Genomic DNA, 55,966 nt, shown 5'->3' on the forward strand with positions numbered 1-55,966 from the left:
TCGCACCCTCGTAAATCATGGTGATGCGGGCATCGCGAACATACTGGCTCATGCCATGCTCTTCGATGTAGCCATGGCCGCCGAAGACCTGCTGCGCCATAACGGCATGCTCGAAGCCCTTGTCGGTCAGGACGCCCTTCAGGATCGGCGTTGCGAGACCAAGGATATCGTCGGCTGCCTGACGGTCCTTCTCATCCGGGGAGCGATGGGCGATATCGGACTTCAGCGCCGTCCAGAGCAGGAAGGCGCGACCGGCTTCGTTGAAGGCACGGATCGTCATCAGAGAGCGGCGGATATCCGGATGGACGATGATGGGGTCAGCCTTCTTGTCCGGTGCCTTCGGGCCGGAGAGCGAACGGCCCTGGATGCGCTCGCGGGCATAGTTGGCGGCATTCTGATAGGCGATTTCGGCAATCGAGAGACCCTGCAGGCCGACGCCGAGGCGCGCCTCGTTCATCATGACGAACATGGCGTTGAGGCCGCGATTTTCGGCACCAATCAGGAAGCCCGTGGCCTCGTCATAGTTCATGACGCAGGTGGCGTTGCCGTGAATGCCCATCTTGTGTTCGATCGCGCCGCAGGAAACCGGGTTGCGTGCGCCGAGCGAACCGTCCTCCTTGACGAGGAATTTTGGCACGATGAACAACGAGATGCCCTTGGTTCCCTCAGGCGCGCCTTCGATGCGGGCAAGGACGAGATGGACGATATTATCCGTCATGTCGTGCTCGCCTGCCGAGATAAAGATCTTCTGGCCTGAGATCTTGTAGCTGCCATCCGGCTGGGGCACCGCCTTGGTGCGCAAGAGGCCGAGATCGGTGCCGCAATGCGGTTCGGTGAGGTTCATGGTGCCGGACCAGCTGCCCTCGACTAATTTCGGCAAGTAAGTCTGCTTCTGCGCATCAGAGCCATGGACGAGGATCGCGGCGATCGCGCCCTGCGTCAGGCCCGGATACATCATCAGCGACATGTTGGCGGCCGAGGTATATTCGCCGACGGCGCAGTGCAGCACGTATGGAAGCCCCTGCCCGCCGAATTCCTCCGGCACGGCGAGACCCAGCCATCCCCCTTCGCGATAGGCGCGATAGGCTTCCTTGAAGCCCTTCGGCGTCGAGACCGTGCCATCGTTATGGCGTACGCAGCCTTCCTGATCGCCGGAATAGTTGAGCGGGAAAAGCACCTCTTCCGACAGCTTGGCCGCTTCGCCGACGATCGCCTCGATCATGTCAGGGGTGGCATCGGCATAACCTGGAAGATTGTTGTAGCGCTCCAGCCCGAGCACATCGTTCAGGACGAAGAGCGTATCGTTCACCGGGGCCTTGTAGACTGGCATTTCTCGAATTCCTCCAATTCGCCGCCGGACCTTGAGATTCCGGCCACTGTCATACCCTTACAAAATATTGACGTTTGCGTAAACGTCAAATTCGCGCCTCACGTTGAAATTTTGGTGAAGCCCGTGAGGGAGACCATCCCGCCTATTGCCGATACGCCCCCTCCACCTCAGCAACCGGGAACTGCTTGCGTGCAAGAATATCAGGCCGCGGGACAGCAGAACCAAAATAAAAGGTTAAGACTTCCCGCAAACTTAACGAGTTGTTTACCACGTTTCGTAAATTGTACGAGTTGAGCAGCAGTGCTTCGCGTTTCTTCAACTTATGCTTGGAAAGCGCGCTGTCGTTGCCGCTCTGTTTGAGGAAAGCCAATACATTTATCCCTTTCCGAACGACGGATGCAGACAGCGTGGCGATATAGCAATGTCTTCTTCCGTCAGCATGACGGCCCGGGGTGGTCCATAGTTCAAGGCGAGCAAAGATATGAGCGGATCGCGATCAAATCCTACCGGTACGGGCGACTGGACGTCGCTGGATGCTCTGAGCCGCACGATCGAGGGGCTGGAGGCACGCATCGAAGGGCTGATGGGAACCGCCGCCGCGCGCGATACGCGCCAGCGCGTCGCTGCCGGCTATGCGCCTGTTCCCGAACGAGCCGCACCGGAGCGGATGCCGCCCCGCCCCGAACGCGAACAATATGCCAGCCGCGCTTACGAGCGCCCGCTGCGCAGCGAACGTCACGAAAGCGATCTTCGCTCCGATCCGCTCGCCGAAATCCGTCAGCGTCAGCGCACGCTGGAAGCAAACCGCGAACGACTGCAACCGCGGCGTGAGGAAATCGCGCACGCAGAACCGCAGCCGGCCCGGCGTCCGCTCGACAGCTATCCGCAGCGCCAGCCGATGCGGGCCGCTGCCGCCGAAGCTCCAGTCGACATCGCACAGGCGCTCGTCAACCTTCGCCAGGATCTGAAACGCGACATCTCCGAGAGCGTGACCCGCGAAGTTACCGCCCTGCGCGCCGAAATCCGCGATATCCGTGAGAACGCCGAAGACAAGCATTTCGTCGCCGATGTCCGCCAGGACATGGCCAGGCTCGCCGACAGCATCAACCAGCTCGCCGGTCAGCCCGAAACTGCCGGCCTGAAAGCCGAATTCGACGAGCTGCGCTCGCTGATGGACGGTCTCGCCCGCGAAGAGTCGCTCCACCATGTCGAGCGCCAGGTGAAGGCGATCGACACGTCGGGCCTGCAGGACGAGCTCATCTCGCTGGCCTATCGCCTCGATGACATCAAGCAGCATCTCGGCGGCATGAACGACAGTCCCGCCGTGCATGCGCTGGAAAACAAGCTTTTGACGATCGCAACCGCGATGGAGAGCCTCGGCTCGTTGATGCAGCCGCAGGACCAGGCCATGCAGCGGCTGGAAGGACGCCTCAGCGGCCTTGCCGATCAGATCGATCTGATGAGCCGCGATGCGGGCCGGCGTCAGCCTGCCGACGACCTTTCCGGCCGTCTCGAAGCGCTTGCCATGCGCATCGATGAACTCGGCAGCGCCAAGGCCGTCGCCCGCCTCGAGGAGCGGCTGGAACAGCTTTCGCATCTGATGGAACGTTCGCAGAAGGCCGCACCGCAACCGGAGCTCGTCACCTATCTCGCCGACATCTCCCACAAGATCGATGCGCTGGAACATGGGTCTGTCGGCAATGCGCTGGCCGACCGGCTGGATTATCTCGCTCGCCGCATCGACGAGATCGATTTCCATCCGTCCGCGCCGGCAGCAAGCCTCGACGACAGCATGGCGCGTCGCCTCGAGGGCCGCCTCTCCGATATCGCAGCCCGGCTGGAAGCGAGCACCGCCGCACCGCCGACGGATACGCAGGCGCTGCGCAATCTTGAAGAGCAGATCGCCCATCTCTCGACATTGCTGACCGCTGAACCGCGGGCCGTTGCCGATCATCTGCCTCCGGATTTCGATCGCCGCATGAGCGCGATTGAGGACTATATGGCGACCAACGACGAATATATCATCGAAGCGGCCCGCCATGCGGCGGAAACCGTCGTCGAAGCTTATTCGCGCGAAGGCGGAATGGGTCATGGTGCGCAGGCAGCCGATATGGCGGCATTGACGGCACTTGCCGAAGACCTTCGTCATCTTGAGGACCTCAGCCGCGCCAGCGACGAGCGCACGCACCGCACCTTCGAGGCCCTGCACGATACGCTGCTGCAGATCGCCGACCGTCTCGATCATATGGAACAGCGCAAGCCGGCGCCCGCCATGCCGGCCGCGACATTCGAAAGCGACGTCTTTGCCGAAGAGGATGCTCCGGCGCTGAAGCCGCCGATGGCCGCGCAGCAGAAGGCAGGCCCGATCATCCGCACGATGGCGCCTGCCGAAGCCTCGGTTTCCGCCGAAGTCGCGGTCGCACAGGCGATCGACGCCAATACGAAGGCTGAAATCAAGGCGGCAGCCAAGAAGAGCGGCAAGACCAGCCTGTTTGCCAGCCTCGGCAAGCGCTTCTTCATGCCGGAAAAGGCCGAACCGATCTTTCCGCCGGACCGTCCGGTCATCGAGCAGGCGCCGTCGATCGATCCCGCCGACGTGATGCCCGGCGAAGAGGCCAACGAACTGCTGGAGCCGGGCTCCGGCGCCCCTGACATCAAGAAGATCCTTGAGCGTGTGCGCGCCAGCCAGAACACGTCGCGCAGCGGAACCGCCCGCCAGCCGAGCGAGAACGAAAGGGCCGATTATATCGCGGCCGCCCGCCGCGCCGCGCAGGCCGCGGCCATGGAAGTCGACCAGACGCAACGCTCGGCTCCTGCTTCCAAGAAAGACGCCAAGAAGGGCGGTGCGTTCTCGCGCTTCCGCCGGCCGATTCTGCTTGCACTGGGCGCAGTCATGCTCGCCATCATGGCCTATCCGCTGGCAAACACGCTGACGCGCGGCCAGAAGGCGCCGGCACCGGCCCAGGTATCGACGATGGTCGCACCTGCGGACAGCGCCGCGACCAATACCGTCGCCGCCAATGCGAACCCGGCCGCCAGCAATCAGCAGACTGCTGCAAACCAGGCCGCCGTACCCTCGGTTTCCACGACTGAGACGGCGGAAGTTCAGCCTGCACCCGCGGCCACCGATCCCGCCGCCGCGCCAGCAAATGATCACCTGACGGCCGCGACGCCGCTCGACGGCAACCAAACGGCAAGCGAAGCCCTTACCCCCGCCGGCAGTGCACCCGCGCAACAGGCCGCCGCCTTCGTTCAGACGGACAATACCAATGCCGCCGCTCCCGCTGCCGCGCCGGAGATTGCAGTGCCCGACGGCATCCAGCCGCCATCGCTCGTCGCTGCCGCTAAATCGGCCGATCCGGTGGCGCTCTTCGAAATCGGCGCACGCTATACGGATGGTCGCGGCGTTGCTGCCGATATGAAGCAGGCTGCAGCCTGGTATCAGCTTTCGGCCGACAAGGGTTATGCCCCGGCCCAGTATCGCCTCGCCAGCATGTATGAGAAGGGCAACAGCGTCGATCGCGACCTCGTCAAGGCCAAGCAGCTTTACGAACAAGCCGCCAATCAGGGCAATGCCAGCGCCATGCACAATCTCGCGGTTCTCTACGCCTCGGGCACAGTAGGACCGCAGGATTATGATAGCGCGGCGAACTGGTTTATCCGCGCCGCCGATCTCGGAGTCTCCGACAGCCAGTTCAACCTCGCAATCCTTTATGCACGCGGCAACGGCGTGAAACAGGACCTGCAGGAATCCTACAAGTGGTTCGCGATCGCCGCCAAGAGCGGCGACAAGGACGCCGCCCAGAAGCGCGACGAAGTCGCCAATGCCATGAAGCCGGCCGATCTCGAAAGCGCCCGTGCCAAGGTCGACCTTTGGAAAGTGCAGTCGGCCGATCCGAAGGCCAACGGCACCGACATCCCCGACGAATGGACCACCGGCAAGGGCGTGAACACGGCCTCGATCGACATGAAGAAGGCGATCCGCAACATTCAGGCCATCCTCAACAAGAATGGCTTCGATGCCGGTGCGCCCGACGGCACCATGGGCGACAAGACGGTGGCCGCCCTGAAGAACTTCCAGAAATCCGTCGGCTTGCCGGCGGATGGACGGGTTACCGATCAAGTAGTCAAGGAGCTTCTCGCCCGCAACAAGTAGCTCCGGGCTTTCGTGCGAAAGCGATCAATCAAAATGCCGGCGTCAGCACGCCGGCATTTTGTTTAGATAGCTCAAAGCTGCCGTATCCCCTGCCGGCACCCACCATTCCGCTATACAGCGTCACAGAAAAGTGGAAAAAGCCGAGTTAGGGTGAATGCGGCAATTCGAAAACTGGGGCAGTTCGGCCTTTCCTAAGGCTCTGGCAATGATTTCAGATTAGAATCCGCCGTTTAAGGGGAAATGGGCTTCGGTCACCTCGCCGAAAAGCCTGCAAATGGGAACAAGGCGTGACGATCTATCTGCCGATCGCAGAATTGTCGGTGAATATTTTCATTATTCTCGGCATGGGAGCAGCCGTAGGGTTTCTCTCCGGCATGTTCGGCGTCGGCGGCGGCTTTCTCATCACGCCTCTTCTGATTTTCTACAATATCCCGCCGGTCGTTGCCGTCGCGACCGGCTCCAATCAGGTCGTCGCCTCCTCGGTTTCGGGAGCGCTCAGCCATTTTCGCCGCGGCTCGCTCGATCTGAAACTGGGTTCGATCCTGCTTGCCGGTGGCTTGGGGGGGGCGACCTTCGGTCTCTGGCTATTCGTGCTGTTGCGCAGGCTCGGCCAGATCGATCTGATCATTTCCCTGATCTACGTGATTCTCCTCGGCACGGTCGGCTCGCTGATGCTGTTGGAAAGTGTGCAGGCCATGCGCCGCGCCGCCGGCAAGCTCCCTCCGGCAACCGGCAAGCCGCGCCATCATAACTGGGTGCAGCGGCTGCCCCTGAAACTGCGGTTCAAGAAATCCAAGCTCTATCTCAGCGCCATTCCGGTGATCGGCCTCGGCTTCTTCGTCGGCATGCTGACGCCGATGGGTATCGGCGGCGGCTTCATCCTCGTGCCCGCCATGATCTATCTGCTGCGCGTGCCCACCAACGTCGTTGTCGGCACCTCGCTGTTCCAGGTCATTTTCGTGACGGCCTTCACGACAATCGTCCAGGCCGCCACAAACTATTCCGTCGATATCATCCTGGCCTTCCTGCTGATGGTGGCGGGCGTCATCGGCGCGCAATATGGCGTTCGCGTCGGCCAGAAGCTGCGCGGCGAGCAATTGCGCGCGCTCCTCGGCCTCCTCGTCCTGGCCGTCGGTCTTCGCCTCGTCATTACGCTCGTGGTGACGCCGGCGGACGTTTACTCCGTCGTCATGGAAGGAGTGAGCCGATGAGAGGATTCGGACTGCTCCTTGCTGCCGCATTGCTGCTCGCTCCGCTCACCACACAGGCGCAGGTGCTGCTCGATCAGCCGACGACCTCGACCACGGCGCGGGAGACGATGGAGATCGGCACATCGACAAGCGAGATCGCCATTACCTCGGATTTCACCGGCGCCGATCTGACGATCTTCGGCGCCCTTTCCAACACCGATCAACTGCTTCTGGCCATCGGCCAATACGATATCGTCGTCGTGCTGGAAGGTCCGCGCGAGAATGCGACGGTCCGCCGAAAGGAACGGGTGTTCGGCATCTGGGTCAACACCCGCTCGATGACGTTCGAGCATGTGCCGGAAGCCTATTCGCTGTCGAGCACGCGCGCGGTCGACAATATCACCACGCCGCTCGAACTCAGCGACCGCGGTATCGGCGTCGACCATATTCCGCTAACGCCGGTCGGCTTCGTCGGCAATGTCGGCGATGTTCCAGAATTCCGCAATGCCTTCCGGCGCCTGCAAAAGACAGGTGGGCTCTATGAAAGCGATCCCGCCGGCGTTCGCTTCGTCAGCTCCTCGCTCTTCAAGGCAACACTCAGGGTACCCGCCGATGTGCCGAACGGTGTGCATATGGTGCGTGCCTATCTCTTCAAGAGCGGCAAGTTCCTGAGCGAAAAATCGCTGCCGCTGCGCGTCATCAAGACGGGGATAGAGCAGACGATCACGGATGCCGCGCATCAACGGCCGATCACCTATGGCATTTTTTCGGTGCTGCTGGCCCTCGTCACCGGCTGGAGCGCAAGCTTCATCTTCCGGAAGAACTGATCAGCCGCCTTTCCGACGACTGGCGACCTCGATATACGCTTCGGTCAACCGGTCGAGCACCGAGGGCGTGCCCGGGGGCAGCACCTTGCCGAGATGCTTGGCGCGCAGCTCGTCCATGAAATCATCCCAGAGCTTTGGGCCGCCATCCTCCAGGAGCTCGGCCCGGATCGACAGCTCCTCGGAAACCGGCAGATGCTTGCGGCCCCAGGCGCCCATATGGGCAAAAATGGGCACGAGGTCGATCGACATCTCCGTCAGGCTGTAGACGGCCTTCTGCTTGTGAGTGGGATCGCTTTTTCGAGTCAGCAGACCATGTTCCACCAGCCGCTTCAGCCGATCGGCGAGGATATTGGAAGCAATCCCCTCCTGCGACTTCTGCAGCAACTCGCGAAAATGCCGGCGATTGCCGAACATGATGTCCCTGATGACGATCAGGCTCCAGCGATCACCGAGGATTTCCAGCGTCAGATTGATCGGGCAGCCGGAACGATGCACTGCGTCCATAAGCGCCTCCAAAAACCGCTTGCATTTTGCTATCGGCACAATTAGTTTGCAACTACTTTCTTTTAGCAACTAGTTTTGATTATGGTACGGTTATCACAATGGAGGAAGTGATGAGGAAGCTCGTTATCTGGAATCTCATGACGCTCGACGGCTATTTCGAGGGAACCAAGCCGTGGGACCTTGATTTTCATATGCTCGCCTGGGGCGATGAGCTGGAACATTATGCGACCGAGCTCGGCAAGGAAGGCGATCTGCTGATCTTCGGCCGCAAGACCTATGAAGGCATGGCCGCCTATTGGCCGACCGCGACGGAAGCGCCCGACATCGCCGCCTACATGAACGGCATCGCCAAGATTGCCGCTTCGCGAACGCTCGATAAAGCAGACTGGCACAATACCCGCGTCGTTAGTGACATCGTCGCCGAGGTGAAGAAGCTGAAGGAAGAAGCGGGCAAGACCATGTTTGTTTTCGGCAGTGCCGAAGTGACCGATGCATTGCTCAAGGCGGGGCTGGTGGATGAGCTGAGAATCTGCCTCGTTCCGGTCGTCCTCGGTGCCGGCAATCCGCATTTTAAACCGGCGGCCGACCAACGCCCGATGAAGCTCATCGGCTCCACGCCCCTCAAAACTGGGGCTGTCATCCTGCGTTATGAACCGGCGAACGCGGTCTAGTCCGAGAGATTGCCGAACCGCACGGAGTAAATGCGGTCGCGGCCGAGCAGGTGCGCAATCAGGTTCTCCCGCTCGAAGAGGCCTGCCATCGCCTTGTGGCGAAGATCGAGGCCACCTGTCATCACGCCGAAGGCCGGCATCAGCAGACGGGCGCCATCCGTGGCAAAGCACGGGCGGCGCACCGATTTCTCCCGACGCCGAACGGTGGCCGAGGGATGCAGATGGCCGGCGATCTCGCCGGCCTGCAACCCGGCCTTTGGCTCATGGCGGAAGGTGAGCCCGCCATAATGCATCTCGTCGACGGAATGGCCGGGCAAATCGACGGTGCCATCCGGATCATGATTGCCGTTGATCCAGATCCATTCGCGGCCGCGCGCCATATTGACGATCAGGCTGCGAAACGCTTCCGGCAGATGCTGTGAACCGACCCGATCGTGGAAATTATCACCAAGCGACACCACGAGTTTCGGATCGTAGCGTGCGATGACGGCGGAAAGAACGGTCAGCGTCGCCAGCGTATCGTAAGGCGGCAGCAGCATGCCGCGACGGGCAAAGGCCGCTCCCTTTTCGAGATGCAGATCGGAAACGACGAGAATACCAGCGTCCGGCAGATAGAGCGCACCCATGGGATCGCAGACGGCGGCGACACCTTGAACAACGGTCTCGACGCCCGCAGCACGCACCCGCTCGCCGCCGTCTTGGCCGTTCAAGTCCCGCGCCAGCGCCAGCCGGTTGATCACGTCAGTCCATCCTCATTCGTCTGTTCTCACGGCGCGCGTCCAAATACGGCACCATGCCGTCCATCCGGCTCGACATCATACTTTATTCCATTGCCTCGCGGATCAGGTCGTCAGCCGCTTCCGCAAGCAAAGAATCGTGAGCCTCGCCCGGCACCGGCACCTTGCCGATCTCCAGCATCACCGGCACGGCGAGCGGGGAAATATGATCCAGCCCGCGATGGGTGATGTGGCCCTTGATTCGCTTCAGCATATCCGCAAGACGGCCAATATCCAAAAGCCCGGTCGCAGCATCCTGCCTCGTCGCCTGCAGCAGGATATGATCAGGCTCATGGCTGCGCAGCACATCATAGATCAGATCGGCCGAGACGGTCACTTGCCGACCGGTCTTTTCCTTGCCCGGATGCCGGCGCTCGATCAAGCCGGCAATCACGGCGCAATTGCGGAAGGTGCGCTTCAAAAGAAAGGATTCATCGAGCCACGCCTCGAGATCGTCGCCGAGCATATCCTCGTCGAAGAGATCGGAGAGGCTGAGGCGTCCATTGGCGATCATCAGCCCCATATCCTCCAGCCCCCAGATGCCGAGAGAATAATCGGTTGCGACGAAGCCCATGGGCTTGGCGCCGACGCGCTCCAGCCTTCGGGTCAGCAGCATGCCGAGCGTCTGGTGCGCCAGCCTTCCCTCGAAAGGATAGGCGACCAAGTAGGCGCGGCTGCCGCGCGGGAAGGTCTCGATCAGAAACTCGTCGCGCTTCGGCAGCAGCGATTTCTCGTTCTGAATTTCCAGCCAGTCGCGCACCTGATCCGGCAGACGGTGGCGCCGGTCTGGATCGGCAATCATCGCCCGCACCTGATCGGCGAGGTATGTGGAAAGCGGAAACTTGCCGCCGGCATAGGAGGGAATTTTCGGATCCAGCGAGAAGGCCTGCGACGCGAGGCATTCGCTTTCGCGGATGCCCTCGAAGCGCAGAACCTTGCCGGAAAACAGGAAAGTATCGCCGGGCGAGAGCTGCTCGACGAAATATTCCTCGACCTTGCCGAGCGGAGCGCCGCCTCTTCCAAGCGAGCCTAGCGCGTTGCGTTTCACCAAGCGGATATTCAGCATCGCCTCTTCGACGATCGTGCCGAGGTTCAGGCGATATTGCTGGGCGACCTGCGGATTGGAGACGCGCCAGCGCCCATCCGACATCTTGCGAATGCGGGCATAGCGCTCATAGGTTCGGAGCGCATAGCCGCCGGTGGCGACGAAATCGACGATGCGCTCGAAGGTCTCCCAGGAAAGCTCGGCATAGGGCGCCGCGCTCTGCACCTCGTCGTAAAGCTCGAGCATATCGAAGGGTTCGGCGCAGGCCATGCCGAGCACATGCTGGGCGAGAACGTCGAGCGCTCCTGCGCCGATGGGCGGCGTGTCCTGAGCGCCCATATAGTTGGCATCAAGTGCTCCCTGACATTCCATGACCTCGAAGCGGTTGGCCGGCACCAAGATCGCCTTCGAAGGCTCGTCCATGCGGTGATTGGCACGGCCGATACGCTGGGCAAGGCGGCTTGCGCCCTTGGGCGCGCCGACATGGATGACGAGATCGACATCGCCCCAGTCGATACCGAGATCGAGTGTCGACGTGGCGACGACGGCGCGCAGGCGGTTTTCCGCCATGGCCGCTTCCACCTTACGGCGCTGGCCGACATCGAGCGAGCCGTGATGCAGCGCGATCGGCAGATTGTCGTCATTGGCCGACCACAGCTCCTGAAACAGCATTTCGGCCTGCGAGCGCGTGTTGACGAAGAGCAGCGTCGTGCGATGCGCCTTCAACTCGCGATAGATATCGGGGATCGCATATTTGGCGGAGTGGCCGGACCAGGGAATGCGCTCTTCCGTCGCCAGGATCGAGATATCGGGCTTGGCGCCACCCTCGACAATAACGAGGCCGGCGTGGCGCTCTTCCCCCGGCTCTTGCGCTACCAGCCATTTCTGCAGATCCATGGGATCGGCGACCGTCGCCGAAAGGCCGATGGTCTGCACGCGCGGCGCCAGTTTGCGGATGCGGGCAAGGCCGAGCGACAGCATATGACCGCGCTTGGATGTGACGAGCGAATGCAGCTCGTCGAAGACGATGTATTTTAGATCCTTGAAGAAGCGCTCGGCTTCGCGATTGGCGAGCAGCAGCGCCACTTGCTCCGGCGTCGTCAGCAAGATATCCGGTGGATTGAGCTTCTGCCGCTGGCGCTTGCCAGCAGGCGTATCCCCCGTGCGGTTCTCAACCGTGACAGGCAGGCCCATTTCCGAGACTGGCTTCATCAGGTTGCGTTCGATATCGACTGCGAGCGCTTTCAGCGGCGAAATGTAGAGTGTGTGGATGCCGGTAAAGGCCGAGCCGGGCGGAATCTTGCCGCGCCGGGTGATATCCGTCAGCGACGGCAGGAAGCCGGCAAGGGTCTTGCCGGCGCCGGTGGGCGCAATCAGCAGCGTGCTTTCACCCGCTTCGGCACGGGCCAGCAACTCCAGCTGATGCGCACGCGGCTGCCAGCCCTTTTCCGCAAACCAGCGGGTGAAGGGGGCGGGCAAGGCAAGGAGGCGGTCGGCGTCGATCTGGTCCACGGGCTGAATGTAGTTGAAATGTGGAGGATAGGAAGCGGGGAGCTGGAGAAGAGCAAGGATGGGCCGCACGTTCTTTCACCAAGGCCGCTTGGGCCCATTGGCTTCCACACGCACCGTCATCCTCGGGCTTGACCCGAGGATCCAGGCACAAGCGCTTCCGATTGGTATCGAAGCATTCAACGAGCTGCGATGAATTTCTGCCTTTGTCGGCCAAAGCCGATGCCTGCGAGACTTGGGCGTGGATCCTCGGGTCAAGCCCGAGGATGACGGAACCTACTTGCTGTCAGCATTCATAAGCCAGCATTTTCGTACTCATCCGCGAAACAGCAACGCTATCCGCATTCCCTACTTGACTCCCATCATAATCATAGATAAAAACTATCCATGATTTGAGAGGCACGAAAATGAAGCTCGGAGACGGCGTTGAACAATCCATCCATTGCGTTGGCATGCTGGCTGGCCTGTCCGATGGCGGCGTGCTCTCGGCGGCTGCCCTTGCCGAATTTCACGGCGTTTCGGTCAGCTACCTTCTGAAGCATCTGCAGGCACTTTCGGGTGCCGGCATTCTCGATACCGTGCCGGGGCCGAAGGGTGGCTATCGGCTGGCGCGCAAGCCGGAGGAGATCACCCTTCTCGATATCGTGCTGGCGGCGGAAGGCCCCGCACCAGCCTTCCGCTGCGCGGAAATCCGCCAGCGCGGCCCTAACCCGCTGGAAGGGCGCTACTTCGCCAAGCCCTGCGGCATCAATGCCGCCATGCTGGCGGCCGAGCGCGTCTATCGGGCCGAACTGGCAAAGACAACGATCGCCGACGTGCTGACCGATCTAAAGCAAACGGACACGGACGGTGGCATAGCCGCCAGAGGCTGCGCCTTTCTCGAGCTGCATGAACGCAAGTCCAAGAACTGAATTTCAATTTAAAACCCAAGGAGAAGACCCATGCATCCGCGTTTCAACTTCGCCAAAGCCTCCCCCGACTCCTATAAGGCTGTCGTCGCGCTGGAAAACTTCGTGCAAACCAGCGGCCTCGAACGGCGCTTCATCCATCTGATCAAGCTCCGTGCCTCGCAGATCAATGGCTGCGCCTATTGCGTCGACATGCACTCGAAGGAAGCCCGGCACGATGGCTTGAGCGAGCAGTGGATCAACCTGATGTGCGTCTGGTGGGAGTCGCCCGTCTATGACGACCGCGAGCGTGCTCTGCTCCGCTGGGTCGATTCCGTCACCAAGATCGCCCAGACCGGCATTCCGGATACCGATTTCGAGCCGCTGAAACAGCATTTCAGCGAAGAAGAGATCGTCAAGATCACCGTCGCGATCGGCACGATCAACATCTGGAATCGCCTCGCCGTCGGCTTCCGCTCGCAGCATCCGGTCGATGCGGCGAATAAGGCTGCTTGAGCCTGGCTTCTCTGAGCATGTTATGGCCAGAGCCCTCCCCTGAGCGGCGTCATCCTCGGGCTTGACCCGAGGATCCAGGCACAGGGATGTCGGCTCGGCAAAACGCCGCCGGCGAGTACCGGCGAGAGCGTATCCCTTGATGCGCTACACAGCAAAACCCTCTCATAGGGTCGGTAGGCTTGGGCGTGGATCCTCGGGTCAAGCCCCAGGATGACGGACTGTGGGGTTAGCAGCGGGGGCCCAAGAAAGTCTGGGCGACAGCGGCTACTTGATAACCTCAAAACGAAAAACGCGGGGCCAAAACCCCGCGTCATTCACTTGTTCTATCGAGCTCGGCGAACCGAAGCTGAGAAGTCTTAGGCAGCAACCGAGCCGAAGCCAGCCGTCGGAACTTCCGAGATCGTCTTCAGGACCTGCGAAGCGATCTGGTAGGGGTCGCCTTGCGAGTTCGGACGACGATCTTCGAGGTAGCCCTTGTAGTCGTTCTTGATGAAGGAGTGCGGAACGCGGATCGAGGCGCCGCGGTCGGCAACGCCGTAGGAGAACTTGTTCCACGGTGCCGTCTCATGCTTGCCGGTCAGACGCATGTGGTTGTCCGGGCCGTAGACAGCGATGTGGGCTTCGAGGTTCTTGTCGAACTGAGCCATCAGCGCTTCGAAATAGGCCTTGCCGCCGACTTCGCGCATGAACTTGGTCGAGAAGTTGCAGTGCATGCCCGAACCGTTCCAGTCTGTATCGCCGAGCGGCTTGCAGTGGAACTCGATGTCGATGCCGTACTTTTCGCACAGACGCAGCAGCAGGTAGCGTGCCATCCAGATCTGGTCGGCTGCCTTCTTGGAGCCCTTGCCGAAAATCTGGAATTCCCACTGGCCCTTGGCCACTTCAGCGTTGATGCCTTCGTGGTTGATGCCGGCTTCAAGGCAAAGGTCGAGGTGCTCTTCAACGATTTCGCGAGCGACATCGCCGACGTTCTTGTAGCCAACGCCGGTGTAGTACGGACCCTGGGGAGCCGGGTAGCCGGATTCCGGGAAGCCGAGCGGACGGCCGTCCTTGTAGAAGAAGTATTCCTGCTCGAAGCCGAACCATGCGTCTTCATCGTCAAGGATGGTCGCGCGGCTGTTGGACTCATGCGGCGTAACGCCATCAGGCATCATGACTTCGCACATGACGAGAGCGCCGTTGGTACGGGCCGGGTCCGGATAGATAGCGACGGGCTTCAGCACGCAATCAGAGCTGCGACCTTCGGCCTGCATCGTCGACGAACCATCGAAGCCCCAAAGCGGCAGCTGCTCGAGCGTCGGAAATGCGTCGAATTCCTTGATCTGCGTTTTACCGCGCAGGTTCGGTACCGGGGTGTACCCGTCGAGCCAGATGTACTCGAGCTTATATTTCGTCATTACGCACCTCATAACAGTTAATCAGGCGAAGTAGGAAAACTTGCCCGGCGCGCCCGCCGGAAAATTCCTCACTACGAACGGCTGCCAAGAGAGATGCATGTGCCGTGCCAGATCGCATCGACACCCGGCCTATCAGGCGAGATTTTTATGATTGAGGCGTATTCGGGCAAGATTTTTCAAGCCAAACATCGGATTCTTTTCAAATCACCGCCGTGGTTCCATTCGAGCTGCCAAAATGTCGCAGGCTCGGCCAGCCCCTCAAACGGCTTGGAAAATCGGCAGATCAAAGAAACGGCATTCACCGCCCCATCTTCCAATTGCCTATAATTTCATCATTTAGCATTTTTTTTAAGCGGAATGGTGATATTTGGCTTCGGCTTTGCTATATATGAGCTGTCTCTTGAAGCGCGCCCGCTTGAACACCAAAAAGGGAGAGACAACGAATGGCAATTGGTACTCGGCACGAAACCGCAAAGATCTATCAGTTTCCCGTCACGGCACGCCCCACGGCGCTCAGCCAGCGTCCGAAGGTGAACCTCACTCCGGATATCGGCCCGTCTATTGCGACGGCCGCATTCGACAGCTGGTATCACGAAGCCGCGATCGTCGAATCCGACGAGACCCGCAAGCAATAGGCTTCAGCTTTACAGCGCTATATAGCGATCCGAGCGATGATTGATCGCGACGAAGAGGTTGAGCGCGATTGCGCCGATCACCGAGCAGATGACCACAAAGGGCGTGGTCACCGCAAAAGCGACTGCGAGCACGCATAGGTCGATCGCAAGCTGCACCAGCCCTGCCCTGATGCCGAAACGTTCCTGCAGATAAATCCCCAGAATGCCGACGCCGCCGAGGCTTGCCCGATGGCGATAGAGCGCGAGCAGCCCGAAGCCGAGCAGAATGCCGCCGAGCACCGCCGACCAGAGCGCGTTGATATGCGCGATATCGAAAAGCAGCGGCTGCAGGTTGGTCAGCAGCGAGGTCAGCGCGATGGCGATGAAGGTCTTGATGGTGAAGACCGGGCCGAGCTGCTTCAGAGACAGATAGAAGAACGGCAGGTTGACCACAAAGAAGGCCAGGCCGAAATTCACGCCGATCGCGTAATGCAGCAGGAAAGCGATGCCGGCGGTGCTGCCGGTCAGAAGGCCGGCGCTTGAAAGGCAAAATAACCCGAGCGAGGAAATCAGGCTGCCGGAGACGATGCCTTGAATATCCTCGATCCACGAATGCCGGGTCGCGGACGTATTCCAGATACCAAATGCGCTCTTTGCGTTTGCCATGTGATTTCCCCTGGGTTTCAGGGCTTTTTGCTGAAATCTCATGCGACAATCAAGCGAAAATACGTAAGCAATACTGACCTATTTCAAATTCGCAAGATTCGAAATCAGCAGGCCGATTTCCGAGTAATGAACAGAATGCCGTGGACCGGTTTTCCGCCATCCATGCGAATGACGCTGCGGACGAGATCCAGCACCGTAAAGCCGTGAGCGGTCAAAATCTGCCTGACATAGGCTTCCGAATGGGCGAACCGCAGGGAATCACGCAGCACATAGCCGTCCGGCTGCTCCGCATCTTCAACCGAAAAGGCAAAGACGGCGCCATTGGCCGAAAGTTTCTGCACGATCGCCGCCACGCCACGCAAATCGCCGAGATACATCAGCACGTCAGCGGCGGTGATCAGATCCGCACGGCCAACGGCGAACCCTTCATCGAACACGCCGGACAGCTCCGGTTTCAGCGACAGATCGGCCTGGCCGAGATGATCGTAGACACCCTTCTCGCCCGCCTTGGCGAGCATGCCCTTAGACAGGTCGTAGCCTTCCAGCCGATCGACGCGGGCGCGGATCTCCGGCCCTAACAGGCCCGTACCGCAGCCAAGGTCGATCGCGAGACGGAAATGTTTCGGGATGCCAGCCGTTTCGGCAATTTGGGTCGCAAGCTTGCCGGGCACGCTATAGCCGAGCTTCTCGACCAGCGAGGTTTCGAAGCGGTCGGCATAATCGTCGAACAATCGCTCGACATAGAGGCTCGGCGGCCGGTCCGGCACCTCGGCGCCGCCGAGAACCGCAAGCTTCAGGCGGGCGCCGAAGACGTCGCCCTCATCGAGCAACAACACCTCGTTCAACGCTGCGATCGCGCCCGGCGCATCGCCGGCCTTCTCGCGATAGGCCGCAAGCGTGAACCAGCCGGCCGCCCAGCGTGGCGCCAGCTCCAGCGCCTGCTCCATCAGCTCGGCAGCACTCGCGGGCTCGCCGCTTTCTGCAAGCATCTTCGCATAGTCGGCGCGGCGGTCGGCAATGACATCGCCGGAGGAAAGCTGGCTCGGCAGCATGAGTTTCATCCTGTTTGACGCTCGCCTTTGGACGCGGCCATAAAAAAACTCAAGTCCTATTTCAGGCAGGCGCTGGTTTAGAATGTAAGCTGGGGCGAAAGTGCTTGCGAGTCGCAGGCGCCGGCCCTATCTCAACACCGACCGACCGCCATTATGGAGACGTCAGAATGTCCGATCAGGTGAACAGATTTCTTGGCGACTCGCCGGGCCGAACGCTGGTAAAGCTCATCATCGTGTCGCTCGTCGTCGGCTTCGTGATGAAGTTCTTCGGCTGGCGGCCGCTCGATTTCCTCTATGGCGTCCGGCGCTTCCTGCTCGATCTCTGGCACAGCGGCTTTGCCGCGCTTGGCGAGTTCGGCGATTATGTGCTGCTCGGCGCATCCATCGTCATTCCGATCTTCATCATACTTCGTTTGTTCAATTACCGCAGCTGACATGACCTCCCAGACACTGACCTGCACGCGCCGCGATGCGCTGCGCCTCGCCGTTCTTGCGCTCACCGCATCCGTCGCAAGCTGCGCCACGCCGCCAGCCCGCGTTTCCAATATTCCGGCCAGCGACGAAACCGCCTCTGCCTTGCCGCTCGTCAATGCGCTGCGCGCCAAGAATGGCCTGCCACCATTGAAGATCGATACCGCTGCCAGCACCGCCGCCGTCTACCAGGCCAGGCGTATGGCGGATGCCGGCAAGATGGAGCACCTGATCGGCCTCGGCGACGATTTCGGCAAGCGGGTCAAGGCAAGCGGCGTCAAACTGCCGGCAGCCGAGAACATTGCAGAGGGCCAGCGCGACGTGAATGCGGCGGTGACGGCCTGGATCAATTCGCCGAAGCATTTGCACAACATGCTCGGCAAATATGATGGCCTTGGCGTCGCCCTTGCCTATGCGCCCTCTTCCGGCGACAGGCCTTATTGGTCCATGGTGCTGTCCTCGAACTGAGGAGGCGTAAGGCAACATGGATGTCCAGCAGGAGAGCCGGAAGGTTCTGCCCTTCGACGTGACGCATCGGCTGGTGCTGTCGATCGCGATTCCGATGACGCTCGGCTTCATGACCACGCCGCTGCTCGGCCTGGTCGATACCGCCGTCGTCGGGCATCTCGGCCAGCCCGATGCGCTCGCCGGCCTTGCGATCGGCGCCGTGTTGTTCGATCTCCTTTTCTCAAGCTTCAACTTCCTGCGTGCTTCGACGACAGGGCTCACCGCGCAAGCCTATGGCCGGCACGACCGGCACGAACAGCAGGCCGTCTTTTGGCGAGCACTGATATCGGCGCTCACATCAGGCATCCTGATCGTGCTCTTGTCGCCTCTTCTCCTTTGGCTCGGCCTCAAGCTCATGGGGCCGCAAGGCGGCATCGCGGATGCGACGCGCACCTATTTCTCCATCCGCATGCTGTCGGGACCGGCAGCGCTTGCCAATTACGCGCTGCTCGGCTTCGTGCTCGGCCGCGGCCAAGGCCGTATCGGGCTCTTACTGCAGACCGTCATCAATGGCGTCAACATCATGCTCGCCATCCTGCTCGGGCTCTATCTAGGCTGGGGCGTCGCCGGCGTTGCCTGGGGTACCCTGATCGGCGAAGCGAGCGGCATGCTGCTGGGGCTTGCTATCGTGCTGCGCAGCTTTGCCGGCGAGGAGCGCCCGGCGCGCGCGGAACTGTTCTCGCGCACAAAGCTCACGCAGCTCTTCGCGCTCAACCGCGATATCCTGATCCGGACCTTCGTGCTGATTGCCGCCTTCACACTGATGACACGCATCGGCAACAGCTTCGGCGCCGTCATGCTTGCCGCCAATGCCGTGCTGATGAACTTCTTTCTGCTGTCAGGCTATTATCTCGACGGGCTCGCGAACGCGGCGGAGCAGATCACCGGCCGCTCGATCGGCGCCAATTATCGGCCGGCCTTCGAGCGCGGATTGAAGCTGACCGGGCTCTGGTCCTTTGGGCTGGCGCTTGCCGCCGCCATTTTCTTCTTCACGGTCGGGCCGGCGCTGATCCGCCTGCTGACAACTTCCGAAGAGGTGCGCCTCGCTGCGGAGACCTATCTGCCCTGGGCAGCGATCACCGGCCTGACTGGCGCGCTCGCCTTCCTGATGGATGGAGTCTTCATTGGCGCCACATGGTCGCGCGAGATGCGCAACAAGATGCTGCTGTCCTTCGGCGGCTATCTCATAGCGCTCGCCGTCTTCGTGCCGACGCTTGGCAATCACGGCCTGTGGATGGCCATGAACGCCTTCCTGCTGTTTCGCGGCATCTTCCTGGCCATGGGACTGAAGAAGCGGGCGGATCAGACGTTCCGGTTCGCCCAGTAATCCAGCCTGGCGTCGCGCAGATCGCGGATCGAGCCGGCGCGCTCGCGGTCGAGCAACTTTGAGAGATCCGCCACGATGCGGCCCGGCAATCCCGGGCCTTCATAGACCATGCAGGAATAGAGCTGCACGAGATCGGCGCCAGCCTTGATCTTCTCCAGCGCGGTCTCCGCCGATGACACGCCGCCAACACCGATGATCGGCAGAGCAGCGCCCACACGGCGGCGCATCTTGGCCAATACGACGGTCGATTTTTCGAAGACCGGCTTGCCGGAAAGGCCGCCTGCCTCTTTTGCTTGACGTTGATCCTTCAACCCATCGCGCGACAGCGTGGTGTTGGAGACAATCAAACCGTCGAGAGTATGCGACAACGCTTCGGCGGCGATGTCGTCCATGCCCTCCTCGGTCAGATCGGGTGCAATCTTGAGAAAGACGGGGATGCGCTTGCCGGCCTTCGCCGCTTCCTCATCGCGCGCGGCAAGCACGGCTGACAGGAGCGCGGACAGGCTTTCGCGCGCCTGCAGGTCGCGGAGACCCGGCGTATTCGGCGAGGAGATATTGGCGGTGAAATAGCGCGCGACGGAATAGAAGCGGCGGATGCCGGCAACATAATCGGCGATACGGTCGGCGCTGTCTTTGTTGGCACCGATGTTGACGCCGATGATGCCGTTGCCGCGGATCGCCTTGAGGCGCTGGAAAGCCGCTTCATGGCCCTCATTGTTGAAGCCGAGGCGGTTGATGACGCCTTCGTCCTCAACCAGGCGGAAGATCCGCGGACGCGGATTACCCGACTGTGCCTTCGGCGTCACCGTGCCGATCTCGGTAAAGCCGAAGCCGAGTTTGAGCAGCGCCTCCGGCACTTCGGCATTCTTGTCATAGCCCGCAGCCATGCCGATGGGATTGGCAAAATCGAGCCCGGCCACACTCTGGCGCAGGCGGGGATCCGCGCTGATGCGGCAGGCCGGAACCAGCCCCGATTTCAACGCCGCTATCGACATGCCGTGGGCGGTTTCGGGATCGAACAGGAACAGGCCGCGCCGGCCGAGATCGCGAAAGGCGCCGATCATTCCGGCATCTCCGGAAAGAGGTGAGCGCCATCGTCGCCGATCGGCAGCGGCTTTTCCCAGAGCACGGCCGAGAGCGGCAGCCGCGCATAAAGATGCGGGAAGAGATCGCCGCCGCGCGAGGGTTCGAAAACCAGCTTCTCGCCAAGCGCATCGCCATCGATTGCGACGAGCAGCAGCCCGGTCTGACCTGCGAAATAGAGTTCGGCAGTTTGCTTTGCCTGTTTCGCGGTGGAGAGATGAATGTAGCCGTCGGTCAGGTCGATCGCCGCGCCATGAAAAACGCCGGTTTGTCTGGCTTGCTGCCAGAGCGTGTCCGGCACGATCTTGTAAACCACTGGCATGGCAGTCATCATCCCTCTGTAAAGCTGTCCTGATAGGGCTTTGCACGAAAACATCAGCCGATGTCCACGGTTTCCGTGATGGATTTGGGGTTTAACGCAGAAAATCCGGAGGATGACATGACGAAGGAATTGAAAATCGGCCTTGCAGCCATGCTGGTGCCCGCTGCTTTTCTTCTCTCCACGCCGGCTCTTTCAGCCGAACCGGATGCGGAACGCTTCCAGCTGGAGCGCAGTGGCGATCATTTCATCCGCCTCGACAAGCAGACCGGCGCCATGTCCATCTGCCAGGATCAGGGCGGCAATCTCGTCTGCCGCATGGCCGCCGACGAGCGCAGCGCCTATGACGACGAACTCGATCGGCTTTCCGATCGCGTGACGAAGCTGGAAAAGACCGTTGCCGCAAACAAGGGATCGAGCCTGCCCGACGACGCCGAGATCGACCGTACGCTCGGGATCATGCAAAAATTCATGCGCGGCCTCATGGGCATGGCGAAGGAATTCCAGAACGAGCAGCCTGACGTGAAGCCGCAGCCGCAGAAGACCTGATGGCGGTAAAAGGGGCCGCGAAAGCACGGGGATAAAGGACCGTATTCCTATACCGGTCTTTACTCGCCAAAATGCCTCGGTTAACCTTTTCTAAAGAGCAGAGTGCCGGGCGAGCCGGTGCGGATACCGAGCGGCGATGCTGTCACACGAGCAGATATGGGGTGCGATCGACCGGCTTGCCGAGCGGCATGCCTTGACCCCTTCCGGTCTCGCCCGCCGCGCCGGCCTCGATGCCACCTCGTTCAACAAATCGAAGCGGCTGAGCCAGGACGGGCGCCTGCGCTGGCCCTCGACGGAATCGATCGCCAAGATCCTGGATGCGACGGGTGCCAGCCTGGAGCAGTTCCTGAGCTTCATCCGGCCCGCCGAGCCGCGGGGCGCTACGACTCCACCAAACGGGATTTTGCCGGCCGGCAACGCCATACCTTTGATCGGCTTTGCCCAAGCCGGCGCAGGCGGCTTCTTCGACGATGGCGGATTTCCAGCCGGTCAGGGCTGGGACATGGTGGAGTTTCCCATTGCTGCCGGGCACAGGACCGGCGCCTATGCGCTGGAGGTGCAGGGCGAAAGCATGTTGCCGCTCTATCGCGACGGAGATATTCTGATTGTTGAACCAGGTGCTCAGATCCGAAAAAATGACCGTGTCGTCGTGAAGACCCGCGAAGGTGAAGTCATGGCCAAGGTCCTGCTGCGGCAGAGCGCCAAGTCGATTGAGCTTTTGTCGCTCAATCCCGAACACCCCAACCGCAGCTTCGATCTTGCGGATGTGGAATGGATTGCCCGGATCATTTGGGCCAGCCAATAGGAAAGTTTTCTCGTTATGCGTCGTAACATTTGGCTTGCAGGTGTGGCAGGCGTGATCGTCGGTTCTTGGTTGACCCTCGTCGCGATTCAGGTCAGCGAGCGTGGTTTCAGCCTGCCCCACCGAGGCCATAGCGACACGACAGCTCAAAGCAAGCCGGCTGCAACTGCGCCGGGCGAGACCGCCACGGCCGGCACCACACCACCAGAAGCTATCGGGGCACCCAAGCCAGCCGGGACCACGAAGCAGAACGACGCAAATTCAGGTCAGGCGCAGTCGGAAGACCAACCGGTAGCGCAAGCCGCCGGCTCGGCCACGCAAGCAACGAAGGATAAGGCAACGATCCTCGCCACAGCGTCCCCATCGACAAGCAGCTCCGACAGCAGTCCCGAGCTGTCCGCCGCTGCCATGGCGGCGGCAGCGCAACCGGTGACGCAACAGGACGACAAGATTCCGACCGATCCTGCACGTTCGAACGACATATCGACGAAGCCAGAAGAAACGCAAAAGCTGCCGCCTGTGACAGAGACGGCGAGCAGCAAGGACGCCGCCACGTCCCAGGCCCAGCGGTCAAGCGAAAACACGCCCGGCAAGGCGGTAGCCGCTTCATCGGAGACTGGGTCTAACGACCCTGCCAAGACCGATCCCATCCCGGACAACTGGATACCGGCCGACCAGATCGACAGGGAGACGGCTGCGGCTGAACATCGAACCCTGCCGCCGGAATTGCCGCGGCAGCAGGCTCAGCCGGCGCCTCAATCCGAACAGGCAGCGATTGATCCCGCGTCCAAGCCGCCGCAGGAACAGACGACGACGATCGAACTCGTCCGCCCTTTCTCGGATCAGGCCGGCATATTGACCATCACCGGTAGGAGCGTGCAACTCACCGGGATCATTCCGACCGATGTCGACCGAATGTGCACCGGCCCGAGCGGGAAGGACTGGCCCTGCGGCCAAGCCGCGCGCACCGCATTCCGTATGTATCTGCGTGGCCGTTCGATCGATTGCGATGTGCCCGATGCCAACTGGAAAGGCACCGTCAAGGGCGCCTGCCGCTATGTCCGCGTCGATCTCAGCGCCTGGCTGGTGCGCTTCGGCTGGGCCGATCCGGAGCCAGGTTCGCCGCTTGCATCGCTCGTCGATGAGGCCAAGCAGAAGAAGCGCGGCATGTATGGCGACGACCCGCGCAAGAATGGAAAATCGACGCTCGGACCGGCCTTGCCCAAGGAAGACCCGCTCAATCCGATCTGACGTCTTGCTTCCGCCGCCACAGCGCCGCGTCATATATGGCGCGCAAAGGTCGCTACAGCACTTTCAATCCGCCGCATAATTCCTTAAATCGATTCCGATCCAAGGAATTATGCAGTAACTTTTGCCATGGGACGCGCGACTTTTCAGCTTGCCAAATTCAAAGGACTTCGCCTGTCATGAACAAGCCGCTTTCTGCTCACGAGGCCCTGATCTACGTCATGGTACTGGCCTCGGCCGTCGATCGCACGATGAACGACCGGGAGCTCAGCCGTATCGGAGAACTCATTCACGCCCTGCCGGTCTTCAAGGGATTCGACGACGAGAAGCTGATTTCCGTCTCCCGCGATTGCGCCAAGCTTCTGGCCAGCAATGAGGGGCTGGACATCGTGCTCGAAACCGTACGCGATACGCTTCCCGCCCGTCTCTACGACACGGCCTACGCCCTTGCCGTCGAAGTCGCTTCGGCCGACCTGTCGGTCAAGGCCGAGGAATTGCGCCTGCTCAGCCTGCTTCGCGACCGTCTCGGCCTCGACAAGCTGACCTGTGCGGCCATCGAACGCAGCGCGATCGCCCGCTATCGCAAGGCCTAGAGGCTTTTTCCGAAATTGCGCTACTCAGTAAAGCCCGTAAGGGAAATAGCGCAGATAGATTTCCTGCAGCCTGCCATCGCGCGAAAGGGTGGCAAGCGCGTGGTTGATCGCGGCCGTCAGATCGGCATCCTGCTGACGCAGCATGATGGTCATGCCTTCGCCGAGAAATTGCTGCGACAGGTAGGGGCCGTCAAACAGAGCGCAGCATTTTTCCGCCGCCGGCGACGAGACCCAGAAGGAAAGCTGCAGGCCATCGGCAAATGCCGCATCGACCTTGCCGTCCTTGACGGCGGCCAGAAGCCCATCCTTGTCATCGAACGGCACCGGCTTGATCGCCGGGAAGAAGGCCGTCAGCATTGCCTCATGCACCGTGCCCTTGACGACGCCGACCGGATGTCCCGAGAGCGAGGCAGCTGTCGTGCCGCCGATCGGCGCCTTGAGATTGCGCACGAAACGGGCCGGCAACATCAGGAACGGCCGTGAAAAGGCAAAGGTCTTGCGCAGTTCGGGCGTGACTGCAACGCCGGCGATGACGGCATCGCCCTGCGAAGCGGCAAGCGCACCCTGCAATTCGCCGAAGGGTAAGGCCTGGATCTGGCATTTGTCCGCTATTGCCAGCTCGTCGCAGATCTTGCGCGCAAGCTCGACATGGAAGCCCGTGAGCTTGCCGTTCTGATCGAGAAAATTGAAGGGCGGAAAGTCGATCGACGTCAGGAACCGCAGTCTGACCAGCGAGGACAGATCCGGCTTCGGAAGGCGCTCACGCGCATCGAACAGGATCGGAAGGCTCTGCGGCTTCGTCTCCTGGGCGGCCAGCGGCAAGGCGCAGGAGGTGACGATCAATACCGCACGCGCCAGAAGCCGGGCGACTGACATCGTCGACGAAAGGCAAACACGCATGGTCTTGATCCGGCCTCCGGTCGTGGATGCACATTTCTGGTTCATGAATCCGATGTAGCAGAGTCATGCCGCAGGGGGAATATCGCGCCATGCAATGGCGGCACTCGCGGCTGCAGGACGAGTGGCGGAGGTCGACCACATCGGCCGGTTGCACTGTTTTGAACATGTGCAAAATTAATGGGGGAATTCCACCCGGCAGCCTGCGCCGTTAGCAGTCGATTAAGCTCTGTTGATTGTACTCGTCGCCATCGACGACATCGGCTCCAAGCCGATCGCATGACGCAGGTCGTCTGGGCCTTCTTGGCAAGGTATCACGTAGACTCGGCTTCACCCGTGCACATCAGACAGGCCCCTCCCCACACAAGACGAGCGAGCGGGTTCTCGGCCTCATTCTGAAGGAGGCACGGCATTCGCAGGCGGACCGCCATGTTCAGGAACTTGAAAATCAAAACCAAGATGCTTGCCGTGATCCTGTTTCTTGGCATCATTTCCTTTTTCGGTCTGCTGCTGATCGCCAGCGAATTCCACAAGGCGGATCGGGCTTACAGCGCCTTCCTCGACAATGAGGCCGCCGCAGCGAGCGAAGCTGCGCGCGCGAGTGCTGCCTCTCTCGCTTCCGTGCTGCAAGCAAGCCTGATGCTGAATTTCGATCCCGGCAGTGACGCCTACAAGGCGGTTGCGGCGGGCAGCAGCTATTTCGGCGAAGCCAAGCAGAGGCTAGCCCATGCGGAAAATCTCGTTCCCACGGCAAAGCCATCGATCGATGAAATTCTTGCTCGCCTCGACGAAGTGCAAGGGCTCACCGAAAAGACCATCGACCAGCGCAAGAATGGCGACCTGAAGGGCGCCGAAGCGACCCTGATGCTGGTCAACCAAAAACTGCCCAGCCTCATTGCCAGCATACAGGTCAACGACGAAGCGCTGACAAATCAGATGAATAACGGTGCCGACAGCTTGTCAGTTCACCTCAACCGTTCCGTCAACACTACGCTCATCGCTCTCGGCGGCCTCATCGTGCTCGCCATCCTCCTCGGCATGTATGTCGCGCAGAAGAGCATCGCCACGCCGCTGATGCGGCTGCATCGGCGCATGACGACGCTTGCGCATGGTGATACGGCAAGCGAGATCGAGGGCCGCGAGCGGCGTGACGAGATCGGACAGATGGCATCCGCCGTCGCCGTGTTCCGTGACAATGCCGTCGAGCGGTCTCGCCTCGAAGCGCAGGCCGAGGCGGATCGTACCCTCATCGACAGCGAGCGGGCACAGCGCGAAACCAGGCAGGCGGCCGAGGCGGCACAGCTTCAGCAAGCCGTTCAGGCTGTTGGCGACGGCTTGAAGCGCCTTGCAGAAGGCGATCTCGTTACACAGATCGACGTCCAGTTCGCCGCACAGCTTGACCAGTTGCGGCAGGACTTCAACAACTCGCTCAGCAGGCTCAACGGAACCATGCAGGCCATCGGCTCCAATGCCCGCGCCATCAGCGCCGGTGCGGACGAAATCCGCTCGGCGGCAGACGAGCTTTCCAAGCGCACCGAACAGCAGGCCGCTTCCGTCGAGGAAACCGCCGCTGCTCTGGAGCAGATCACCACCACCGTCAAGGACGCCGCCAAGCGCACGCAGGAGGCAAGCCAGCTTGCCTCCCATACACGCAGCGACGCGGAACGCTCCGGCGAGATCGTCCGCAATGCGATCGGCGCCATGCAACAGATCGAGAAATCGTCAGGGGAGATCAGCAATATCATTGGCGTCATCGACGATATCGCCTTTCAGACCAATCTTCTCGCATTGAATGCCGGTGTCGAAGCCGCCCGCGCCGGCGAGGCAGGCAAGGGCTTTGCCGTCGTTGCCCAGGAAGTGCGCGAGCTTGCGCAGCGCTCCGCCCATGCCGCCAAGGAAATCAAGGACCTCATCGGCGCTTCCGAAAGGCATGTCCGTACCGGCGTCGGCCTGGTCAGCGAAACCGGCAAGGCGCTCGATGCCATCGTCTCGGGGGTGCAGGAAATCAGCCGGCATGTGCATGCGATCGCCGAGGCTTCCCGCGAGCAGTCGGCTGGCCTGCAGGAGATCAATACGGCCGTCAACACCATGGATCACGGCACGCAACAGAATGCCGCCATGGTCGAGGAGAGCACGGCGGCGAGCCATAGCCTTGCGACCGAAGCGGCCTCCCTGTCCAATCTTCTTGCTCAGTTTCGCACGGATGGTAGCGATGCCATGCGCATCTCGACGAAACCTGCCGCCAGCTCAGCGCCGAGGCCGGCGCCTCGACCGACAGCCCCGCCGGCTGCAACTCCGCGCATCCGGGCCGTTGATGATGCCAAGGTGCGACCGGCCGCTTCCCCAGCGCGCGCCCTCGGTCAGAAGCTGCTGAGCGCCTTCGGCGCCACACAGACGGCGACAACGAACAAGGATGCGGACTGGACGGAATTCTAAGGTCCGGCCGGCGCGATCGCGGCGCCCCCTATTTTCTCGGGAGGGCGAACAGCCCGATATTGCCGGACCTGTTGCCTTCGGCTTCTCCGCGCCGTTTCAACAGCCGTGCCGGAGCACCGACATAGATGCCATAGGGCTTGGTCCGGCCCTTGACGACGGCATTCGCACCGATGACGCATCCTTTGGAAATATGGGCGCCGCCGAGAATCTTGGCGCCTGCTCCGATCCAGACATCGTCTTCGATGACGATGGGCTTCTTCGTCACGCCCTGAAGGCGAATTGGGCGGGAAACATCATCGAAATTGTGATCGAAGGAAACGATCATCGCATGCGCAGCGATGCGCACATCATTGCCTATGACGATCCCGCCGCGGCCCAGCAGGATGCTGTAATCGTTGAAGGAGACGTGATTGCCGATCTCGATGCTGCCTTCCTGTGCATCGATGACGACACCCTTACGGAAATGTACCCTCTCACCGATGCGAACGTCGCCGCGCCGCCAGATGATCCTGGTGCCGAGAGGTACTTTCGTGCTGCGGGCGATCTTCAGCGCACCGCTCCGAAAGAGTGCTCTCAACCTGTAAAACCATGCTATTCCACGCATTCCGACGCTCCTGACAAGGAGGCCCGTTCTTACACGCTTGTCTGACGCCCGCCTGAATGATCTATAGATGGCGACGCGGCAGTGCATTCACAAGTGCGGTCCCGTTGCCTGTGCTGTTCAGATGCGCGCGGCAAGGCCTGTGATCAACGCAATCACGCCGAAGCCCGCGGCCCCTGCACAGACGGCAACCCAGCCGCCGAAGTCCCATGCCATGCCAGCAAGCGCCGATCCGAGAGCGCCGCCGAGGAAGAAGATGCCGACGAACAGACCATTGATGCGCCCGCGCGCCTCAGGCTTCAGGAGATTGACGGCACGGCGACCCAAGGTCTGATCGCCGGTGACCCGACATCGAGCAAGACAGCGCTCACGCCCAAGAGGATCAACAGCGCCACGGAGCCGCCCGACCGTATCCCACCCACCCAGGCGGCCAGCGCCATGGCGGCAAGCACGATCAGATGCGAGGCCAATGTCGCCATCCGCGTCCAGCCCCTGTCGCCCATACGGCCGAAGACAGAGGTCGCCGCAGCTCCGCCAGCGCCCACAAGAGCAAACAGCGCGATGCCGGACTGGCCGAGCGAGAATGGCGGCTGCGCCAGGCGCAGGGCGACGGAGGTCCAGAACAAGCTGAAGCTCGCCATCATCAAGGCCGCCGTGAAGGCGCGCAGCCGCAGCACCGGCTCCTCCCGCAAAAGCTTGAAGAGCGAACCGATCAAAGCCCCATAACTCGCACTGATCATAGGGCGCCGCTCCGGCAGGCGTAAGGCAAGCACAGCGGAGAGGAGCGCAAGTGTCGCGGCGCTCAGGGCATAGAAACTTCTCCAGCCCCAAAAATCGGCAATCAGGCTCGCCAAAGGGCGTGAGACAAGAATGCCGACCATGACGCCACTCATGACATTACCGATCACCCGGCCGCGATGTTCAGGCGGCGTCATCGCGGCGACGATCGGTACGAGGATCTGAACGGCGGAACAGGCCGCTCCCAAAAGGAAGAGGAAGATCAACAGGCTCCAGCCGGTCGGCGCGAAGGCGGCCGCAACGGCCATGACCAGAGCCGAAAGAAGCATGCGCAGCACCAGCTGCCGGTTCTCCATAAGGTCCGCCAGCGGCACCAGAAAGAACAGGCCGGCGGCATAGCCGAGCAGCGAGGCCATGGCGACCAGGCCGGCACCGCTTTCGGAAAAACCCAGCGACGGACCGATGATGCCGACCAGTGTCTGAGGCGCGAAGAGATTGATGACGATGACGCCGGTCGCGATGGCGAACAACAAGGTCGAAGGAGCGGCGGCTGCCGCGGAAACCTCTTCCTCCGGCTCGCTCGTCATGCATTCGGGGACTTGCGACATGATCTCTCCAATAATTTTTGATAATAAAGATAGCTCTATTTATCGCTTTGCCGCATAATGCGGCAATTGAAATGAACTGATAATGATTATGCGAGTTCAGCATGAACATTCCTGACCTGGAAGCCTTCGTGGCCGTGGTGGAGACGGGTTCGATCGTCGCCGCCTCCGCGCGCATCAATCTGACTCAGCCGGGCATCACCCGGCGCATACAGAACCTGGAAGACAGTCTCGGCATTGCCTTGCTCGACCGACAGTCGAAACCCCTCAAGCCGACGGCCGCGGGCCGCGAAGCCTATGAGCATGGGCGCCGCGTGCTGCGCTCGCTCGACGACCTCAAGGCCGGCGTTTCGCCCGGCGGTACGATCGGCGGCGAATTCCGTCTCGGGATCATGCCCTATCTTTCCGAAGCCGCCCTATCCGCCCCGCTCGATGAATTGCGCAACCAGTTTCCGCAATTGACGCTGCGCATCGTCACCGGCTGGTCGCCACAGCTGATCGAGCAGGTCGCTCATAGCCAGCTCGATGCGGCTACCGTCTGCCTGGCAGAGGGGTTACAGCCGCCGGATAATGTCGTCGGCGAGATGCTCGGAGTCCATGCCGTCATTCTCGTCGCGGCACCGTCGCTAGGTGTCCCCAAGGAACCAAAGCTTGAAGATCTCTCCCGCTTTCCCTGGATCATGAACCAAAGCGGCTGCGGCTTCCGCGCCTTCATCCAGCATCGCTTCGAAGCCGAGCGCCTGCCCTTCGACGTCGGGGTCGAGGCCATGAGCGCCGATCTGCGCATGTCGCTGGTTGCGCGCGGGCTCGGCATCGGCGTCTTGACGCCGGCGGCATTGGCGGACAGCCGCTGGCGCGATTTGGTCGAAGTGGTCGAGGCGCCGGATTTCAGCCCCAAAGTCGTCAGCTGGCTGGTGCATCGTCCGCCGGCGGGGCGGCTTACGCGGCCGATTGCGACCTTTGGCGAGGCGCTAAAGGCAACGCTGAAAGCGAAAAGATCGCTTCTGGCATGAAGATTTTGGAGCGGGTGAAGGGAATCGAACCCTCGTATTCAGCTTGGGAAGCTCGGCTTAATGCCTATGGCTCAAACACTTAGCTGTAAAACTCAGCCGTTCGCGCAGAAAAAAGCCGTTTAGTATCAATGCGAGTGTAAAACGCCGATCAGTCAAGAATGGGATTTTCGACGGGATATTGACTCTTCCGCAAAATGAGAACATTTTGAGAACAAATTGAGGAAGACACCATGAGTACCGCCGAGAAATTCATTATCCTGCCGTATCGGAAGAACCGCGGAAACCTGGTGCCCGGCGAGATGCGTCAGGCAACGAGCATCCCGTCTGCGGAGAAGATCGCGGCTTCCATGGCTTCCCGATTTGTTGGCGTTGCGGCTTATGCCGTCATGGTAGACGAGGAGACCGGCGACATGTCGTCTCCCCGCCTGCTCGCGAAGCACGGCGAAATCGCGGAACTGAACGCCGCCTGAAATCGACTGAAAACTTGAAGTGAAAGGCCTGCCGAACCGTGGCGGGAGTAGAGACCTGCGTCATGGCCCACGTTAAGCTCGTAGAATCTCCTCCGAACATGCTCGCAGATCATAAGGGGGAAACGGTCGATTTCATCTGCGAGGATTGCGAGATCCTAAAGCGGCTGAAGCCATCGGCTCTCCTGGAGGAGCATGGCAATCAGACAATGCCGTCGCTTCCCGCGCTGGTCGCAAAGTCTTTGGGGTGCAAGCGTGTCGAAAACGCGTTCTACGACCGGTGCAAGATGCACTTTCACTTCTCACCTGAAGAATGGGCGAAGCTGAGGGGCTACGTCAATCCCAAGGAGCGGAAAGATCAGGAGCTTCGCTTTTCCGATTTGAGCCGATGGCATAGGCTCTATGTGCATTGCAACTGCGGGCGAAAGAGTGAGCTCGATCGAGAGCGGCTTGAGCGATCTTTGGGGAAGGACGCCTCGATCGCCGATGCCGTCACGAAACTTGTCTGCAAGAAGTGCGGCACCAAAGGCATGGCAAAGATCATCGTCCGCTCGCCGCCACGGGATTAGGGGGAAACGAACATGTGCAATCTTTATAATGTGACGACCAATCAGGAAGCCATCCGGCAGATCAGCCGCGCGCTGATCGACAGTATCGGCAACCTTGAGCCGGAGCTTGATCTCTATCCGGATCAGATGGGGCCGATTGTGCGGAACACGCCGGCCGGCCGAGAATTGGCAAAGGGCCGCTGGGGATTGCCGTCATCGCAGAAAGCCATCTTCGACAATGCGACCAAGCGAGCCGATAAGCTCCGCGCCAAGGGCAAGGAAGTGAACTTCGATGAATTGCTGAGAATGGAGCCGGATGGAGGAACAACGAACGTCCGCAACACCTCGAGCAAACATTGGGCGAAGTGGCTTGGCGTGGAAAACCGCTGTGTTGTGCCCTTCACGAGATTTGCCGAGCCGGACGCGGCCAGCAAAATCGAAGGAGGACGGACGCCGAATGCTTGGTTTGCAGGCAGCGCGGACGAGCCACTGATGTTCTTTGCAGGACTATGGGTGCCGCAATGGCGATCGGTGCGGAAGGTAAAGGAGGGAGAGATCATGATCGACCTATATGGCTTCCTGACGACCGAACCGAACGGGATCGTCGCGCCTATCCACCAGAAGGCGATGCCCGTCATTCTTCGTAATCAGGATGAGGTCGAGACCTGGCTGACAGCGCCATGGGCGGAAGCGAAGGCACTTCAAAGGCCGCTGCCCGATGATGAGCTGGTGCAGTTGCCAACGAGGAAAACTACGGGAGATGAAAAATGATCGAGAGCCGCGTCAAGAAGCTGGAACAGACGATCATAGAGCTAGATGCTCGCTGCCTGATGCATGATTTTCTGATTGCGCATCTGCTTGGCAGGATGGGGTCGACAACCTCAGACGTGCGCGGTTTTTCCAATGCCGTGATACAGCAGGTCGGGCTTGACCTTCGCGACAATGGAATGCGCGCCCTCGGAACACCGGATGCACAACGCTTCGCTGATGCGCTGAAGACGTTGGAGTATTTCTCGGATTCCCTGCTGAGTGCGATGGATAAGGCGCCGAAAGAGGGATTGAACTGAGATGGTGGGCCAAGAAGTTGGCGATCGCGCCAGCCTCACAGCTTCAGCCAATGCCGTACGATCGCCGAAGCCGTGTCGCTCGCCCAGACGATGAGTGATCCAACAGAGATCCCGAACAGAATGAGGAGGGCGCCCACACCTGTGCCGAGGAGCTTGATGCGCCGCCACTCCGAAAGTGCCGGCTCGACTTCTTTGTGATTTTTCGCCACCGTTTCCTTGAGGGCAATCACCTCGTTTCGGATCTGCGCATCAACCTGTCCTGCGATGGCAATCGTCTCGTCGGTCTTTGCCATCTGCTTTGCATGTTCATCGAGGCGCCGATGAATGACGGCGCGGCTCTCGTGCGCGTTTTCTTTTTCTTCCTGAAAATCCTCCCTGATTCGATCAAGGCCCTCTTCCATCCGGCCAAGTGTGCGCATGATTTCATGCAGCAGATCGCTTTGTGTCGGCATTCAATTCGGTCTTTCACTGCAGGAGAGAGATGAGGCCGGGGGCGATCACGCAGAAAAATGCGCCAGTCGACAGAAGGAAGAGAACGAGGCTTACGCGCGCCGACATCACCAGCACTTTTGCTCATGCCCGAACCTATTGTGGGCCGCGACCTGGTTGGCAAATGGGCGATCCGTTTTGAGGATCGTTACCGACGTTGCCAGGCCCGGTGTCAGTTTCTGCCATCCGTCGCATGCATTCTGCGGCGTCGTCGTCTGACAGGCCGAAATCAGCACACAAAGAGGCAGCATCAGAAGTAGAGACCTGATCATTGACCACGTTCCTTTCACGGAGGAGCTTCACGGATTTTGTGAGGGCGGCCGTTGCGGCCATTTGCTTTCCTTCGCCCTGACCGATCCAGCGCGCCGGGTAGAAGACGAGCGCCGCACCCACAATCAGGCCAGCGCCGATTTTGAGGTAATCAAGGAAGCCGAAGCCAAACATCACGCGGCTCCTTTGAGGCAATACATCTGCTCAAGCGCGCGGCGCTTCGTCAGGCCGGGGAGCTCGACGAGGGCGCCGTTCTTGCGCGCCTTGTTGTAGAGCGTAATGCGCCGACAAGCCTCCTTAACCTTGCCCGCGTTCAGGAGGCCGGCTATCGGCCCGCAGAAAGCCCCATTGCCGAGATTGTAGCTGAAGTCGTTGAATGCCATCTGGACGTAGGGAGAGAGGTCGTCATAGCCCTTGACGCAGGCAGCATTGCCCTGCTGGTAATGCGCCATCCGCTTCTTGAGCAGATCAAGGCATTCCTGCTGGCTGAAGGTGCGGCCCTTCATATCCTTCGCGTTCTGGGTCTCGCCATAGCAATAGGTGAGGACGCCGATCGGGTCTTTATAGACGTATCCATAATAACCCTCAGCCGGCGCCGCCAATGTCGTGACGGCCATTGCAATGCCGGCGGCGACACCAGCCTTGGCGCGTTTACTCGCCATGATCATTTCCTTTCAGATTTTCTTGAGCGACGAGGCGCGAGATCAGCGCGCCACAGGTGACGAGGCCCGTCAGCGCGGCGAATGTACCGCGGGGAATGGAGACGAACTGATCGATGATCGGGAGAGCGACTTCGCAGCCGGAAAGAATGCCGGCCACAATGATGAGGCGGATGCTCCACGCGCGGCGAAGCACCCGGCCCGCGTTCGGGACGAGTTTCGGTTTCATTTAAACCTTCGGTTCTTGGCCGCCAAAAGCGGCTGGAATGGATAGGCGCGAGCCGTTTGTGGACGGCGAGCGTTTCGGCGTGATAAGCAGCTCACCACACCCACATTGCGAGTGCCGGAATGCCATTCTTTCATTTCTGCTGTGCTGCCATGTTCCTGTTCGCCCTTTGCTTTGAGGGCGACGCGATGGCGGCCAGTTACGAGGGTGTTGTGACACCCGAGAACCACGTCCAGAGCCTGAACATCGACAACAAGATCGCAGCCGACTGTCCGGCTGTTGCTTCCCGCAACCCACTCGTCGTCATGGGTATTGGCCAATCCCTGATCGCAAACCAAAACGGCGACAACGCTTGGGACTTGGTCAGCCACCGAAACGTCTATGAACTATGGGCGGGCAAATGCTATCGCGCGAGCGGCCCGCTATACGGGGCGACTGGCGGCCAGCAATCTTTCATGTTGCCGCTGGCAGACATGATCACGCGGGCAACCGGCCGTGATGTCGTGATTATCATGGCGGCCATTGGATCATCACCGGCAAGCAAATTCCTTCCGGGTCAATCAGTCGGCGACCTGATAGGAGATCAGATCGCCGACGCCGGCACGATCGGTTTCAAACCGTCCATCGTTTTGTTCGAACAAGGGCAAAGCGACGTCATTGATCACACCGATCCGGGGGATTACCGCAAAACACTGTCATCGATCGTCGCTGACATCAAAGAGAAGGCAGCCGGCGCGCCCATCTTTGTCGCCACTGATACGATGGTTAGCTGGACCCCATCTCCCGATATCGCCTCTGGGCAGAAAGAAATCACCAAGACAGACGGCGTGTTTCCCGGGCCGAACATCGACCTGATCAAATACCGGATCGATGGCGCGCACATGGACAATCGAGGCGTCCAGATGCAAGCTGCCATGTGGTTCCAGGTGCTTGCGAACCATTTCGGATGGTAATGATGCTCGGAGGAACGCGATTGCAACGCTTCGTGCTACTGGATTTCGTCCGATTCCTGCTCGCCATCCTCGTTGCCATGCAGCACTTCGGCGGTTTCGCCGCGCCGCATAAGGCCTATCTGGCCGTCGACTTCTTTTTTATCCTCTCGGGATTTGTGCTCTGCCACGCCTATGTGGCTCGCGCGGCATCCCCGAATTTTTTTCGCTCATATCTGACGGATCGCCTCGCTAGGCTTTATCCACTGCATCTGCTGATGCTGGTCATCCTCGTACCCATCAACATTCTGTTTTTCTGGTCGACCGGCGGCCAGTTTCTTGAAAGCGGCTGGTCATATCAGGACGGCCGCATTTACACATTCATCCTCAACCTCGTGCTGCTTCAGAACGTAGGCCTTACGACACACGGCTCGTGGAATGCGCCCTCGTGGTCGATCTCGGTCGAGATGGTGGTGAATATCGCCTTGGCAGGCGTCATCACTGCGGTTGCCAAGGATCGCCGGGTCTGGCAATGGCTTCTCGTGATATCGCTTTGTTCTTACGCAATCCTGATGGTTGAGTTCGGCAGCCTGGTTACGATCTACGATCGCGCCTTCGGCGTTCTAAATACCGGCTTGCTGCGCGGAATAGGCGGCATATCCCTCGGAGCCATCGCCTATCAGGTTCATGAGGCGATCGTGCCCGCAAATCGCACTCGTCATCTGACGATCCTGTCAACGGCATGCGCCATCGCGGTCCTTGCAATTATGGTCGCCTCAACTCAACCGTCCATGATTGACTTCGTAGCTGTGCCGGCGATGTTCATTTTCATTGTTTCGACTTCTGCTGTGGAAGCAGCTCGGCCGATACAGAAAGGCCACGTTAGAACGGCGATGGAAGCGGCAGGGGCCCTGTCTTACGCCATCTACCTTTGCCATTGGCCTATCCTCACGTTCGCGCGATATCAACTATCCTACGCATGGGGATGGAAGATCGATTTCGGCTCTCCATTCGTCCTGCTGGCGTTTCTCGCGACTGTTCTGATATCAGCGTCGCTGTGCTACCCGTTCTTTGAGCGGCCGGCAAAAAGCACCATCCGCAGGGTTCTGGCGCCGCAACGCGCAAGCCCTACGCCGCCAGAAAGCTTATCCCGGTCAAAGAGGTGAAGGTGCCGTCGAGCGCCGACCACGCGTACATCTTGCCGGTCGACGCCTCGATCCTGACCTTCACGTTTGCACCATTTGCCATGCAATCGAAGAGCAGATCGGCAGTCGGCCACATTCCGGATGGCAATGTGCCAAACCATGTGCCGGCCGCCGTCGTGCTGCCCTTCATGAGGCCTTCAACGACAACAATTCCCTCTTCGGTAAGCGTAGCTGTGGGGTCCTTCCATGGCGCACCATAGGCTGACCAACCGCCGGTCAGGCTGATCGCCTCACCAACACCGGTCCACCTGTTCCAGGAGTTGGTTGCAAGGTTCGCAGTGCGCGTCAACTTTCGCGTGACGCCAGCCGCGAAGCTCCAGATTTCCTGGATGATGCCACCATCAATATTCTTGCAGGTCCGGACGAAACCGTCTATCGGCCAACCGCTGCTCAAGGGGGCCCGGTTCAACCTCATGACGTAATTGAAGTTGCCCGGCGCCGTCGACGCCGTCAGGGTCGTGCTGACCGCCCCTTCATTGCTGACGGCGTTGGCCTGGTAAGGCGCGATGGTTCCGAGCCCGAAGAACTCATCGATAACAGATCCCCATATACGGGCGTTGAAGGCCTGTATGGGATGGATGCCTCGCAGATCGCCGAACGAATTGTCGAGCCATAAGGTCGACGCCGCACGGCTATCCTGAAAGTGTGCGTAGGTGTCGAAATATGCGCAACGGTGCTTTCGCGCCGCCGCGACATAGATCCCTCTGATCTGCTCGTACCACCGCTCATCGCGGCTGTTCGGGCTGTCGTTGGTCGAATTCGGCCCGACGAGCAGGATGGCTAGCTCATCTATTCCACCATGCGTGGCAGCACGAATTGCCGAAAGCTTTGCGTCCATATCGGACGCCAGCTGCGCCAATCCATAGCCTGCATCGTTGATGCCATATTTGATGATGAACAAGGCATTGGCATTCGAGAGGAACGACAGGGCGCTTAGATCGCCCCACTTCGTGCCGCTTACACCCTGGTTGTAGATGACATGGTTTGGCAGACCGCGATTGAACAGTGCGTTGGAGATGGCGACCTCGGCCTTCTGGTCTTCGCCAAATCCGCCCTGGATCGTGCTGTCACCGAAAAGCACGATCTTCATCGTGCCGCTCGATGCCCCCTGCCCCAAGCGAATATACTGGTAGCAGCGGTTGAGGTACTCGTGACCGATGTGAAGGCGCTGGATATCGGCATAGGTATTTCGCTGCCAATATCCTCCCGTAACAGCAGTCAGAATGCGACCGGTGCCTTTCCAGATATTACCGTAGGGATTGCTGTACGACGATACCAGGTAATCGCCACGAAGGGCTATAGGCTTGCCGTATCCTGCATTCGATTGGGCGGACGTCAACGCGGTGAGGTCATCCCCGGTCCCATTACCGGCCGCATTGAAGGTTTCCGGATCAAGACCTTCTATCGGCCGCTTGAGAACGTAGGCATTGCCGGCAGCATTGACGCTCGGCTGATATCCCTTCGTCCCGGCACTCGGCGCCGGCGCGAGGCTGGTCAGCAGGCTCGTGACTTGCGCCTGCAGCTTGCCGAAAGCGGATAATACCGTGTCCGTGGCGGTAATAGCGGTGTTCGTCGATGTCGAAAGCCCGGAAAGCACCGTGGCGAGCACGCGCGCAGCGGTGAAGTAGAGATTGCTCGATCCCTCGACAAGGGCATCCGTCGTGCCCGGAGAAGCAACAAGCCTGACATACGTGCTGCCGCTCCATCGATACTCGAAGTTCGTGTCGAGAGCGATGTAGATCTTGCCGCTCTCCCCGATCGCTGGGAAGGATGCGAGATTGGCGAATTCGAGCACATCGTCGACGTAGGACGGCAACTGTGCCGCCGGCACCTTGCCGCCGCTGTCGAGCGATGCGATGCCGTTGGCAACCCCGACCGCCGAGGTATTCACTTTCGCATCGAGGGCCGCTTGCTGGGCGGTAGAGACGGGCTTCGCCGAATCTGCGGTATTGTCGACGTTACCGAGGCCGACAGCAGCCTTGTTCAACGTCTGCCAGCTTTTGTCGCCACGCCAATATTGCGCGGTCGTTCCTGCGCTGATCGCAGGCTCTTTCGTGCTATCGGCGATGGTAATATTCGCTGTCCCGTCGAACGAGACACCATTGATCGTGCGTGCAGTTGCGAGCTTCGTCGCCGCGGCGGCTGTGCCGGTCACGTCGAGCTTATTGTTGACCGTACCCGTCAACGACGTGATCTGGGCCTGCAGCTTACCGAACGCAGACAGCACCGTGTCCGTCGCAGTGATCGCCACCGAAGTCGCGGTCGACAGACCGGAGAGCACGGTCGCGAGCACACGCGCAGCAGTGAAGTAGAGATTGCTCGATCCTTCGACCAGCGCATCCGTCGTGCCTGGAGAGGCAACGAGCCGAATATAGGTGCTGCCGCTCCAGCGGTACTCGAAGTTTGTATCGAGCGCGATGTAGATCTTGCCCGTCTCCCCGGTCGCGGGAAAGGCGCCAAGGTTGGCAAACTCAAGCACATCATCGACATAGGACGGCAGCTGTGCCGCCGGCACTTTGCCGCCGCTGTCGAGCGATGCGACACCATTGGCAACCCCGACCGCCGACGTATTGACCTTAGCATCAAGGGCGGTCTGCTGCGCAGATGAGACCGGTTTAGCCGCATCGGCGGTATTGTCGACGTTGCCGAGACCGACAGCAGCCTTGTTCAACGGCTGCCAGCTTTTGTCGCCACGCCAATATTGCGCGGTCGTTCCTGCGCTGATCGCAGGCTCTTTCGTGCTATCGGCAACAGTGATGTCGCTTGTGCCATCAAACGGGACGCCGTTGATGTTTCGCGCTGTCGCAAGCTTGGTTGCTGCGGCCGCCGTACCGGTTGCGTCGAGCTTGTTGTTGACCGTACCCGTCAACGACGTGATCTGGGCCTGCAGCTTGCCGAATGCGGACAATACCGTGTCTGTGGCAGTGATCGCAGCAGAGGTCGCGGTCGAAAGGCCGGAGAGCACCGTCGCGAGCACGCGCGCAGCGGTGAAGTAGAGATTGCTCGACCCTTCAACCAAGGCATCTGTCGTGCCTGGCGATGGCACGAGGCGAATATAGGTGCTGCCGCTCCAGCGATACTCGAAGTTCGTATCGAGGGCGATGTAGATCTTGCCCGTTTCACCAATAGCCGGGAAACCGGCAAGGTTCGCAAACTCCAGTACCTCATCGACATAGGACGGCAGCTGCGCGGCCGGCACCTTGCCGCCGCTATCCAGAGAAGCGATGCCGTTGGCCGCACCAACCGACGACGCGTCGACCTTACTGTCAAGTTCCTCTTGTGGCGCCAGACCGATCTCGACCAAGGCATCCTTCAACGGAATTCCGTCAGCGCCAGGCATATTGAGATAGTCGATGAGCCGGCGATCGATTGTCATGCGAAAGTCTCCGCGGTGCCCGAAGGCACCCGTAAAGCTAGAAGAGAAATGGTTTGGTTAGGCGTATTGACCGCCCGACGCCTGGGTGCCCGCTGCATCACCGGGGAAGAAGGTCGCTCCGCCCCCGGCGATGTCGATCACGCCATTCATCGAAACATCGAACCGCTTGCCTGTGGCACCTGCGCCACCGATGGTCACGTTGCGCCGGATAAGGCGGCCGCTGTCCGCAACAGAGGCGAAGGCGATGGAGAACGAAAGAAGAGACTGCAGTACGATGTTAGCAGCGATGTTGGACGATCCGAGATAAACAACCGCGCCGTCTTGAGCCGAAATGAAGCTTTGCGTAGCGTTATAGACATCGATTTCGTCGATGAGCGTGACAGACCCGCTATTGCCAGCAAGAACAGACGTAAGAATGCCTGCCCCTGTCGACCGGAAATCCACGTTCGAAAGGACGAGATTGCCACCAAAGGACCATGCGCATCGCTGATCGGCGCCCGGCGTACCGATGAGCGATGCTCCCTTCACTGTCAGTCCCTTGCCTGCGAAGGCCGCGACGCAGGATTTCTGCGCTGGAACATTCAGGATCTGGTAATTGGCCCGGTTGGCGGTATCGCCGGAAATGGTGATGTCTCCGGGCCAGGTGTCGTGAACCATTCCGAGGTATGCGCCGGGAATGCCGAGCTGAAACGTGATCGTGTAGCCGTTGGCGAAATAGCGCGCGCGGGTCTTGTTATAGGCCCCGAGAAGCGTCTTGAAGGCGCCGGCAGCGGTGTTGGTCAGGCCGCTGTTATTGTCGTCGCCGTCAGTGCGGATATAGAAAGTCGTATCCTGCGTCAGAGGCGTCAGGCTCAATGAGCGGATGGCCTGATAGAGCTGGAGCGCATCCGCCGGAACAAGACCACACTTTTCGATGACGTCTACGATCTCGCGCATGACCCAGTTCGGGAAACCGGCAGGAATGCGGGAGCCGCTCTGGGCGCCTGGTGTGTTCTTGTCAACGTATGGCGCGTTCGGATCATTCGATCCGTACGGTGCTTGAAACTTCATCTTGTTCCTCGTGATCAGGGCGTGAGAGGGTTGCCGTCGCTGTCGGTCAGCCGGTTCCCGTCGCTATCTGTCAGATAGGACGCGAATTGCAGGACCGGCTCGGTCCACGCCGGCGCGAGCCGACGCAAAATGCAGAGAAGACGCTCACCATCGCCGAGGTCGAAAAGCGGGTCGTAGCCGCATTCCGATTCTCCGCAGGTGAAAAAATCAATGGCAAGATCAGTCGCCACGACGACCCAGTAGCATTCCTGCCTGACATCGCCGGTTGCGTGTTCGCCGCCACATTCGGAAAAGCCGCATTCGAATACGGCCGGCTCCTCGATCCAGATCGTGAAGCCGTAGGTGGCGGCGATCCTTATGAAGTCGCCTGGCGTGATGACCGCCTGCGAATTCACCTTCGTCGCCAGAGCACGAAGGCGTTCGGCGACGCTCGTCTGTCCGACCACGCAGTTATCTGGCAAGCCGTATTCGGCTTCCCATTCCGGCAGCAGCTCGTCCACGCCCTGAACGCTGGCATTGCGCGCGAGCTTCCAAATGCGCTGATAAAGCCATTGGTAGCTATCCACGAGCACGCGCATGAGGCCCGCGAGGTTGCTCGCGAGCGAAGCCGCCTGACCATCCGGAGACCCCCAGGCGGGGCCTTGCGGCAGCATCGCCATCGCCGCGCCGATCAGGTCGTCATTGCTCGGATTGGCCAGCGCGTCATAGGGCGCAGAAACAGCAACGATCTCACCGGCATTCGAAGGCTGAGTGGTGACTGTGTTGAAACCGGGATCACGGGGCATAGGTGATATTCCCGACCGTTGGAAATTGGCCACCCGTCAGCACGATGTCGGCGGAAGGTTGCACAAGCACGTGGCGATCCTCACCCGACACGCCTGATATCGCTTCGTCGATCCACGAGCGCGATACCGTGAAGGTCTGCGTTGCGATCCCCGGCTTGCAACGGGTGATGAACATTGAGGATATAGCCGTCGTTATGGCGGCGCGGATCTCCGGCGTATCGGCTGATAACCCCGAGATCGTTATATCGATGGGCCTCGCAGTCGGCGCTACAGCAACGCTGTCGTCCACTCGGATCAAGCGTTTTGCGTCGATCGCGGCCTGCACCGCCGCAACATCCGAAGGCAGAGGAATGAAATTTTCCCGGCCATAGAATAGAAAGAACACGAAGATCGTGCCTGGCGATCCTCGAAAAGCCCAGGCCGCACCCTTCACAACGCCGGGCACGGCCAGAACGATCGCCTCATAGTCGGTCAAGGTGCCGCCGCCAGGGGGATTGCGCTTGCGTTGCAAACCACGGGCGCGAAGACTGTCATAAGGCTCGATGTCCGCGCCACCGCCCAGGCCGCCAGAAGCTACGGTCCACGTCGTTCCGAGACCCGGATAGAGCACCGGATCGGCAAGGGAGAGAATGCCGTCGCCATCGCGGTTGCCGGTCGAACCCTTGACCTCAGACGAGATCGATAGCGTCAGAGATCCATCTGCCGCAGCCGTCGCCGGCGCGATCGAGAGATATGTGACATTGCCGGAAATGAACCGGATGCCCGCGGGATAAGTCTCAAGCGGCGCGCCGCTACCAGATATGAAACCTGACGCGGCAAACGCGGGCTTCCTATAGATCCCAATATCCGCGCAAAGAAGCTCGAGAAACTTGCCCGTCGCGCTTGAGATGAACATCTGCTTGACAAGGTAGGCGATGCGAAGTTCGGTTTCGTGAGCCTTGGCGGCGAGAACCTTACCGAAAATAGTCACAAAGTTGTTCGGAAGCGCGCTATCCGTTCCTGGGAGATATTGCCGGAAGGCTCCGCGAACGCGCGCAGAAGCTTCAGCCAGAGAGCGGATATTCCACGCCATTGATCTGACCCCAGAGAAGTTCGAATTTATTGTCGTAAATTTTCGCGCCGGCCCGCCCGTAGAGCGAAACCTGGTAGGACACCCGGTTTCCGGGTCGGTCGACAGTCACGGCGACATCGACGCGTGCGACAGCCTGAACCGTGAGCAGCGGCTGCAAGGCTTCGCGAACGTAAGCCTCTACCTTGACTTCGATCCCGTCATAAATCGCAGATCGCCGTAGCAGCCAGAGCCGGGAGCCAAGCGGCTGCTCACCCGGCCCCATATCGAAACTGTCGCCGATCCAGCCGCGATTTTCGTCGCCGTCGCGCAGTTCGCTCGGATCGACGCGGCGATCGGTCATCAGGTAGATGAGAACTTGCGTCGCAAGGCCCTGTTCGGCTCGGAAATCTCCGGGTGCGTCGGGATGCGTAAGAGGATTGATGATTAGATCGCCGACCTCACCATTCCAGCCGAGATCCGGCGCGCGGTATGGATCGTCGCCATCATCGACTGGGATGATTTTGAGCATCGTTAGGCTCCGCCGTCGCCATCACCATCGGTGATAGAGCCGGTTGCATTGAGATTGCCGATAATCGTGACGTTGCCTTTGATCGTCACATCGCCATTGATGGCCCACTGTCCCGCAGTGAAGGTCGCTGTCCTCGTTTGGAAATCGAAGATAACCTCGCTGTTGACCAGCTTTATGATGTTGCCGCTCAAGTCGTAGATGGCAGTTGCGCCGACCGGCAGACCTGATGGCCGATGTGAAGGATGCTCCCCGCCGAATAGGTAAGACTGATCCGGATCGCCATTCGGCGATAGGAGGAGCGCCTTTGCCCCCTTTATCGGGTTGGACATAAACCCATGCGGCTCGATGCGGTGGAGCCGAGTGAAGGCGCGGTTGTAGAGCGTTCGGCCGCTGAGGAACTGCTGACCATCGCGCTCGACGATGACACCGTCCAACTCCGCTCGATACCCGCTCATTGTTCCTCGAATTCCACGTCTTTTGCCAACGGCGCTGAATAGACCTTGGCTGTCTTACCTCGCGGGTTGTCACCGCCAAGCGCGCGTGGGTCGCAAACTTCGATGGATGCCGTCGTACCGTCATCCTCGCTTTGATAGAGCTTCACGGTCTTGATAAGCATCATGCCATTAATGCCGATCCAGCTGTCGTCGACGGGAACAAGCCAGTTCGGTGACCAAATCTTACCGGCGGTATCCCGCCATCCCGATACAGTGATCGGAGCCGTAGTTCCGTTGCCAGCTCCACGCTTAATATGCCAGCTTGCGCGGGTGCGCATACGATCCGTTGTCGTCTCGCCCTCGTGAAGAAGGATCAGCAGCCGTTTACGGGAAACGCCTTTGTCCCTGGCCCTCGCCTCAGCACGAAGCTGCTGGTTGCTGACGCCTTCGCTCGATTGTCCGCGTACACGGACTTCCGAATATCGATTGCGACCCGTCAGATGCGAGCCCGCCTTTTTGATATTTATGCCTCGGGTCAGGCCGCTGCGGTGCGTACCTTCCGGCTTCGTCGCCAGCTTCAGCTTGCCCTTTGGTGTGTCATGGATCAGGACGCCACGGCCGCGTGCGCGGCGCTCGACTGAATAAAAGAGGCTTTCCCCTACTCGCAAGGTATGGCGCGGCTCGACCGGCAGGTCACCATCATCCTCGACGCCGATCCCGCTATCGTCGAGTTCCCGCGCAATATCGGCAAGCGATTTGTTCAGGATTTCTCCGGTCGGATGATCCGCTGAGCATTCGACGGCATCAATCGTCCGGGAAACGATCGAAACTGACAGAGAGCGGCTATCGGCGTCATGCGATGTGTTGATATCGCGGACATATCCGGTCAGTAATAAATCCTTTCCCGCCCATATCCTTGTTTCCTGATCGATTTCGACGGGTATGCCGTCACCTTCTGGAACGAGATCGACTTCAGCGGTACGCACTGCGTCCTCGGCTGACATGGTGATGGAAATAGACTTGAAGGGCGGGAACCCCTCAATCTTGATCTTCTCGAACATGGATCGCCTCAGGACGCCAGCGCGTCGAAAGCTGTCGGCATGACAAGCGGCGTCGCGGAGCCGGCAATATCGACCAGGTCGCCAGCGCGCGCAGCGTCGCCGTAGAGCTGATATGCCAGCACCGTCGACGGCAGGGAAATGCCGGTTTGTACCCGAACGATCGGGACTGCATTGGCGGCAAGATCAGAAACGAGGCGGCAGGCAACCTCGACAACAGCGGAGAGCCAGGAATAGAGATCCGCGCCGTCGCCACCCATGGCGGATGCGACCGCCAGGCCGGCATCGCCAGCAGATGAAATGCGGGCGCGAGCGTTACGGGCCTGCGGACGCGACCGCCAGTCCACCCGACCGCCAGCGATCGAGAGGCCAAGCGCGACAAGAATGGTCATCGCGTCGAATGTATCGCCGACCGAAACCGTACCCGGAATGATGATCATATCGAAAGCGGTCGCATCCGTAACGCTCTCGGAGATCACCCGCATGATGTCGAGGGCTTGCGGCGCAAACGCTTGAGCATCAAGGTCAGCCGCCGCAACGATGCGATCGGCCGTGTCGGCGAGATCATCGGCATCAGTGACGATGGCGGCGCAAAGGTCCGCCAGCCACGACAGGATCGTGTCTTTATTCGCAGCCATCAACAATACCTTTAGAACAAGCGCGAGAAGCCGGATGCGGCCAAAGAAATTCCAGCCGCAACCACGGCAGAGACATCGCCAATCGACAGGCCCGCCACCGGCAATGCGCCATCGGGAACGAACGTCACATCGAATCGAACGTAATAGACCCGTTCCCTTTGGCGCGTACGGCGAAAACCTTCTGCGTAAGCCATCATGCTGCCATCCATCGGCATGACGAGCATGCCCGGTCCAGGCACGCTGCAGGCCGCTTGAATGGCCTTCGCCTTGAGATCAGCGTCATCACCAAGCAGGTATCCGGTGACATCGAAACTCTCGACGGCCTTGCCCATATCTTCCGGCAGGGTGACCTCCCCGCCCGCATAGGTATGTTTCGCGAGGCGACGGCCACCGCTCAGATCCTCGCCATCAACAAGAAACGGCACGCCGCGAAAGCTCGCCGGCTGCAGGGTCTTTCGCCAATCTCGTGCCGCCATCAGAAGCCCCCGCCTCCACCTGTATTCCCGCCCGGCGGCGCAGCCGCGAACGTGTTGCTCTTGCCGGTATCCGCATTGACGCGGCCGTTCCGGCTCGCGGCAGGCGCGGCGGCCACGCCAGTGTTGAAGACCCGCGCAGCGGCCGAGAGATCGGCAGCCGCGCGAGAGATTGCGGCTCCGACATCCATGCCGGCAACCCGAAATGCCGACGCGCTATCCTTGATCGAATCGCTCGCCTGCTTACCGCCATCGGCAACTGCTTTGCCGGCCTCATCGGCCGTCTGCTTGAAATCACCGGCATCAACCTTGATGGGCAACTCATCCTTGGATGGATGCTCACCAGGCCCAAGCATCGAGCCGCGCATCCGCGGAACATCGATACTTAGAGCATTCTTCCAGTCGCGCCGGGATGGAACGCGGAAGAAATTGTCGAATGTGTCGCGCCATCCGCTGAACGCGCTGGGAGGCGCCTTTGCAGGCGGCGGCTCCGGAACGGTAGAATACTGCATGCCGTCGCGATGAAGATCCGGACCGGCTCGGTTGGGAACGACGATCGGCATGCTCTGCCGACCGACAGAAGGCTTGTTGACGCCCCGCTCGTAACGGCGCTTGTTGTATCGCTCCAGAAATTCCGGATCGCTGTAGCCGGCACCTTTGGCGATATCGTCCGCCTCGTCGCTTTGCGACGCACCGCCGAATGGCAAATGGGCAGCAATCCACGTCTCGCGTGCCCAATAGCCTTTGCCCTGTTTCGTCAGCCCCTCACGCAACGCCGTCCCGTAGTCGAGATCGTTCGAAATGGCATTCATGACCGGCACGGCGGGCCCGGCAATTGCCTTGCCGGCGCTGTTCCACATCTTGTCCCAGCTGCTCTGCAGCCGGTCGACCGAGGCCTGGGTATCGCCGAGGACGCGATTGAGATCGCGAAACACAGTTCCGTCGACCTTATCGCCATTTACCGCCTTCAGGAACCGCTCCATGCTGTCGGCGCTGGTCATCAGGGACTGCATGCCAAGCCGCATCTGCTGGTCGTTGAACAGCAATGGCAGCTTGGAAAGGTCGCCTTTTGTCGCCTGGATGGACAGCCGCGTGAAGGCGGAGATAACATCCTCGCCATTCTTCTTGGCCTTCTCCATCTCCTTATTGAGATCGACGCCCATCTTCTTGAAATTCTTGACCGTCTCCTGCGAGTTCATCTTGCCGAAGATGTTCTGGACATAGACCGCCGCATCGGCTGCATTGCCAGTGTCCTCGCGCACGGTCTGCAGGATGGCGATCAGGCGCTTCAGGCCACTCTCACCGGTATAACCCAGAGAGGCGAAAGAATTCGCCAGATCCGGGATATACATCGCCATGTCCTTCAACTCGAACTGGCCGGCCTTGCCGCCCGTCACCATGATATCGAAGGCATGCTGCATGTCGCCGGCCTGAATTTTCAGTGCCGACGAGGCTTTCAAGGCGGTGTTGGCGATATCTTCCGTCGCTGCACCCGAGGCCTGGGCCGTCGCGAGTACCGACGGAAGGAAAGACATTGCGTCCTTCAGGTTCATGCCCGACGATACCAGCGTATCGAGCGCGGTAATCGCCTTGTCGATCGGCAGAGCCATCTGCTTCGACATGGTCTGCAACTGCGTAAAGGCAGCGGTGGTTTCCTCGCCCGTCGCCTCGGCCGTGATGCCGATGCGGTTCATCTCGCGCTCGACAGCGGCAAAATCGACAAGTGCCTTCTTGGCGCCGGCTGCGACGATTGCGGGTGCTGCATAGCGAGCAACCGTGCCGAAAGCCTCACGCGTCGCACCGGCCATCGCACTCGTCCGACGCGTAACCTGTTGCGACGACTTCTCGATGTCGCGCAGGCGGCGATTGACTTCCGCAGTCGTCTTGCCGAGGTCCTTGGCGACCCGGTTGAATCCAGCGATCTGCTTTTCGACACCGCCGATGCGCGTGGCAACCGAGCGGAAGGCCGGCGAGGTATTGTCCTTGCCGTCGATATCCAGCTCGGCACGGATCTTGCGATTTGCCACGGATCAGGGCCCCAGCTTCGAGAGAATGAATTCCAGCTCATGCACGTAACGGGGCATGAGCGCGGTTTCGATGAGTTCAGCCAGGACGTCAAGATAGACGTCCGGGTTGTTCGTGATGGCGTGCGCCGGGTTCGGCCCGAAAAGCTCGCGGATCTGCTCGCGCGTCGGATTGCTTCCCATTTTCGTGCCGGGAATGCGTTGGAACACGCCGACGTGCCCGCTCTTCATCATGGCGATGAAGGCGTGCTTGTAGGAGCCGCGCAGATTGACGTAGACCCCCTGCGCATTCTGCACCGCTCCGAGACGCTGCAACGGTATCCAGCCGGACTCGACGACGACCCTCGATGTGTTACCGCCGGCGTTGAAAGCGGCCGTCGTCAATTTGGCGACGATCTCTTTCGGCAGCTTCACATGCTTGGCATTGCGCTCGACGATGCGGGGCCGCGCCATCTGCGTCATGCGCCGCATGGCGCGCGCCATGGCCTTGGACTTTATCTCGCCCGGCACGCGCTCAAGGGCCCGACGAAGGCGCACAAGGTCGCGATCGTCGATACGAAGGTCGGAGAACATCGGGAGCCTATTTCTTGAAGAAATTCCCGGCCCTGGTCAGCCAGTAAGCCAGCTGCGTCAGCGTCATTCCTTCGACTTGCGTCGCCGGCCAGCCGAGACGGAAGACGAGGATGTCGACGGCGTCTTCGATGCCGTCATATCCCAAAAAAAATCGCAGACGGCACGCTCCAGCTTGAGAGCATCGAGCGTCTTCAACTGCAGAATGCAGTCATAGCCGGGTTCGACGACGATGCGCGAGAGATACTCATTCACGACCGATGGGTATGTCACCATAACCATCGTGCCGTCGCCGGCGCGCTGCCACTCCTGCGGCCGGCCGAGCCCTTCGCCGTAGATCTCGGCGTAGCTCGGCTCACGCAAGACCACCTTGTCGAAGGTCTTGTCGTGAGCCGTATACTTTTTCGAAAGCGGCACTACCACGTCGGTCATCAGTTTTTGACCTTGCTATACTTCTCCGCGTTGATCGTCAGGCCTGTCACCTCACCGGTCTTGCGGTTGAGCTGCGGATCGCCTGCCATGAACGCCTCGGTGAAGTAGTGCGTGACGCCAGAGAAAGTCTCGATGAACGTCACATTGAAACGGCTCGACCGCATCAAGGCGTCGTAATCGATCCCGCGATCGGCAAAATTGATTTCAGCGGTCGCCGGCCTGTTGGTGCCGATACGATCCACCGATCCGTCGTCATTCGTCTGCGCTTCCGCAGACATGCGGGCTGGATTGATGTTGAGCGTACCGCGCAGGGACAGCGTAGTACCGGTTGAGAGGCGGACGGTGATAAGGCCGCCGTAGTCTTGGCCTGACATGGAAATCTCCTCTGAGTGCCGGCTTTAGGCGGCGGCTGGGAACTGGCTGTAAGCGGTGGCGAGACCCGCAAAGATGTCGAGCGGGTTGACGAAATCGAGAGGCAGCGAGATGTTGACCCGATCAGCATTGTCGCGATCGCGCGTCACAACCATCGCAACGAGTGCGGCCTCCGAGTTTTCCAAGACGCCAGACATGCGCTGATAGCTGTGGAACAGCGTGGCCTTGATATCGGCCGGCGTCACGATCGCTTCGAGATTGTCCGGATTGCTGTCGGCAATCGCCTTGTTCGAATGCTCGGCGGCGAGATCGGCGCGGAATTTCTTCAGCGCGTAAGTCAGCTGATAGACCTTCTGGATATCCCGGAAGGTCGTATCGGGCGCACCGTTAGTGGTCTGCTGCTGGGTGATGATCTTATCGATCATCACATTGCCGCTCCGATCCACCTTCCAGGTTGAGACGCCATTTTTCAGCATCGTGTCGCGCGTCGCGTAGTCCATCCAGAAGTTCCGGTCGCGCGGCGCAGACAGACCCTGCACCACAAGTCCTGTCTGGTTGCGCGAGACATCGCCGTTAGCGCCGCCGCCCGACCATGGAGCAATGCGGGCGGTGAATGCCGCCACCCATAGATAATCCGGTTCGGCGAAGCCCCCTGCGGAGAAGCGCGGGATCATCGTCAGATGCCATGTATCCTTGCTGAGCGCCTTCGTGATCAGGTTCGACGAGGTGTCAGTCGCCGGATAAAAGGCGTGGCCATAGAGCTGTTGCGCATAGGACCAACGGCCAGAAACCGTGTTGAGGAACGCGTCCAGCAGAGTGAGGTTCGCCGCATCGCCAAAGGCGGAGGCAATCATCTCGAAAGGATCCTCGTTCATAGCAGCGAGCACATTTGCGACGCTCGGAACGCCGGCGCCGGCTACACTCGTGGCGAAAGTCAGCAGCCCAGTGAAGGCGTTCACCGTGTCCAGCACGGGAATATAAATATCGAGCCCGGTCGCATAAGCGCCTTTATGACGCGCAGTCAGGGTTACGACATTGGTCGCCACGGTCGCGGTGAACGGAAGCGAGACCTTCGTCAGCGGATTGCGATAGCCATTGATGGCAGCCGCCAGCGCGGCGGCAACAGCGTTTGCCGTATCGCCGGCATTGATCTGGACGGAAACGCTCTCGCCTGCGATCTGTAGGATGCCTTGCCCCCCAGCTACGGGAACCGCGCCGACCGTAATGGTACGCTGCTCGGCGGTACCGGTGTCGTCGATGCGGCCAATCCAGATCTCTTGCGCCGGAGCATTGAGTCTGGCGATCAGGAACATCGCCTCAAGCTGCGAGCCGACGCCGGCAAGAATGCGAACATCCATCGACGAGCCGCACGCTGCGATAGCGCCGGCGGCAAGCGCTCCTGCGGCCAAGCCGTGACCGAGAAGGATAAGACGATTTTCGCTCTCGAAAGCGCCGCCGCTCGTCACGTCGAAGGCCATCAGCGGCGCCGTCAGGTTGGCGGGAATATTCGAGGTCATGGCTGGTCACCTCCGGTATCGCCGCCCTGGCCCTTCTTCTGGCTGGCGGGTTGTGTTGCGGGTTTCAGGACGAGATCGCCTTCGAGAATGAGGCGCTGCTCAAAATTGTTGAGCGGATTGACCGCCCTGCCCTCCTCGGGCCACGGCACGGGAAGGCGCGCGCCGTCGCGCGGCACGTAAATGTCGTCAGGCATGACAGGCTCCGATTTTAGGGAGAGAGATTTTTCAAACCGGCCTCAACCGATCCGATGGTGCCGCTGATTTCCGTTAGCGCCGGCAAGGGCTCAGCGGCAAAGTGCGCAGCAAGAGCAGAGAGCTTCGCCTTCGCATAAGATTCGTCAGGCAGAGCATCGAAGAGCGACTTGATCGGCTCCGGCAGGCCGCCGACACCCATATCGAACTGGTCGTCGCAGATATCCAAATGATATCGCATTGTCATCCGCTGCCAACGCATCCCGAGGTCCGGAATTTCGTAAGGTATGTACTCAACCTCGGTGATCTGCTTCACGAGCCTGCGCCACAGTCCACCTCTTTGGCTGCGCTCAAAGAGGCTTCGGACTTGCGCACATAAGGCGCCAAGCACGAGCCGAGCGTCAGGGTCATCACCCGCCATGGCATCAGCAAAGTTGCCGCCGTCATCACCAGCAACGACGGCCAGTTCGGCGATAACTTCCAATATGGTGTCAGCATCCGAATCCCACGGAGCAGCATGCGGGCCGCGAAGCGTCGCGCTGCTCCGCCCCGATCGTAGCGACAGAACAGGTGTAAACGCCCTCTCTGGATCAATGTCCTGCAGCGCGACGGCTCGGCTATCAAATACATGAATTCCCGCCAAAGTGGGAAAGCTATCGTGAGCCAGAACCGCTGATGTAGGGCACAGAACCTCCACACCAGCCAGACGAACTGCGTCGACAGAAAGCATTCAAGCCTCCGGTAATGCCTTAGCGACGGCCAAGGTTGCCATGATATTCCCGACGCCATCCGGATCGTAACGCGTGATCGAAAACAGAGCGCCATCCGCTTCCCGACGTAGGATGAAATCCGTCTGCATAGGCTTGCCGTCGATCAGGCGGATTGATGCCTGGCGCATAAGACTGCGGTGTAGCATCGTGCCGTTTCCGGTGAGCGGCTGGGCCTTACTCTCGTTTTCGATCTGTGTGTCTTCAAAAAACAATGCGGAGGTGCGGTACGGTTGATCGGCCGGTGAAAGGCGCAGCGGACTGTTTGGTCCCTGACGAACCGCAGGGAAAATCATCACAGCTGTTCCATGGACACGCTCGACTGTAGAGCGGCTGGCTTTTGCCAACCGCTCGAAGTTGGTCAACATCTGTTTAGACCGTAGTCGGGCCGAGGCGGATGCTGCCGACCGTGTCCGCCGCTGCGGCGTCGGCGATAGCCGTACCGATGAGGGTGTTGCCGGATGACGTGGTCGTGGCGACCTTGTTTGTGGCATCCCAATAGATCTTGGCGCCCGTCGCCCAAGCCTGGCTGGCCGCCTTAGGAAGCTGGTAGCAGCCACCCATCTGAATGGCGATCATAGCGCCGGCCGCCGCTGTTACACTGGCAATGCCGATAAGGGAACCGATGATCACCGGAAGGCCAGATGTGGAGCCACCCGAAGGCGCCGCGACGTCGATCGAGTGCCCCGGCTGAAGGAAGTTTTTCATGTCCGTATCCTCAAGAACGAATGAAGGGGTGGAGAAGAGCGGGCCGAAGCCCACTCCTTACTAGGCGCCGGCGTTCTTGTAGCCGAAGCGGTAGTCGACAGCGCCGCAGCCGAAATCGTGCTCGACGGACATGGCCATGCCCTGCCGGCCGAACGGATTTTCGATGCGAACCCGTGGTGCCGTGAAGCCGTCGAGATAACCCCAGCGATAATTGGAGCCGAGCTCAGGATTGGGGAACAGATACCAAGACAAATCAGAAATCTGCGCCGTATCCATCGGTGTGAGGCGCCCGGAGAAGATGTTAACGTTGGCGAGCGTGGCCGGCGTGATACTGGCTACAAGTTTTTCGGCCGACGTAATCCTGTCGGGGCCGGTCATAATGATGGCAGGCTTGTTGGAGAGCATCGGATTGCCTTCGAGGCTCTTCTGCTTAGCCATCGCCGCACGGCCGAGAGAGACCGCATCGACATCGATCGCGGCTGCGGTGCCTGCGAGGTTATTATGGCCGGCATGAAAGACTGTCTTCCCATCAGCCAGATTGGCGTTAAATGCTGAGCTGAAGAAGGTGATCTCTTCGAACAGCGCAACCATCGATCCGTAGGACGACAAAAGGTCGGCGATCGCACCGAGATCATCATTGATCATCAGCTGACGGCTGATAGAGATTGCGCGTCCATAGGACAGAACGGAAATCTGCTCGGCGCCTTCACTAAAGGTGCCGTACTTGATCTCGCCGTCCTCAAGAACGGGTTTCAGCATCGGAAAATCGCCGATCTTCAGGCTCGTAGTTGGACGGAAATCCCGGAAATCACGCCGACGCGCGATGCTGCGATAGATCGGCGTGGCAAGAGCATAGCGCGCTTCCAGCACCCGGTTGATTGCACCAGACATCAGGTTTGGAAAGTCCGATGTCGTATGTGCCGCGCGGGTGAATACCTCTTCCGTCTCGCGCGCATTGCGCGGCATACCGCGATGATTGACTGCTTCTGCGGCAATGGCAATCAGGCCGTCGCCCATAAGGCTTCGAGCCGCGGCACTGGGGCCGCTGGCAGGGAGCGGAGCGCCAAGGCCATACGCCAGAGCTTCGATGCGAGCGGCGCGGCGGGTGTCCCGTTCATCAACACGAACACGCGCTGGTGATGTGCGGCTCTGGTCGGCCTGCCCAGCCATGTGGTCGAATGCTCTAACGCGGAATGCATCGACCGTTACGTTAGCGCGAATGGCATCCTGAATGACAGAGGCGTCCATCCCAGCTCGCGTGCCGATATCCAGAATATCCGCAGCACGCGCCGCTGTCGCAACCTCGGCGGCTTGTGTGGGGCTGGGGTTATTGCGTGCAGCATCAGCTTCCTCAGCCTCAGCAGCTGCAAGCTCATCCTGCTTGGCCTTGATCTCGGCGAGGAGCGCCTCATGTTCGCCCTCGATCGTACGCGCCGCGTCTGGTGCTGTGTCGTCCTTGATTTCTGCCAGTTTTTCCATTGCCCGCTTTTTCAGATCGTCAAGCTGGACACGGATAACTGCGGCCGTTGCGGCGAAGTGAGGCGTGTAGTGATGCAGGATGTCCGCCAAATCCGCCGCCCGTACGAGCGGCGCATGCTGAAGCATAGGGATCGATGCGGCAAATGCAGTGTCCACGCCGCCGCCGAAGAAGATAAGAGAAGCGACAGCAAAAGTCAGTGCTACCGCTACAATGCTGTAGGTCCGTTTCATCGTATTGTCCTTGGTGGAGTGCCTGGCCCAAAGGCGCGAAGGGCGACCGGCGGCGCCGGCTGATGGCAGAGCGGTAGCCGCTAGCGTGCCAATTCCATGTGTCGCAGCGCCATTTGCATACGAAGGCGCCGGACAGTGTTCAAAGCGGAGACAGAAGATTCGATCCGGCAAGAAAATGATGCGTCAGATTGATCAGCTCTGACTTGCGCACCAGGATCTGCGGGGATCGGAACCGCAGAAATCTCCCACGGTTCCCAATCCACGACCCTGCGCAACGGCGTTTGCCCCTCACGCTCCGTGGTCTCGACCGCGTGAATGCGATAGCCCACCGAAATATTCGACACGGTGCCCTCCTTGATGCGCGCGACGCGGTCCGCCGCATCCGGCGCATTCGAAAGGAGGATCTTGGCATAGCCGACACCGCCCTTCACATTTGCAGATCCGCGTACGACAGAGCCTATGACGTCTCCGAGGCTCCATTGGCCGTGCGTATCGAGGAATGGCGCCCCTGCATTGAGACGATCGAGACGCACGTTGCTGGCGCCAACCACAAGCTCTTCATCGAACTCGCCATCAAGCCAGGACATCCGCCGAACCGTGGCTCCGGTTGTAAAGATGACGTCGATCGTGTTGGTGCTTTGATCGAACGACCCGGCCCGCACCTCAGCGTCACGCTGCAGCTTGGGCATCTGGATGATCTTAGCCATTGGCTGGTTCCTTACTCGCGGTTGGTTCGGACGCATCAATCGGCGCTGATGGAGCGACGCCGTTAGCCGGGCGACGAGGGTCTATGTCCAGCTTAAGGTTGTTGGCGTCAGCAAACTTGAAGAATTGGTCGAAGTCCTTGACGATCTTGCGCCAGTCACGCCCCCATGCCGACATGAATTCTTGCGGGGACATTCGACCAGCGCGAACCGCCGTTACGTCGGCCTGCAAATCCTTCGTAGGATCAATTGGCTCGACCGCAGGCATGATATGATCGACCTGATAGCCATTCCGACGATTGGGAAGTTTTCCGGACATGATTGCCATGTCAAGAAAGCGACGATCGACCTTACGGCAGACCATCGGTACAACCATCTGCCACTGGATCTGTTCTACCAGGCGGCGGAACTCGATCTTGCCGGCACGAAGAGAAGAATAATTTGCCTGCGTGAGGTCGCCAGTGAGTTGGTCGTACGTGATCCCCGCCCCCGCCGCCATGGCGCGCAGGCCCGCTTTGTAGGAGTCTCCGAAGACGGATTGTGAAGACGGATTGGCAAAGACGATGTCCGACTCACCGATATCCTGGATTTGTCCCGGCTCGATGCGCGTGACCTTGTCGCCCTTTTCGTCTTTCTTCACAGCGAGAACATTCGACGCACCAGGCGCCCGCTTCAGGAAGCCCGCGAAGCTCGCCTGCGTCCGCTGCTGGATGATCGCGGCCTCCATGAGGTCCTTGATCTCCTGTGCGGTCAACAAGATGGGAGCGAACCACGAGATGCCGCGCAACTGGCCGAAGCGCAGCGGGCGATACAGGTGGCAAACATCATGCCAATCGACCAACGCCGAAGGCTCGATATTGCCAACAACCATTTCGCCGGGGTGCGCCTTCCAAAGGTACATTCCCTGACGGACGCCCCAGTCGTCGATCTGGATACCGAGGCGAACGAACTGCGTCTGCCCCGGCGTCACGAGATTAATATCGCGCGTTTCGTCAATCTGATCGCCTTCCAAACCTTGGAGCCGGAAGGGTACGGGATGAGAAGATCCCTCGAATGGGCGGGGGACCATGCGAAGAACGGCATCGCCGCCCTCGACCATCGAGCGAAATTGCAGCGCCTGCTGCGCCCCATAATCGAGGACGCCCTCTATATCGCTGTTCTCTTCCCACTCCTCTCTGACCAACCGATACTGGTTATCGATCCGATCGGAACCGGTATTCGGCACTGTCATAATGCCCGCGCCGATTACGTGAGAGGTAAGAACATCAAGGATGCGCTGACCCGCCCAGTTATTTCGCACAAATTCGCGGGAACGGTCACGAACCGTGCCCAAAGCGCGACCGATTTCAGCATTTGCGGACGTTTTCGGAGCGAAACGAGCCTTATT

The 55,966-nt window shown here is 60.1% G+C and carries 59 protein-coding genes and 1 pseudogene (2 of these 60 only partly in view); 22 read left to right on the forward strand and 38 right to left on the reverse strand.

The window, feature by feature from the left end:
- Positions 1-1,330, reverse strand: the 5' portion of a protein-coding gene (locus PH558_RS09590) for an acyl-CoA dehydrogenase C-terminal domain-containing protein (protein WP_285203871.1). It extends 467 nt beyond the left edge of the window; 1,330 of the gene's 1,797 nt are visible here — the first part of the coding sequence; its start codon is at positions 1,328-1,330; its stop codon lies beyond the left edge, outside the window.
- A 142-nt stretch (positions 1,331-1,472) separates the two neighbouring features.
- Positions 1,473-1,700, reverse strand: coding sequence for a hypothetical protein (locus PH558_RS09595; protein ID WP_285203872.1), 228 nt, complete (start codon positions 1,698-1,700; stop codon positions 1,473-1,475).
- A 111-nt stretch (positions 1,701-1,811) separates the two neighbouring features.
- Between PH558_RS09595 and PH558_RS09600 the strand changes: the two genes are divergently transcribed.
- The 3 genes from PH558_RS09600 to PH558_RS09610 all read left to right on the forward strand — a co-directional run bounded on the left by PH558_RS09600 (position 1,812) and on the right by PH558_RS09610 (position 7,503).
- The gene (locus PH558_RS09600) at positions 1,812-5,486 is read left to right on the forward strand and encodes a peptidoglycan-binding protein (protein WP_285203873.1); all 3,675 of its coding nucleotides are present in this window, start codon (positions 1,812-1,814) and stop codon (positions 5,484-5,486) included.
- A 287-nt stretch (positions 5,487-5,773) separates the two neighbouring features.
- Complete coding sequence (locus PH558_RS09605) at positions 5,774-6,697, forward strand: sulfite exporter TauE/SafE family protein (protein WP_285203876.1); 924 nt, start codon at positions 5,774-5,776, stop codon at positions 6,695-6,697.
- Positions 6,694-7,503 (forward strand): TIGR02186 family protein, encoded by an 810-nt coding sequence (locus tag PH558_RS09610; RefSeq protein ID WP_285203879.1) that lies wholly within the window; start codon positions 6,694-6,696, stop codon positions 7,501-7,503. Before PH558_RS09605 ends, PH558_RS09610 begins: the two co-directional genes overlap by 4 nt.
- Here PH558_RS09610 and PH558_RS09615 read toward each other — a convergent pair whose 3' ends face one another.
- The gene (locus PH558_RS09615) at positions 7,504-8,007 is read right to left on the reverse strand and encodes a winged helix-turn-helix transcriptional regulator (protein WP_285203880.1); all 504 of its coding nucleotides are present in this window, start codon (positions 8,005-8,007) and stop codon (positions 7,504-7,506) included. It abuts the gene before it with no gap.
- A gap of 110 nt (positions 8,008-8,117) precedes the next feature.
- Here PH558_RS09615 and PH558_RS09620 point away from each other — a divergent pair, with 110 nt between their 5' ends.
- Positions 8,118-8,678 (forward strand): dihydrofolate reductase family protein, encoded by a 561-nt coding sequence (locus PH558_RS09620; RefSeq protein WP_095433904.1) that lies wholly within the window; start codon positions 8,118-8,120, stop codon positions 8,676-8,678.
- Here PH558_RS09620 and pdeM read toward each other — a convergent pair.
- Together pdeM and PH558_RS09630 are read right to left on the reverse strand one after the other, a co-directional pair.
- On the reverse strand, positions 8,675-9,418 hold the full coding sequence (pdeM, locus tag PH558_RS09625) for a ligase-associated DNA damage response endonuclease PdeM (RefSeq protein WP_285203881.1): 744 nt from the start codon (positions 9,416-9,418) through the stop codon (positions 8,675-8,677). The genes PH558_RS09620 and pdeM overlap by 4 nt on opposite strands.
- Positions 9,419-9,500: 82 nt before the next feature.
- On the reverse strand, positions 9,501-12,011 hold the full coding sequence (locus PH558_RS09630; RefSeq protein WP_285204415.1) for a ligase-associated DNA damage response DEXH box helicase: 2,511 nt from the start codon (positions 12,009-12,011) through the stop codon (positions 9,501-9,503).
- Between the two features lie 404 nt (positions 12,012-12,415).
- On the opposite strand from PH558_RS09630, the gene PH558_RS09635 reads away from it, so the two are divergent.
- Positions 12,416-12,919, forward strand: a complete 504-nt coding sequence (locus tag PH558_RS09635; protein ID WP_095433902.1) for an RrF2 family transcriptional regulator — start codon at positions 12,416-12,418, stop codon at positions 12,917-12,919.
- A gap of 30 nt (positions 12,920-12,949) precedes the next feature.
- The gene (locus PH558_RS09640) at positions 12,950-13,411 is read left to right on the forward strand and encodes a carboxymuconolactone decarboxylase family protein (protein WP_095433901.1); all 462 of its coding nucleotides are present in this window, start codon (positions 12,950-12,952) and stop codon (positions 13,409-13,411) included.
- A 356-nt stretch (positions 13,412-13,767) separates the two neighbouring features.
- On the opposite strand, the gene PH558_RS09645 is transcribed toward PH558_RS09640, so the two are convergent.
- Entirely contained in the window at positions 13,768-14,808 is a 1,041-nt protein-coding gene (locus tag PH558_RS09645; RefSeq protein WP_095433900.1) for a glutamine synthetase beta-grasp domain-containing protein, read from the reverse strand.
- Positions 14,809-15,251: 443 nt separating this feature from the next.
- Between PH558_RS09645 and PH558_RS09650 the strand changes: the two genes are divergently transcribed.
- Positions 15,252-15,443, forward strand: coding sequence for a DUF2735 domain-containing protein (locus tag PH558_RS09650; protein ID WP_015338743.1), 192 nt, complete (start codon positions 15,252-15,254; stop codon positions 15,441-15,443).
- Between the two features lie 9 nt (positions 15,444-15,452).
- On the opposite strand, the gene PH558_RS09655 is transcribed toward PH558_RS09650, so the two are convergent.
- Positions 15,453-16,088, reverse strand: a complete 636-nt coding sequence (locus tag PH558_RS09655) for a YitT family protein (protein ID WP_095433898.1) — start codon at positions 16,086-16,088, stop codon at positions 15,453-15,455.
- Positions 16,089-16,192: 104 nt separating this feature from the next.
- A complete protein-coding gene (locus PH558_RS09660; protein WP_285203882.1) occupies positions 16,193-17,140 on the reverse strand; it encodes a class I SAM-dependent DNA methyltransferase in 948 nt (315 codons plus the stop codon).
- 167 nt (positions 17,141-17,307) lie between these two features.
- On the opposite strand from PH558_RS09660, the gene PH558_RS09665 reads away from it, so the two are divergent.
- Genes PH558_RS09665 through PH558_RS09675 form a run of 3 tightly spaced genes read left to right on the forward strand, consistent with a single transcriptional unit; the run spans position 17,308 to position 19,445 of the window.
- On the forward strand, positions 17,308-17,574 hold the full coding sequence (locus PH558_RS09665; RefSeq protein ID WP_015338740.1) for a DUF6460 domain-containing protein: 267 nt from the start codon (positions 17,308-17,310) through the stop codon (positions 17,572-17,574).
- Position 17,575: 1 nt separating this feature from the next.
- Positions 17,576-18,079 (forward strand): CAP domain-containing protein, encoded by a 504-nt coding sequence (locus tag PH558_RS09670; RefSeq protein WP_095433896.1) that lies wholly within the window; start codon positions 17,576-17,578, stop codon positions 18,077-18,079.
- A gap of 16 nt (positions 18,080-18,095) precedes the next feature.
- Positions 18,096-19,445: an MATE family efflux transporter gene (locus tag PH558_RS09675; RefSeq protein WP_285203883.1), complete on the forward strand. Its 1,350-nt coding sequence runs from the start codon at positions 18,096-18,098 to the stop codon at positions 19,443-19,445.
- Here the strand turns inward: PH558_RS09675 and PH558_RS09680 are convergent.
- Both PH558_RS09680 and PH558_RS09685 read right to left on the reverse strand, forming a co-directional pair.
- Positions 19,421-20,509, reverse strand: a complete 1,089-nt coding sequence (locus tag PH558_RS09680) for a quinone-dependent dihydroorotate dehydrogenase (RefSeq protein ID WP_285203885.1) — start codon at positions 20,507-20,509, stop codon at positions 19,421-19,423. The genes PH558_RS09675 and PH558_RS09680 overlap by 25 nt on opposite strands.
- On the reverse strand, positions 20,506-20,862 hold the full coding sequence (locus PH558_RS09685; RefSeq protein ID WP_285203888.1) for a DUF952 domain-containing protein: 357 nt from the start codon (positions 20,860-20,862) through the stop codon (positions 20,506-20,508). The genes PH558_RS09680 and PH558_RS09685 overlap by 4 nt, the downstream gene beginning before the upstream one ends.
- A gap of 105 nt (positions 20,863-20,967) precedes the next feature.
- On the opposite strand from PH558_RS09685, the gene PH558_RS09690 reads away from it, so the two are divergent.
- The 4 genes from PH558_RS09690 (at position 20,968) to PH558_RS09705 (ending at position 24,039) form a co-directional block, all read left to right on the forward strand.
- Positions 20,968-21,396: a hypothetical protein gene (locus tag PH558_RS09690; RefSeq protein ID WP_095436166.1), complete on the forward strand. Its 429-nt coding sequence runs from the start codon at positions 20,968-20,970 to the stop codon at positions 21,394-21,396.
- Between the two features lie 136 nt (positions 21,397-21,532).
- Positions 21,533-22,201 (forward strand): S24 family peptidase, encoded by a 669-nt coding sequence (locus PH558_RS09695; RefSeq protein ID WP_095433892.1) that lies wholly within the window; start codon positions 21,533-21,535, stop codon positions 22,199-22,201.
- 15 nt (positions 22,202-22,216) lie between these two features.
- The gene (locus tag PH558_RS09700; protein ID WP_285203892.1) at positions 22,217-23,449 is read left to right on the forward strand and encodes a hypothetical protein; all 1,233 of its coding nucleotides are present in this window, start codon (positions 22,217-22,219) and stop codon (positions 23,447-23,449) included.
- 176 nt (positions 23,450-23,625) lie between these two features.
- A complete protein-coding gene (locus PH558_RS09705) occupies positions 23,626-24,039 on the forward strand; it encodes a tellurite resistance TerB family protein (RefSeq protein ID WP_075855283.1) in 414 nt (137 codons plus the stop codon).
- Positions 24,040-24,063: 24 nt separating this feature from the next.
- Here PH558_RS09705 and PH558_RS09710 read toward each other — a convergent pair whose 3' ends face one another.
- On the reverse strand, positions 24,064-24,939 hold the full coding sequence (locus tag PH558_RS09710; protein WP_113406805.1) for a transporter substrate-binding domain-containing protein: 876 nt from the start codon (positions 24,937-24,939) through the stop codon (positions 24,064-24,066).
- Between the two features lie 426 nt (positions 24,940-25,365).
- On the opposite strand from PH558_RS09710, the gene PH558_RS09715 reads away from it, so the two are divergent.
- Positions 25,366-27,372, forward strand: coding sequence for a methyl-accepting chemotaxis protein (locus PH558_RS09715; RefSeq protein ID WP_285203897.1), 2,007 nt, complete (start codon positions 25,366-25,368; stop codon positions 27,370-27,372).
- 28 nt (positions 27,373-27,400) lie between these two features.
- Here PH558_RS09715 and PH558_RS09720 read toward each other — a convergent pair whose 3' ends face one another.
- Together PH558_RS09720 and PH558_RS09730 are read right to left on the reverse strand one after the other, a co-directional pair.
- Entirely contained in the window at positions 27,401-27,976 is a 576-nt protein-coding gene (locus PH558_RS09720; RefSeq protein ID WP_095433889.1) for an acyltransferase, read from the reverse strand.
- 117 nt (positions 27,977-28,093) lie between these two features.
- Positions 28,094-29,319, reverse strand: a pseudogene (locus PH558_RS09730) (MFS transporter).
- A 101-nt stretch (positions 29,320-29,420) separates the two neighbouring features.
- Between PH558_RS09730 and PH558_RS09735 the strand changes: the two are divergent.
- From PH558_RS09735 to PH558_RS09755, 5 genes are all read left to right on the forward strand, one after another.
- Entirely contained in the window at positions 29,421-30,329 is a 909-nt protein-coding gene (locus PH558_RS09735) for a LysR family transcriptional regulator (RefSeq protein WP_285203905.1), read from the forward strand.
- A 230-nt stretch (positions 30,330-30,559) separates the two neighbouring features.
- Positions 30,560-30,799, forward strand: a complete 240-nt coding sequence (locus PH558_RS09740; protein WP_113397464.1) for a hypothetical protein — start codon at positions 30,560-30,562, stop codon at positions 30,797-30,799.
- A gap of 62 nt (positions 30,800-30,861) precedes the next feature.
- Entirely contained in the window at positions 30,862-31,365 is a 504-nt protein-coding gene (locus PH558_RS09745) for a hypothetical protein (protein WP_285203906.1), read from the forward strand.
- Positions 31,366-31,377: 12 nt separating this feature from the next.
- Positions 31,378-32,115 carry an SOS response-associated peptidase gene (locus PH558_RS09750; protein WP_285203907.1) on the forward strand — a complete coding sequence of 246 codons (738 nt, stop codon included), beginning with the start codon at positions 31,378-31,380 and terminating at the stop codon, positions 32,113-32,115.
- A complete protein-coding gene (locus tag PH558_RS09755; RefSeq protein ID WP_285203909.1) occupies positions 32,112-32,411 on the forward strand; it encodes a hypothetical protein in 300 nt (99 codons plus the stop codon). Before PH558_RS09750 ends, PH558_RS09755 begins: the two co-directional genes overlap by 4 nt.
- A 35-nt stretch (positions 32,412-32,446) precedes the next feature.
- On the opposite strand, the gene PH558_RS09760 is transcribed toward PH558_RS09755, so the two are convergent.
- From PH558_RS09760 to PH558_RS09775, 4 genes are all read right to left on the reverse strand, one after another.
- Positions 32,447-32,812, reverse strand: coding sequence for a DUF1515 domain-containing protein (locus PH558_RS09760; RefSeq protein ID WP_285203910.1), 366 nt, complete (start codon positions 32,810-32,812; stop codon positions 32,447-32,449).
- Between the two features lie 184 nt (positions 32,813-32,996).
- On the reverse strand, positions 32,997-33,344 hold the full coding sequence (locus PH558_RS09765; protein WP_285203911.1) for a hypothetical protein: 348 nt from the start codon (positions 33,342-33,344) through the stop codon (positions 32,997-32,999).
- Positions 33,344-33,832 carry a glycoside hydrolase family protein gene (locus PH558_RS09770; protein ID WP_285203912.1) on the reverse strand — a complete coding sequence of 163 codons (489 nt, stop codon included), beginning with the start codon at positions 33,830-33,832 and terminating at the stop codon, positions 33,344-33,346. The genes PH558_RS09765 and PH558_RS09770 overlap by 1 nt, the downstream gene beginning before the upstream one ends.
- Positions 33,822-34,058 carry a DUF7940 domain-containing protein gene (locus PH558_RS09775; RefSeq protein ID WP_285203913.1) on the reverse strand — a complete coding sequence of 79 codons (237 nt, stop codon included), beginning with the start codon at positions 34,056-34,058 and terminating at the stop codon, positions 33,822-33,824. Before PH558_RS09775 ends, PH558_RS09770 begins: the two co-directional genes overlap by 11 nt.
- Before the next feature lie 119 nt (positions 34,059-34,177).
- Between PH558_RS09775 and PH558_RS09780 the strand changes: the two genes are divergently transcribed.
- Both PH558_RS09780 and PH558_RS09785 read left to right on the forward strand, forming a co-directional pair.
- Positions 34,178-35,008 carry an SGNH/GDSL hydrolase family protein gene (locus PH558_RS09780; protein WP_285203916.1) on the forward strand — a complete coding sequence of 277 codons (831 nt, stop codon included), beginning with the start codon at positions 34,178-34,180 and terminating at the stop codon, positions 35,006-35,008.
- Positions 35,009-35,028: 20 nt separating this feature from the next.
- Entirely contained in the window at positions 35,029-36,150 is a 1,122-nt protein-coding gene (locus PH558_RS09785) for an acyltransferase family protein (protein ID WP_285203917.1), read from the forward strand.
- Here PH558_RS09785 and PH558_RS09790 read toward each other — a convergent pair.
- The 21 genes from PH558_RS09790 to PH558_RS09890 all read right to left on the reverse strand — a co-directional run.
- Positions 36,113-39,565, reverse strand: coding sequence for an SGNH/GDSL hydrolase family protein (locus PH558_RS09790; RefSeq protein WP_285203918.1), 3,453 nt, complete (start codon positions 39,563-39,565; stop codon positions 36,113-36,115). The genes PH558_RS09785 and PH558_RS09790 overlap by 38 nt on opposite strands.
- A 57-nt stretch (positions 39,566-39,622) precedes the next feature.
- On the reverse strand, positions 39,623-40,615 hold the full coding sequence (locus PH558_RS09795) for a hypothetical protein (protein WP_285203919.1): 993 nt from the start codon (positions 40,613-40,615) through the stop codon (positions 39,623-39,625).
- 14 nt (positions 40,616-40,629) lie between these two features.
- A complete protein-coding gene (locus tag PH558_RS09800; protein ID WP_285203920.1) occupies positions 40,630-41,400 on the reverse strand; it encodes a putative phage tail protein in 771 nt (256 codons plus the stop codon).
- Positions 41,390-42,370 (reverse strand): baseplate J/gp47 family protein, encoded by a 981-nt coding sequence (locus PH558_RS09805; protein ID WP_285203921.1) that lies wholly within the window; start codon positions 42,368-42,370, stop codon positions 41,390-41,392. Before PH558_RS09805 ends, PH558_RS09800 begins: the two co-directional genes overlap by 11 nt.
- 73 nt (positions 42,371-42,443) lie before the next feature.
- Complete coding sequence (locus PH558_RS09810; protein WP_285203922.1) at positions 42,444-42,980, reverse strand: phage GP46 family protein; 537 nt, start codon at positions 42,978-42,980, stop codon at positions 42,444-42,446.
- 2 nt (positions 42,981-42,982) lie between these two features.
- Positions 42,983-43,435, reverse strand: coding sequence for a phage baseplate assembly protein domain-containing protein (locus PH558_RS09815; RefSeq protein ID WP_285203924.1), 453 nt, complete (start codon positions 43,433-43,435; stop codon positions 42,983-42,985).
- Complete coding sequence (locus PH558_RS09820; RefSeq protein ID WP_285203925.1) at positions 43,432-44,475, reverse strand: phage baseplate assembly protein; 1,044 nt, start codon at positions 44,473-44,475, stop codon at positions 43,432-43,434. The genes PH558_RS09815 and PH558_RS09820 overlap by 4 nt, the downstream gene beginning before the upstream one ends.
- Positions 44,476-44,483: 8 nt before the next feature.
- Complete coding sequence (locus tag PH558_RS09825; RefSeq protein WP_285203926.1) at positions 44,484-45,110, reverse strand: hypothetical protein; 627 nt, start codon at positions 45,108-45,110, stop codon at positions 44,484-44,486.
- Positions 45,111-45,121: 11 nt separating this feature from the next.
- Entirely contained in the window at positions 45,122-45,586 is a 465-nt protein-coding gene (locus tag PH558_RS09830) for a DNA circularization N-terminal domain-containing protein (protein ID WP_285203928.1), read from the reverse strand.
- Positions 45,586-47,610: a phage tail tape measure protein gene (locus PH558_RS09835; RefSeq protein WP_285203930.1), complete on the reverse strand. Its 2,025-nt coding sequence runs from the start codon at positions 47,608-47,610 to the stop codon at positions 45,586-45,588. Before PH558_RS09835 ends, PH558_RS09830 begins: the two co-directional genes overlap by 1 nt.
- A 3-nt stretch (positions 47,611-47,613) precedes the next feature.
- Positions 47,614-48,180 (reverse strand): hypothetical protein, encoded by a 567-nt coding sequence (locus PH558_RS09840; RefSeq protein ID WP_285203931.1) that lies wholly within the window; start codon positions 48,178-48,180, stop codon positions 47,614-47,616.
- A gap of 63 nt (positions 48,181-48,243) precedes the next feature.
- Positions 48,244-48,609 (reverse strand): hypothetical protein, encoded by a 366-nt coding sequence (locus tag PH558_RS09845; protein ID WP_285203932.1) that lies wholly within the window; start codon positions 48,607-48,609, stop codon positions 48,244-48,246.
- Positions 48,609-48,983 (reverse strand): phage tail tube protein, encoded by a 375-nt coding sequence (locus PH558_RS09850; RefSeq protein WP_285203933.1) that lies wholly within the window; start codon positions 48,981-48,983, stop codon positions 48,609-48,611. The genes PH558_RS09845 and PH558_RS09850 overlap by 1 nt, the downstream gene beginning before the upstream one ends.
- Positions 48,984-49,007: 24 nt before the next feature.
- Positions 49,008-50,498, reverse strand: a complete 1,491-nt coding sequence (locus PH558_RS09855; RefSeq protein ID WP_285203934.1) for a phage tail sheath subtilisin-like domain-containing protein — start codon at positions 50,496-50,498, stop codon at positions 49,008-49,010.
- Positions 50,495-50,692 carry a hypothetical protein gene (locus tag PH558_RS09860; protein ID WP_285203935.1) on the reverse strand — a complete coding sequence of 66 codons (198 nt, stop codon included), beginning with the start codon at positions 50,690-50,692 and terminating at the stop codon, positions 50,495-50,497. The genes PH558_RS09855 and PH558_RS09860 overlap by 4 nt, the downstream gene beginning before the upstream one ends.
- Before the next feature lie 14 nt (positions 50,693-50,706).
- The gene (locus tag PH558_RS09865) at positions 50,707-51,420 is read right to left on the reverse strand and encodes a hypothetical protein (protein ID WP_285203936.1); all 714 of its coding nucleotides are present in this window, start codon (positions 51,418-51,420) and stop codon (positions 50,707-50,709) included.
- Positions 51,421-51,825, reverse strand: coding sequence for a hypothetical protein (locus PH558_RS09870; RefSeq protein WP_285203937.1), 405 nt, complete (start codon positions 51,823-51,825; stop codon positions 51,421-51,423).
- 4 nt (positions 51,826-51,829) lie between these two features.
- A complete protein-coding gene (locus tag PH558_RS09875) occupies positions 51,830-52,165 on the reverse strand; it encodes a DUF2190 family protein (RefSeq protein WP_285203938.1) in 336 nt (111 codons plus the stop codon).
- Between the two features lie 60 nt (positions 52,166-52,225).
- Positions 52,226-53,875 carry a phage major capsid protein gene (locus tag PH558_RS09880; protein WP_285203939.1) on the reverse strand — a complete coding sequence of 550 codons (1,650 nt, stop codon included), beginning with the start codon at positions 53,873-53,875 and terminating at the stop codon, positions 52,226-52,228.
- A gap of 80 nt (positions 53,876-53,955) precedes the next feature.
- Positions 53,956-54,564 (reverse strand): HK97 family phage prohead protease, encoded by a 609-nt coding sequence (locus tag PH558_RS09885; RefSeq protein ID WP_285203942.1) that lies wholly within the window; start codon positions 54,562-54,564, stop codon positions 53,956-53,958.
- A gap of 10 nt (positions 54,565-54,574) precedes the next feature.
- On the reverse strand, positions 54,575-55,966 hold the 3' portion of the coding sequence (locus tag PH558_RS09890) for a phage portal protein (protein ID WP_285203944.1). The gene runs 63 nt beyond the window's last position; only the last 1,392 of its 1,455 coding nucleotides appear in the window; the start codon falls outside the window, past its right edge; the stop codon is at positions 54,575-54,577.

Origin of the sequence: Rhizobium pantanalense, from assembly GCF_030182525.1 — a bacterium.
Taxonomy (GTDB): Bacteria; Pseudomonadota; Alphaproteobacteria; order Rhizobiales; family Rhizobiaceae; genus Rhizobium.

Excerpts from the sequence above, each read along its gene's own strand:
- PH558_RS09635 (WP_095433902.1), top strand. The coding sequence starts at position 12,416 with ATGAAGCTCGGAGACGGCGTTGAACAATCCATCCATTGCGTTGGCATG.
- PH558_RS09660 (WP_285203882.1), bottom strand. The coding sequence starts at position 17,140 with ATGCTGCCGAGCCAGCTTTCCTCCGGCGATGTCATTGCCGACCGCCGC.
- PH558_RS09745 (WP_285203906.1), top strand. The coding sequence starts at position 30,862 with ATGGCCCACGTTAAGCTCGTAGAATCTCCTCCGAACATGCTCGCAGAT.
- PH558_RS09855 (WP_285203934.1), bottom strand. The coding sequence starts at position 50,498 with ATGACCTCGAATATTCCCGCCAACCTGACGGCGCCGCTGATGGCCTTC.
- PH558_RS09790 (WP_285203918.1), bottom strand. The coding sequence starts at position 39,565 with ATGACAATCGATCGCCGGCTCATCGACTATCTCAATATGCCTGGCGCT.
- PH558_RS09640 (WP_095433901.1), top strand. The coding sequence starts at position 12,950 with ATGCATCCGCGTTTCAACTTCGCCAAAGCCTCCCCCGACTCCTATAAG.
- PH558_RS09810 (WP_285203922.1), bottom strand. The coding sequence starts at position 42,980 with ATGCTCAAAATCATCCCAGTCGATGATGGCGACGATCCATACCGCGCG.
- PH558_RS09830 (WP_285203928.1), bottom strand. The coding sequence starts at position 45,586 with ATGGCGGCACGAGATTGGCGAAAGACCCTGCAGCCGGCGAGCTTTCGC.
- PH558_RS09675 (WP_285203883.1), top strand. The coding sequence starts at position 18,096 with ATGGATGTCCAGCAGGAGAGCCGGAAGGTTCTGCCCTTCGACGTGACG.
- PH558_RS09845 (WP_285203932.1), bottom strand. The coding sequence starts at position 48,609 with ATGACCGACGTGGTAGTGCCGCTTTCGAAAAAGTATACGGCTCACGAC.
- PH558_RS09665 (WP_015338740.1), top strand. The coding sequence starts at position 17,308 with ATGTCCGATCAGGTGAACAGATTTCTTGGCGACTCGCCGGGCCGAACG.
- PH558_RS09775 (WP_285203913.1), bottom strand. The coding sequence starts at position 34,058 with ATGAAACCGAAACTCGTCCCGAACGCGGGCCGGGTGCTTCGCCGCGCG.
- PH558_RS09680 (WP_285203885.1), bottom strand. The coding sequence starts at position 20,509 with ATGATCGGCGCCTTTCGCGATCTCGGCCGGCGCGGCCTGTTCCTGTTC.
- PH558_RS09735 (WP_285203905.1), top strand. The coding sequence starts at position 29,421 with ATGAACATTCCTGACCTGGAAGCCTTCGTGGCCGTGGTGGAGACGGGT.
- PH558_RS09645 (WP_095433900.1), bottom strand. The coding sequence starts at position 14,808 with ATGACGAAATATAAGCTCGAGTACATCTGGCTCGACGGGTACACCCCG.
- PH558_RS09615 (WP_285203880.1), bottom strand. The coding sequence starts at position 8,007 with ATGGACGCAGTGCATCGTTCCGGCTGCCCGATCAATCTGACGCTGGAA.
- PH558_RS09740 (WP_113397464.1), top strand. The coding sequence starts at position 30,560 with ATGAGTACCGCCGAGAAATTCATTATCCTGCCGTATCGGAAGAACCGC.
- PH558_RS09815 (WP_285203924.1), bottom strand. The coding sequence starts at position 43,435 with ATGAGCGGGTATCGAGCGGAGTTGGACGGTGTCATCGTCGAGCGCGAT.
- PH558_RS09860 (WP_285203935.1), bottom strand. The coding sequence starts at position 50,692 with ATGCCTGACGACATTTACGTGCCGCGCGACGGCGCGCGCCTTCCCGTG.
- PH558_RS09865 (WP_285203936.1), bottom strand. The coding sequence starts at position 51,420 with ATGCTTTCTGTCGACGCAGTTCGTCTGGCTGGTGTGGAGGTTCTGTGC.
- PH558_RS09705 (WP_075855283.1), top strand. The coding sequence starts at position 23,626 with ATGAACAAGCCGCTTTCTGCTCACGAGGCCCTGATCTACGTCATGGTA.
- PH558_RS09795 (WP_285203919.1), bottom strand. The coding sequence starts at position 40,615 with ATGAAGTTTCAAGCACCGTACGGATCGAATGATCCGAACGCGCCATAC.
- PH558_RS09610 (WP_285203879.1), top strand. The coding sequence starts at position 6,694 with ATGAGAGGATTCGGACTGCTCCTTGCTGCCGCATTGCTGCTCGCTCCG.
- PH558_RS09760 (WP_285203910.1), bottom strand. The coding sequence starts at position 32,812 with ATGGAAGAGGGCCTTGATCGAATCAGGGAGGATTTTCAGGAAGAAAAA.
- PH558_RS09880 (WP_285203939.1), bottom strand. The coding sequence starts at position 53,875 with ATGAAACGGACCTACAGCATTGTAGCGGTAGCACTGACTTTTGCTGTC.
- PH558_RS09780 (WP_285203916.1), top strand. The coding sequence starts at position 34,178 with ATGCCATTCTTTCATTTCTGCTGTGCTGCCATGTTCCTGTTCGCCCTT.
- PH558_RS09850 (WP_285203933.1), bottom strand. The coding sequence starts at position 48,983 with ATGTCAGGCCAAGACTACGGCGGCCTTATCACCGTCCGCCTCTCAACC.
- PH558_RS09770 (WP_285203912.1), bottom strand. The coding sequence starts at position 33,832 with ATGGCGAGTAAACGCGCCAAGGCTGGTGTCGCCGCCGGCATTGCAATG.
- PH558_RS09825 (WP_285203926.1), bottom strand. The coding sequence starts at position 45,110 with ATGGCTGCGAATAAAGACACGATCCTGTCGTGGCTGGCGGACCTTTGC.
- PH558_RS09755 (WP_285203909.1), top strand. The coding sequence starts at position 32,112 with ATGATCGAGAGCCGCGTCAAGAAGCTGGAACAGACGATCATAGAGCTA.
- PH558_RS09875 (WP_285203938.1), bottom strand. The coding sequence starts at position 52,165 with ATGAAAAACTTCCTTCAGCCGGGGCACTCGATCGACGTCGCGGCGCCT.
- PH558_RS09800 (WP_285203920.1), bottom strand. The coding sequence starts at position 41,400 with ATGCCCCGTGATCCCGGTTTCAACACAGTCACCACTCAGCCTTCGAAT.
- PH558_RS09655 (WP_095433898.1), bottom strand. The coding sequence starts at position 16,088 with ATGGCAAACGCAAAGAGCGCATTTGGTATCTGGAATACGTCCGCGACC.
- PH558_RS09700 (WP_285203892.1), top strand. The coding sequence starts at position 22,217 with ATGCGTCGTAACATTTGGCTTGCAGGTGTGGCAGGCGTGATCGTCGGT.
- PH558_RS09715 (WP_285203897.1), top strand. The coding sequence starts at position 25,366 with ATGTTCAGGAACTTGAAAATCAAAACCAAGATGCTTGCCGTGATCCTG.
- PH558_RS09820 (WP_285203925.1), bottom strand. The coding sequence starts at position 44,475 with ATGTTCGAGAAGATCAAGATTGAGGGGTTCCCGCCCTTCAAGTCTATT.
- PH558_RS09670 (WP_095433896.1), top strand. The coding sequence starts at position 17,576 with ATGACCTCCCAGACACTGACCTGCACGCGCCGCGATGCGCTGCGCCTC.
- PH558_RS09685 (WP_285203888.1), bottom strand. The coding sequence starts at position 20,862 with ATGATGACTGCCATGCCAGTGGTTTACAAGATCGTGCCGGACACGCTC.
- PH558_RS09690 (WP_095436166.1), top strand. The coding sequence starts at position 20,968 with ATGACGAAGGAATTGAAAATCGGCCTTGCAGCCATGCTGGTGCCCGCT.
- PH558_RS09840 (WP_285203931.1), bottom strand. The coding sequence starts at position 48,180 with ATGTTCTCCGACCTTCGTATCGACGATCGCGACCTTGTGCGCCTTCGT.
- PH558_RS09765 (WP_285203911.1), bottom strand. The coding sequence starts at position 33,344 with ATGTTTGGCTTCGGCTTCCTTGATTACCTCAAAATCGGCGCTGGCCTG.
- PH558_RS09620 (WP_095433904.1), top strand. The coding sequence starts at position 8,118 with ATGAGGAAGCTCGTTATCTGGAATCTCATGACGCTCGACGGCTATTTC.
- PH558_RS09720 (WP_095433889.1), bottom strand. The coding sequence starts at position 27,976 with ATGCGTGGAATAGCATGGTTTTACAGGTTGAGAGCACTCTTTCGGAGC.
- PH558_RS09750 (WP_285203907.1), top strand. The coding sequence starts at position 31,378 with ATGTGCAATCTTTATAATGTGACGACCAATCAGGAAGCCATCCGGCAG.
- PH558_RS09885 (WP_285203942.1), bottom strand. The coding sequence starts at position 54,564 with ATGCCCAAGCTGCAGCGTGACGCTGAGGTGCGGGCCGGGTCGTTCGAT.
- PH558_RS09870 (WP_285203937.1), bottom strand. The coding sequence starts at position 51,825 with ATGTTGACCAACTTCGAGCGGTTGGCAAAAGCCAGCCGCTCTACAGTC.
- PH558_RS09695 (WP_095433892.1), top strand. The coding sequence starts at position 21,533 with ATGCTGTCACACGAGCAGATATGGGGTGCGATCGACCGGCTTGCCGAG.
- PH558_RS09600 (WP_285203873.1), top strand. The coding sequence starts at position 1,812 with ATGAGCGGATCGCGATCAAATCCTACCGGTACGGGCGACTGGACGTCG.
- PH558_RS09710 (WP_113406805.1), bottom strand. The coding sequence starts at position 24,939 with ATGCGTGTTTGCCTTTCGTCGACGATGTCAGTCGCCCGGCTTCTGGCG.
- PH558_RS09650 (WP_015338743.1), top strand. The coding sequence starts at position 15,252 with ATGGCAATTGGTACTCGGCACGAAACCGCAAAGATCTATCAGTTTCCC.